The organism is Fibrella forsythiae, assembly GCF_017353175.1.
GTDB lineage: Bacteria > Bacteroidota > Bacteroidia > Cytophagales > Spirosomataceae > Fibrella > Fibrella forsythiae.
In genome coordinates this window covers 1-43848 of sequence record NZ_JAFMYW010000017.1, presented here as the reverse complement: position 1 = coordinate 43848, position 43848 = coordinate 1, and the positions used below count along the sequence as shown (strand labels likewise).

The 43848-nt window shown below is 50.6% G+C and carries 39 protein-coding genes; 17 read left to right on the top strand and 22 right to left on the bottom strand.

Annotated features, from left to right (window positions below):
• Positions 1-593 precede the first annotated feature (593 nt).
• On the bottom strand, positions 594-815 hold the full coding sequence (locus J2I46_RS30820; protein ID WP_207332959.1) for a hypothetical protein: 222 nt from the start codon (positions 813-815) through the stop codon (positions 594-596).
• Between J2I46_RS30820 and J2I46_RS30815 the strand changes: the two genes are divergently transcribed.
• The 3 genes from J2I46_RS30815 to J2I46_RS30805 all read left to right on the top strand — a co-directional run bounded on the left by J2I46_RS30815 (position 814) and on the right by J2I46_RS30805 (position 2504).
• Positions 814-1290, top strand: coding sequence for a hypothetical protein (locus J2I46_RS30815; RefSeq protein WP_207332958.1), 477 nt, complete (start codon positions 814-816; stop codon positions 1288-1290). The two genes, J2I46_RS30820 and J2I46_RS30815, sit on opposite strands and share 2 nt — an antisense overlap.
• Positions 1291-1416: 126 nt before the next feature.
• The gene (locus J2I46_RS30810; protein ID WP_207332957.1) at positions 1417-1836 is read left to right on the top strand and encodes an ester cyclase; all 420 of its coding nucleotides are present in this window, start codon (positions 1417-1419) and stop codon (positions 1834-1836) included.
• 191 nt (positions 1837-2027) lie between these two features.
• On the top strand, positions 2028-2504 hold the full coding sequence (locus J2I46_RS30805) for a hypothetical protein (protein WP_207332956.1): 477 nt from the start codon (positions 2028-2030) through the stop codon (positions 2502-2504).
• Between the two features lie 122 nt (positions 2505-2626).
• On the opposite strand, the gene J2I46_RS30800 is transcribed toward J2I46_RS30805, so the two are convergent.
• Entirely contained in the window at positions 2627-3037 is a 411-nt protein-coding gene (locus tag J2I46_RS30800) for a hypothetical protein (protein WP_207332955.1), read from the bottom strand.
• Between the two features lie 306 nt (positions 3038-3343).
• Here J2I46_RS30800 and J2I46_RS30795 point away from each other — a divergent pair, with 306 nt between their 5' ends.
• Both J2I46_RS30795 and J2I46_RS30790 read left to right on the top strand, forming a co-directional pair.
• Complete coding sequence (locus J2I46_RS30795; RefSeq protein WP_207332954.1) at positions 3344-3823, top strand: hypothetical protein; 480 nt, start codon at positions 3344-3346, stop codon at positions 3821-3823.
• Positions 3820-4020 carry a helix-turn-helix transcriptional regulator gene (locus J2I46_RS30790; RefSeq protein ID WP_207332953.1) on the top strand — a complete coding sequence of 67 codons (201 nt, stop codon included), beginning with the start codon at positions 3820-3822 and terminating at the stop codon, positions 4018-4020. The genes J2I46_RS30795 and J2I46_RS30790 overlap by 4 nt, the downstream gene beginning before the upstream one ends.
• 193 nt (positions 4021-4213) lie before the next feature.
• On the opposite strand, the gene J2I46_RS30785 is transcribed toward J2I46_RS30790, so the two are convergent.
• From J2I46_RS30785 to J2I46_RS30750, 8 genes are all read right to left on the bottom strand, one after another.
• On the bottom strand, positions 4214-4732 hold the full coding sequence (locus J2I46_RS30785) for a hypothetical protein (protein WP_207332952.1): 519 nt from the start codon (positions 4730-4732) through the stop codon (positions 4214-4216).
• A 117-nt stretch (positions 4733-4849) separates the two neighbouring features.
• A complete protein-coding gene (locus J2I46_RS30780) occupies positions 4850-5125 on the bottom strand; it encodes a hypothetical protein (protein ID WP_207332951.1) in 276 nt (91 codons plus the stop codon).
• 147 nt (positions 5126-5272) lie between these two features.
• Positions 5273-5551, bottom strand: coding sequence for a LytTR family transcriptional regulator DNA-binding domain-containing protein (locus tag J2I46_RS30775; RefSeq protein WP_207332950.1), 279 nt, complete (start codon positions 5549-5551; stop codon positions 5273-5275).
• 310 nt (positions 5552-5861) lie between these two features.
• A complete protein-coding gene (locus J2I46_RS30770) occupies positions 5862-6578 on the bottom strand; it encodes a hypothetical protein (protein WP_207332949.1) in 717 nt (238 codons plus the stop codon).
• A gap of 461 nt (positions 6579-7039) precedes the next feature.
• Positions 7040-7468, bottom strand: a complete 429-nt coding sequence (locus J2I46_RS30765; protein WP_207332948.1) for a hypothetical protein — start codon at positions 7466-7468, stop codon at positions 7040-7042.
• A 3-nt stretch (positions 7469-7471) separates the two neighbouring features.
• A complete protein-coding gene (locus tag J2I46_RS30760; protein WP_207332947.1) occupies positions 7472-7750 on the bottom strand; it encodes a hypothetical protein in 279 nt (92 codons plus the stop codon).
• Positions 7751-7900: 150 nt separating this feature from the next.
• Positions 7901-8209 (bottom strand): hypothetical protein, encoded by a 309-nt coding sequence (locus tag J2I46_RS30755; protein ID WP_207332946.1) that lies wholly within the window; start codon positions 8207-8209, stop codon positions 7901-7903.
• The gene (locus J2I46_RS30750) at positions 8202-8432 is read right to left on the bottom strand and encodes a hypothetical protein (protein WP_207332945.1); all 231 of its coding nucleotides are present in this window, start codon (positions 8430-8432) and stop codon (positions 8202-8204) included. The genes J2I46_RS30755 and J2I46_RS30750 overlap by 8 nt, the downstream gene beginning before the upstream one ends.
• Positions 8433-8920: 488 nt before the next feature.
• Here J2I46_RS30750 and J2I46_RS30745 point away from each other — a divergent pair, with 488 nt between their 5' ends.
• The 3 genes from J2I46_RS30745 (at position 8921) to J2I46_RS30735 (ending at position 10055) form a co-directional block, all read left to right on the top strand.
• Entirely contained in the window at positions 8921-9265 is a 345-nt protein-coding gene (locus tag J2I46_RS30745; RefSeq protein ID WP_207332944.1) for a helix-turn-helix domain-containing protein, read from the top strand.
• A 207-nt stretch (positions 9266-9472) separates the two neighbouring features.
• Entirely contained in the window at positions 9473-9685 is a 213-nt protein-coding gene (locus tag J2I46_RS30740; RefSeq protein WP_207332943.1) for a helix-turn-helix domain-containing protein, read from the top strand.
• A 133-nt stretch (positions 9686-9818) separates the two neighbouring features.
• On the top strand, positions 9819-10055 hold the full coding sequence (locus J2I46_RS30735) for a hypothetical protein (protein WP_207332942.1): 237 nt from the start codon (positions 9819-9821) through the stop codon (positions 10053-10055).
• Between the two features lie 75 nt (positions 10056-10130).
• Here the strand turns inward: J2I46_RS30735 and J2I46_RS30730 are convergent, their stop codons facing one another.
• The 4 genes from J2I46_RS30730 to J2I46_RS30715 all read right to left on the bottom strand — a co-directional run bounded on the left by J2I46_RS30730 (position 10131) and on the right by J2I46_RS30715 (position 15722).
• Entirely contained in the window at positions 10131-12065 is a 1935-nt protein-coding gene (locus tag J2I46_RS30730; protein ID WP_207332941.1) for a hypothetical protein, read from the bottom strand.
• Positions 12066-12632: 567 nt separating this feature from the next.
• On the bottom strand, positions 12633-13178 hold the full coding sequence (locus J2I46_RS30725; RefSeq protein WP_207332940.1) for a hypothetical protein: 546 nt from the start codon (positions 13176-13178) through the stop codon (positions 12633-12635).
• A 1-nt stretch (position 13179) separates the two neighbouring features.
• Positions 13180-14901, bottom strand: a complete 1722-nt coding sequence (locus J2I46_RS30720) for an AAA family ATPase (protein WP_207332939.1) — start codon at positions 14899-14901, stop codon at positions 13180-13182.
• Positions 14902-15554: 653 nt separating this feature from the next.
• Positions 15555-15722 (bottom strand): helix-turn-helix domain-containing protein, encoded by a 168-nt coding sequence (locus J2I46_RS30715; RefSeq protein WP_207332938.1) that lies wholly within the window; start codon positions 15720-15722, stop codon positions 15555-15557.
• A gap of 182 nt (positions 15723-15904) precedes the next feature.
• Between J2I46_RS30715 and J2I46_RS30710 the strand changes: the two genes are divergently transcribed.
• From J2I46_RS30710 to J2I46_RS30695, 4 genes are all read left to right on the top strand, one after another.
• On the top strand, positions 15905-16549 hold the full coding sequence (locus J2I46_RS30710; RefSeq protein ID WP_207332937.1) for a TMEM175 family protein: 645 nt from the start codon (positions 15905-15907) through the stop codon (positions 16547-16549).
• Between the two features lie 578 nt (positions 16550-17127).
• The gene (locus tag J2I46_RS30705; protein ID WP_207332936.1) at positions 17128-18498 is read left to right on the top strand and encodes a leucine-rich repeat domain-containing protein; all 1371 of its coding nucleotides are present in this window, start codon (positions 17128-17130) and stop codon (positions 18496-18498) included.
• A gap of 80 nt (positions 18499-18578) precedes the next feature.
• Entirely contained in the window at positions 18579-19046 is a 468-nt protein-coding gene (locus J2I46_RS30700) for a hypothetical protein (protein ID WP_207332935.1), read from the top strand.
• Between the two features lie 308 nt (positions 19047-19354).
• Positions 19355-20026, top strand: coding sequence for a recombinase family protein (locus J2I46_RS30695; protein WP_207332934.1), 672 nt, complete (start codon positions 19355-19357; stop codon positions 20024-20026).
• An 86-nt stretch (positions 20027-20112) separates the two neighbouring features.
• Here the strand turns inward: J2I46_RS30695 and J2I46_RS30690 are convergent, their stop codons facing one another.
• The 3 genes from J2I46_RS30690 to J2I46_RS30680 form a co-directional block, all read right to left on the bottom strand.
• Positions 20113-20511: a type II toxin-antitoxin system VapC family toxin gene (locus J2I46_RS30690; RefSeq protein ID WP_207332933.1), complete on the bottom strand. Its 399-nt coding sequence runs from the start codon at positions 20509-20511 to the stop codon at positions 20113-20115.
• Positions 20511-20735, bottom strand: coding sequence for a hypothetical protein (locus J2I46_RS30685; RefSeq protein WP_207332932.1), 225 nt, complete (start codon positions 20733-20735; stop codon positions 20511-20513). Before J2I46_RS30685 ends, J2I46_RS30690 begins: the two co-directional genes overlap by 1 nt.
• Positions 20736-21260: 525 nt before the next feature.
• The gene (locus tag J2I46_RS30680) at positions 21261-22601 is read right to left on the bottom strand and encodes a replication initiation protein (RefSeq protein WP_207332931.1); all 1341 of its coding nucleotides are present in this window, start codon (positions 22599-22601) and stop codon (positions 21261-21263) included.
• A gap of 447 nt (positions 22602-23048) precedes the next feature.
• Here J2I46_RS30680 and J2I46_RS30675 point away from each other — a divergent pair, with 447 nt between their 5' ends.
• The 3 genes from J2I46_RS30675 (at position 23049) to J2I46_RS33410 (ending at position 25639) form a co-directional block, all read left to right on the top strand.
• Positions 23049-23609: a nucleotide-binding protein gene (locus tag J2I46_RS30675; RefSeq protein ID WP_207332930.1), complete on the top strand. Its 561-nt coding sequence runs from the start codon at positions 23049-23051 to the stop codon at positions 23607-23609.
• Entirely contained in the window at positions 23606-23836 is a 231-nt protein-coding gene (locus J2I46_RS30670; RefSeq protein WP_207332929.1) for a hypothetical protein, read from the top strand. The genes J2I46_RS30675 and J2I46_RS30670 overlap by 4 nt, the downstream gene beginning before the upstream one ends.
• A gap of 972 nt (positions 23837-24808) precedes the next feature.
• Entirely contained in the window at positions 24809-25639 is an 831-nt protein-coding gene (locus tag J2I46_RS33410) for a helix-turn-helix domain-containing protein (RefSeq protein WP_207332928.1), read from the top strand.
• A gap of 297 nt (positions 25640-25936) precedes the next feature.
• On the opposite strand, the gene J2I46_RS30660 is transcribed toward J2I46_RS33410, so the two are convergent.
• The 5 genes from J2I46_RS30660 to J2I46_RS30640 form a co-directional block, all read right to left on the bottom strand.
• Positions 25937-26338, bottom strand: a complete 402-nt coding sequence (locus tag J2I46_RS30660; protein ID WP_207332927.1) for a hypothetical protein — start codon at positions 26336-26338, stop codon at positions 25937-25939.
• A 107-nt stretch (positions 26339-26445) separates the two neighbouring features.
• A complete protein-coding gene (locus J2I46_RS30655) occupies positions 26446-29949 on the bottom strand; it encodes a fibronectin type III domain-containing protein (protein ID WP_207332926.1) in 3504 nt (1167 codons plus the stop codon).
• Between the two features lie 27 nt (positions 29950-29976).
• Positions 29977-32106, bottom strand: coding sequence for a fibronectin type III domain-containing protein (locus J2I46_RS30650; protein WP_207332925.1), 2130 nt, complete (start codon positions 32104-32106; stop codon positions 29977-29979).
• A gap of 12 nt (positions 32107-32118) precedes the next feature.
• Positions 32119-40035: a hypothetical protein gene (locus tag J2I46_RS30645; protein ID WP_207332924.1), complete on the bottom strand. Its 7917-nt coding sequence runs from the start codon at positions 40033-40035 to the stop codon at positions 32119-32121.
• Positions 40036-40132: 97 nt separating this feature from the next.
• Positions 40133-41887, bottom strand: a complete 1755-nt coding sequence (locus J2I46_RS30640; RefSeq protein WP_207332923.1) for a TonB-dependent receptor — start codon at positions 41885-41887, stop codon at positions 40133-40135.
• A gap of 723 nt (positions 41888-42610) precedes the next feature.
• Here J2I46_RS30640 and J2I46_RS30635 point away from each other — a divergent pair.
• Positions 42611-42790 carry a hypothetical protein gene (locus J2I46_RS30635; RefSeq protein WP_207332922.1) on the top strand — a complete coding sequence of 60 codons (180 nt, stop codon included), beginning with the start codon at positions 42611-42613 and terminating at the stop codon, positions 42788-42790.
• The gene (locus J2I46_RS30630; protein WP_207332921.1) at positions 42790-43362 is read left to right on the top strand and encodes a helix-turn-helix domain-containing protein; all 573 of its coding nucleotides are present in this window, start codon (positions 42790-42792) and stop codon (positions 43360-43362) included. The genes J2I46_RS30635 and J2I46_RS30630 overlap by 1 nt, the downstream gene beginning before the upstream one ends.
• Positions 43363-43848 lie beyond the last annotated feature (486 nt).

Genomic DNA, 43848 nt, shown 5'->3' with positions numbered 1-43848 from the left:
GGAAAAGTTGGAAGATCCACTGCTGACCTTGCATAGGTGAGAAATTGGTGCTGATCAGCGAAGGGCAAAACCCGCCCGAACAGGGGTTCAAAAGCCCTGGTTGGGCGGGTCTTGCCCTTCCTCTCCCGGTCCGCTACAGCGGGTAGTTCCGCCGGAGTTGTAGTAACCCTGCCACGGCTCCCGGGTGACATGGACCCGCTAGCCATCAGCTCGCCCCTCAACCCATCAGCGACCTGGTCAAACAGGCTGTAGAGCCTCTTTAAGCGCCTGTCTCCCCTGTTTGCGGGCCGGTCACTACTGAATGGGTGAGGCAGCGGTCAGGCCCTTATGTAACCACCCTGTCATATATCACCGTGGTTAGGCCCTACAATTGTACCCCAGGAATAGTGCGTGGCGGGGTCAGTTCATGGATTTGGCCTAAAGCGAACGAAAAATTTTGGCTTAGTGGGCTTGTAATGAGTGAGTTGACCCATTTTTAGGTAAGAAAAGTAGGCAGATCCACGGCTGACCTGGCTTTTCTGGCAAACCCGCTTGCTGGCGGGGCCGACAAAACGGCGCTTCAAGGGGCTAAAAAGGCCTTGTTTAGCCTCTTTTCAGCCCGTTACTCCCAGCGGGCAGGGCGGCGCTGGGCGGGCAACATCCATTCGATTGTAGTTACTGAGCCACGGGCCGGGGTGACAAGAGGCGGTATAGCTGGCTTTGAGCCGCCCGTCGATGAAGGAAAATGTTGGGAGCAATCGTACACAGATATCGATCACGTTATATCTTGTCCGTGCAACGCACTGCCGATAGTGCCCCTTGTAGAACAAGATCATGATCCGTGTTTTGACCAAACGGCTGCTCTTAATGGCCTGCTTCAGTTTAGCCGCGTCTTTCTACGCGGCCAAAGCCCAATCCTTGCTAACCCAACAGCAGCAGCTACTTGATTATTCTGAACTGAAAGAACTACTCTTGAAGCATGGGCCAACTAGCGAGCGTATACTGGCCATGAAGCAGTTTAAACCAGTTACTGCCAAAGAGGGCTCCGAAAGCAGTATCTACGCCTACAAAAGGGAGGACGACAGGACCCAACTTTTAGTCCGGGTGCGTAAAAGTGACGGGCTGGTCAGCGAAATCGCCTGGTATGAGCAGCCATCAACCCTGGGGAACCTGACCCATGATGCGGTGTATGATGGCTTCGTGCCAGTAGGGGGCAACAGTCGCTATTACAACCGGTTTCAAAAATTGGCCCTTTGGGTTAACTACCAACTGGCTCATGAAGACGGGGCGCTTCCCTTCCCTGCGTGTTGAGAGCTGTAGAGTGATTAATTGCCTTCTCAAAGGCCAGCAGTTGTCGCTTTCAGGAGACGGGTTGTTTCTATCCCGCTTTTGAGCGGTGAATTCATTTCCATAACATACTATTCACTTAGGCAACCAATGGATTTACAGGCTCAACGAAACAAAGAAGTTGTCCGGCGTTTCAACCAAGAAGTGATTGCAGAAGGCAATCTGGATAGCTTTAACGAATTAATGGATGACCAGTTTATCAATCACTCCGCCCCACCAGGCGCTGATAAGGGTCCTGGAGGAATGATCCATACCTTCAACCAGATCCTTCGCCCGGCGCTTGCTGCTATGCGGGTCATCATTCATGATCAAATCGCGGAAGGTGATCTGGTCACTACGCGCAAAACCATCACAGGAACCCACGCAGGAACCTTGATGGGCATCCCTCCAACTGAGCGCTCAGTCAGCATCGACGTGATTGACGTGGTCCGATTGCGTCACGGAAAATACATCGAACACTGGGGTATCAATACCTTACCCCTTGTTTTACAACAGTTGGCCAACCATTGATTGATCCCAATAAATGGATATGTTATAGGTTTAATCCACTTCCGATTTTTCGGTCGGAACGGATGCCGAGTTAGCGGACATCACTAAGAAAAATAACAAGGGACTGGTTTAAACCCTTATCAATCAAGCATTAGAAAAACAATTTACCGCCTTCCTCCACCGTTTTTTTTACTCAACCAATAACTGATCGCATGAAATCAACAATGCTCATGGCTTTGCTTAGCCTACAGTTGGGTTCAGTAATCGCTCAAACGATACCTAAGAATAATCTCTTCTTGGAAGCCGGGGGAAACGGCTTGTTTGCCTCTTTGAATTATGAACGTCAACTAACAAATCTGCCCCAACTATCGCTTCGAGTGGGCGCCGGTTTATATGGCGAAAAAGCGGCCTACTTATCCTTGCCTGTTGGGCTGAACTACCTCATCAAGCTGGCCAACCCTAACGCGTTTATTGATGCGGGCTTTGGCACAACCTGGGCGCAGGCCAAGGGGCGTCTATTTGGCCCCGAAACCAACTCGTCAAGCAACCGTTTTTTTAGTTACGTACCCAGTGTAGGGTATCGTCGCTACACCGCTAGCCAGTATATGTGGCGGGTTAGCTTCACGCCGGTCATTAATCAATATGGATTTATGCCCTGGGCAGGGGTATCGCTAGGTAAAGGATTTTAGAAACGGTCAATCTCAAACCAGGACAACGCCTGACTACACTAGCTACTAGGCAGGCGTTGTCCTTTCTGGCGAGATGTTCTATCAATGCCGTGTGTTGATCTCAACAGGGTAGAGGCTGATACCTAGGGTCTATACGTTAATCGTCTATAGGTTAGCCTGACCGCTTGATCGGATCTTAAAGCGGCCTGGCTCACGATCCGTAACCGGTTGGTGGGCAAAAAGATATAATCCGTTTCCAGGCGTAGCAGCGAGTCGCCTGACCGAACGCAGACGGAGGACGAATCAACATCAATCGGCAAGAAGATATCCTGACCGCCCTGGCTCCCCGCGGGCCGCACCACTAAGGTAAGCAGTTGCCCCGCCAACGGAGTAGAGGCTAAGCCAGGTCTGCGGCCTACCCTGGAAGCCAATGGCAGCAACTGGTTATGCAGGGTATCCACGCGGGAAAAGACAGCCGACTGGGCCTGGCAATACGCGGGCATTGCCGCGCCGGTAGCTAGCAGCGCAAACAGAAACAACGCGCGGTTCATCATACGCTTAAAGGTGAATAACCAGGTTGGCCCGGTTTTGTAGCCTATCATCTCTTGTAGCCTATGCCTTACTACTGGGTAGAGAAAGCCTCACGGGCCAGACAGCCGGGCAAGTACTCGAAAGATAACTAACCCGGTTAACTCGCCCGTCAATCAACCAAAAAAAGAGGGCCGCTCTACTTGGAGCGGCCCTCTACGCCACGCCACCTGGCCACAAACGCTACCTTAAGGCCAAAATAATAATCTATCATGTTTGTTTGTCCAAATGTAAAATCAACTTTACATTTGGACAAACAAACATGATAGATTATGAAGCGCGATTGGTTACTGCCACATTCATTCCGGCTGGTAGGCTGGCTATTACTGGTTCCAGCTCTGCTGCTGGGAATTGTCTGGGTTTACTTTGATGCAGTGGGCAAATCGCTGGCCGATTCGCTGGGAGGCTCGCTGGAAGGCCATCAGACACTAACCTATTTCCTGGACTATTTAGATGAGATCATTAGCGTCGCCGCTATCCTGGGTCTGCTGACGATTGGGTTTGCCCGCGAAAAGGTAGAAGACGAAATGATTCAACAGGTACGCCTGGAGAGTTTGCAGTGGGCCATCTACGTGAACTACGGCTGTTTGCTGATTTCCACCCTCTGCTTCTACGATGTCGCTTTTTTTCGGGTCATGATCTACAACATGTTCACGCCCCTGCTAGTCTTCGTGGGTCGGTATTTATGGGCCTTGCATAAGCTACGGCGCGCGGATGAGCTCAATGCGCAGGGGGGGCTTTTATCGCTATGAGGAACAGGATCAAAGTAGCCCGCGCCGAGCATAATCTATCCCAGGCGGATTTGGCGGAGCGGGTTGGAGTGAGCCGTCAAACCATCAATTCGATAGAAACCGGGCGTTACGTGCCCTCGACTGTGCTGGCCTTGAAAATAGCGCGCGTTTTTACCAAGGCCATGGATGAGTTATTCCAGTTGGAAGAGGGGGATTAGGGGCTAGGCCAGGTGAGGAGTACGTAGTTGACCCAAAACCGGGCCAGTCTTCCCTCAAGTAAGCTGTCGCCACTGGGAAGGGGACCCGTCTCTCAGGTCATCAACAGTGAGACGACCTGGGACCATTTAAAAAAAGAGGGCCACCCCAATGGGATGACTCTCTCCAAACGACACGCAACAAACGCAAATAAAACTAGGCAACAGTCAGTGAATCAGTAGGGGTAGCCGTCGTCTCGGTGCTCTCGCTCCGGTGACGGGTATAGTGGCGAATGGCCGCGCTCAGCGGATAGGTATCCTCGTCGATGCCCCAGCGGGCCAGCGCCCGCTCGGCGGCCTCTTTGAGAAACCGGGTGGTCTCCAGCCGCAGCTCGATCTCCTCGCGCAAACGCTGGCGAAACGAATTGGTCACAAAGGTGTTGAAGGCCACCGCCCTGGCCGGGGTAATACTCTCAATACATCCCGCGCGCATCTGCCACTCGGGGATCTGGATCTCCAGGCTTTCGGTCAGATGCTCATCGGCCATGGCCTGCCCATCAGCGGCCCGGCGCTCGCGCTGAAGCAGCGCGAAGAGATACGCCGAATAGGGATTGAAGGGCTTGCGCTGCTCGCGGCTCACAAACAGGGCCTCGCCTTTGGTAGAGGCCAGGATGATGCGTTTGACCAGGGGCGTAACGGGAAGCGACAGACTACGGCAGGAAGCAGAGGAGGACATGGAAAGCAAGGCTGATTCAAGAGGACATAAAGCTAGGATCTCCCCCGGGGGCTGACAGGTCACCACTCTCACGCTGTGATAGTTCTGACCTGCCTGGCAACGCCCGGAGCAACCGGCTTAGTCCAGCTCGTAGGGCTCGTCGGGATACTCCTCGTCGTCTTCCTCGTCCTCAATGGCGCGGTGGCGATCCTGATAGGTAGCCCGGATCGATTGGCAGCCCTCCAAGATGGCCTGCATGGCGGGGGTTAATTGAGGGACACTTGGTCCAGCGGCAATAACCAGTTGACCCGTAGCGGGCTCAAAGCTGGCGGCAACAAACTCATCATACCCATGCTGGCGGCAGAGCGCCGAGAGGGCCTGGGTGAAAGCGGGGGTTGGGGATACTGAAGGCATAAAAAGAGGCGAGTTAGCTGGTAGACGGGCAGCTGGCAATCGGAGCCAACGGTCACGCTACGAAGCTAAATCACCGCTTTCGTTACATCACAATAACTTGAGGGAACAGCACCTGTCCCAACTACTCAGAAACGTAACATACTGTCCTTAAGACGCTTGCCGTGCCCGCTCCAATTCGCCCGGTAAGCGCTTTGCGTAGGCCCTGGAGAGCCAGAGCGGGCGCTGATTGCACAGGATCAGCTGGGGATTAGTCGTGGTTTGCACCTGCTGGGGATTGATGGCCAAAGACCTGCTGACCCGGGCCATAAAAGGAAAGCGGGCACACATCACCCCCAGCGTGTAGCCATACAGCAGGGGGCGGACCTGACCCTGCACCCAGATGCGGGTATAGTTATCCGCCGCCTCAAAGCGCAGGATCTGCCCCATCGGCACGGGTCTGCCCAGCCCGCGAAAATGCAGACTGGGCAGGGGCGTAGGCAAGCGCCTGGCAGGGGTCATGGAAGGGGGAGCGATAGGACAGACGGATTAGGTAGTGATAGACGCTCAGCCGTAGGTGGCAGTGGCAAGGGTGACATGCGCCGGGTGAGCTCCCGGTTGATCAGCTGTAGCGTGTGATGACAAATAGCCCGCCCCAGGGAAGAGCGCTCCAGGCGGATGGCCCGCTCGTAGTGCCCCCGGCAGTCCAGCAGCGTGGCCAGGGCAGGCCTTTGATCTCCTCAGCTAGGCTCATAGGGGCTTAGCGCTGATTGAACTTATCATACAGGCCCTGGGTAGCTTGCTGGGTAGCCTGGTGTTCGCCTCCCGTGGGGGGCGTCTGCAACAGGGCCGGGCCGGGCGTGGTCAGCTCGGGCTGCATGCCCAGGTGGGCATTCCACCACTTGGCCATGCAGGCAGAGCCATGCTTTTCTACCATCGAGCGGCAGAACACCTTGAGCTCCTCCTGATTGGCGAAGGTGTATTTGCTATGGTCCAGCTCGGGAAACCACACCTTCTTTCTGGCGTTGGTGGAGCGCTCCTGGGGCAGGCGGCCCGTGGCGTTAAGCATTGTGTAAAGACTATTGAGGTGATCCAGCAGGGGGTCGGTGTGGCGCACCCAGCTCAGGGCCTTGTAACCCGTCCGGTAGAGAATCAGAATGCACACCTGATCGGATTTGGGCACCTGCATGAGCTTGCCGGTGGGCAGCTCTTTGAGATTCTCGTAGACGCGGATCTCATCACTCTTCTGAAGATACGGGGCCAGCGGGTTGGTGATCTTTCTGATTAGCAGCTCGGCTTTGTTGGTCAGCTCAAAGCCCTGGCCTTTGCTGTAGCCCTCGATCAGGGAGACCCGGTTGTGGCCGTCCTGGGTCATGTCGATCTCCCAGCGAAAGGAGCTGGCCTGGGGGTCGGATTTGAATTTGACGGGGGAGAAAGCGCGGGGCTGGGGGCGATTGGAGGCGTTTGAAGCGGTCATAAGGCGTTTGTGTTGCGTTGATTTGGCCGGATGAGGCCGGGATTGGAAATTTTTTTTTGGCGTTTTTTTGGGTGGTTAACAGGTTAACCAGGGAGTAACGGGGAGTAATCAATAGAATAACTTCTGTCACATTCGTGTCAGGACAACAGGACTCCTAACCGAATAACTGCGGTTTGGGGGCTGAAAAAAACCGGTTCTGCGACCGGGGCATAGGGGGATTGGTCAAGCGCTAAAGGGGTGATTTTTAGCGGTATAGCGGGTGTAAATCCAGCGGCTGCTTGCAATCAGCATTAGGATTTGGGGAGCGGTATGGTCCTTAGCGGGACGGCGGGGGGCGAGAGCAGGCGGTAGTCATATGGTCAGGTTTGAAAAGGGCTTAGGAGGTCAGGGGGGCAATGATCGGGGCGATGGATTGGGTGAAACAGGTCAGAACTGAATCTTGTGAAAAGCGCTGGGCGTACTCAGGCAATCAGCTCGCGGGGTACGTTCCTGATGCAGGCCAGGTGGCGCAGCACCAGGGCGGGTTCTGTGCCTTCCAGGATGGGCACGCTTCCCAGCTGCTCCTGGACAATCTCGTAGGTCACCAGGGCGTGGGAGATCGTCACCCAGGCCTCGTGGGTCAAGACCACCATGCCGTACTCTTGAGGCACCAGGCGCTCCACGACTAGTAGCAACTTAGGAGGTACATACGTAGGCTGGCGGTCCAGCCAGCGGAGCATGTCCTGATCGATTAAGCGCCTGACGGTAGCCAGGGCCTGGGGGCAGACAAAGTGGGTCTGCCAGCGCTGGGTGTTCTCGATCACCGTGGGCGGGATGGGGGAGACCACGGGGCCAGGAGCAGCGATGTGCTCTTTGATGAAGCTCTTCAGCAGGGAGTGGAAGGTAGCCATCAGCTAGAGGCGACTGGTTGAGTGAAGGAATTCGATGAGCTTGTTTTGCACCAGCAGCTTGTGATAGCGGGCCAGCACGGGCAGTAGGGGCGGTTGCTTGCCCGGCTCCGTCCAGGCGTGGACGTAGCCCAGGTAGAGCTCCGTGTCAGGGTCGTACTTGATCAGGCCCAGTAGCCGGGTGACCGGCTTACCAAAGCCGTCCAGCTGGGGCTCCTGGGTTTGCCTGTGCAGCTCGCAGGTATGCTCATCGGTATGCAGCCAGTGCAATGATTCACTGGCCACGGCTTGGAGGTTGGGGTCCACCGCCTCCACGTAAGGGCAGATCGGGCTAGTCATGAAAGTGCTTGTCCAGAGGGTTGGTAAACGCCTTTCTGATGCGGGGTATGACCAGCGAGGCGACCAGCAGCCCGATGACAGTCAGGGCGATCTCGTTCATATCGTGGGCAGGGGGATCTTGGCCAGCCACAGCACCTGCTCGTAGTGATCGATCAGGGCGTTTAAGGGCACTGAGAGCAGATGGGCATCGTCCTCCTCGCTGCTTCCGATCCAGTGCTCAACGGGCGACAGACCGGGGCCAAACGAGCTGAAGGGGGTCAGATACAAGGCCATCGGCTGGCCCTTCTGCCAGAGCTGGCGCTGGGCGTAGAGATCGCGCAGTCGGTGCAAAATCAGCCGGGTGTCCACATCGCGCGGGGCCTGGGGCCGGTTGGCGGCGCTGGGCCGTATCTGGGGGCTAGGCATGGCGTTGGCGCTTGATGGAGGTGAGCTGATCCCGCATCAGCAGGTCATACAGCGTAGCGCTGGTGGGGGAGCCCGAGAGGCGTTCCTTGAGGCGCACCCGGGCCAGGATCTGGTAGTCCTGGATCTGCTTGAGGCGGAGGCTGGGCCCGCTGGGGCCACTGAGGCCACTGGCTGGGGCGGGGCTGGCGCTTTGGCCGAGCCGTGGTACATTTGTGCGTGTCATGTCAGATACACGTTTTAGTTTGGCCCTGACCCTGTGTTCGAGACAGGTTCGGGGCTTTTTTGTGAAAACTGATAAGCGTACTCGTTACTGATCGTTATCGGAGGAAGACGGTAGCACTCCCTCGCCTTTCAATTGTTCTAGCAATTCGACTGTTCTTGAGGTGGCCAGCAGTCCCCCTCTTTTGTGGACTATGTTGGCCAGTCTGACATAGCCCTCCACTCCTTGGAAGTAGGCATCCTTCTGGGCTAGTAATTCACACACGTCTTTGATGGGTACCTTCTTTGGAAGGAGACCTTTAAGCCGTTCACGCCAGTGAGCGACTGTTAAGACAGCCTCATTTGCCGTTTGCATAGTTGCCATTCTCATAGTTTGCCCAGCAATACGCTGGACGCTACTTTTACATTGTAGGACTTACATTGTAATTTTTATGATGACAAAGGTAATTTAAATAATTACAAAGCTATCATAATGCTTACATATTTTTTATTATGTCAGAATTGAGCTTTGGTAAGCGTCTTGAGCTGAGACGTAAAAACAAAGGGTACACTCAGGGGTATTTAGCTGAGATGCTGGGCAAGAAGCACAGGATGACCATTTCTAGTTGGGAAACTGGAAAGGCTGAACCATCAATGAGCGAGCTACAGCAGCTTGCCACATTGCTAAATACTACAGTAGGCTATTTAGTGGATGGTACGCCTGAGGGAGAGGGTATACCGAAAGGATATAAGTTAGTACAAGAGGAAGAACTGATTAAGTACAACCGTCAACTGATTGATTTACAAGAGCAATTGATATCTTATCAGCAAAAGGAGATTGATAGAAATAAGAGTTGATCCACATCCTGACCAGCGCTTTCGGAATACACTGGTAAGACCACTCCTCTATTCTTTGCTTCGCAATCTTGCTAAGTTTGTCTCTATCTAGCCTTCAGTAAGATGCCTATCATCGATCTAGTACAGACTAGCTTGTACGAATAGGATACACAGTAATTGCCGAATAGCGTATGAATAGCTCATTTACAAACACTTACCAATAGTCAAATGACAGAACAAGACATCAAGCAACAGGTAGCGTACCGAATACGGGAAACGCGGAAAGCAAAGGGGTTAACTCAAAAAGAGCTTGCTACTCTATTAGCGGTAGGGGAGCCCACTGTAAACGGGTACGAAAGCGGTAAGCAAAACTTGACCATTGAAACGTTGCAGAAAATTGCCATAGCTTTAAAAGTTTCGGTCAAAGACTTCCTACAATAGCCTCTTTTTTTGGCTGCAAACTTGCCATATATCAGAAGTTTTCCTATATTTGATACGACAAAAAAGCCCCAACGCTTTCATTCTTGGCGGAACTAGCGAAGGGGCAGGTAATTCACTTAAACCATAAGTTCAAATGAACACGGTGCAAAATTACGCCCAATCTCCGGGCGGTGCAACTCCCCTTGAGCATACCGCTCAAACCATACAGCAACAGTTAGAGATCCTGCAAAACGTGGTGCTGACGCTGGACAATCCGACGTTTCGATCAAAGTACAGTTATGTAGTCATGGCCAGTGAGCAGCAGTTGAACCAGGCACTAACCCGGATGATCGGGGAGTTAGACCCGCTGCTTATAGAAGCATTGATTTAAAGTCGGTAACCTGATATACTGTATAAAGAATCAACTTATTTTGTCGAGAGCCAGTTTTTTGTACAGTATATTATACTATAGGTCATTTACAAATTTCTGAATCCTTAAATCATCTTCTATCTTTATTACCATTAAAATAATAAGTTTCAACAATACGTAGTATTCATACTCATTGACCTTTTCAGAACTTTTATTTGTTCCATGAAGGTATTTATTTCTAAGGTCAAGCCCGTTCGTAAATTCCTTCTTATTTAGATAATAATTAAAGTAATTCAATTCAGGTCTTGCGAAAAGAGTATTTTCAAAAAGAAGAAAGCCATTGTTCACCATCTCATCTATAACCAAACGAATCGATATGTGATAGTACCAATAGCTTATTACTTTGTTTTCATTAAGCTCCCTAATCACGTACATGAATAAATCTTTACTTATTCTAACGTACTTATCATTATCGATATACAAGTAGCCTAAACCAATAATTTTATTAATTGTCGGTAGCTGATACTCTTTAAAAGAATCTAAATAAACGTTTTCAAATGCTAAAAGATCATACAAGTTAGAGTATTTATTTTCAAATGGTTCTACATAATACAACATACTTTGATCTGAGAAAAACCAAAATTTAATATCATTCATAACTTCACCATTTATATATACATATTTCTTAGTATTTAAACTTTTTATCTCGCCAAATCTTAGAGGATTTGAATCAATAGAAATTAAATCGAAATCAATTTGACCTTCATTTACGTAAGTTTGATATTGCTTTAGTAAAGAGTCAATTTCTGGTGAAAGAATACGTATTTTCTCTAAATATGTTGACCGATTTGAAGGAAATTTAATCGTAAAATTATTAAGTCCATAATGATGATTTATAAATTTATTCACGTAAGATTCAATCAGGCTTTCTAACGTATCGCCTGTACTATACAAATAATTAACTAGAACTAGAATTTGTAGGTGAGCAAGATTATTCTTATGTTTAAAGATAATTGAAGCCGAATACTCATTTCTTGACTTAATCGATATTTTCTCGATGACACTAATTTCATTATCCTTACTCAATAACTCAATGATACCGTGTATGTTTGTAAAGCTAAACAGAGTTCTAAATATAGAAACTAAGTCTGAATTATTTTTAAATTCATCAATGCATTCTGTATTATATGATAAAATAGTAGTTTGATTTTTTACCGAAGTAACTAAAATATCTTCCTGATTTTTATTCAAACTGACCTGAAGATCGATTGGTATTGAGTTGTTGTTTTCAAATATTTGATTGTTTAAAAATTGTCGTCTGTTTTTAGCTTTTAACCTTATCTTGGGAGACAGCTTAAAACTGTCTGAATCTTTTGAATACTCAATGATTCTGATATAGTTCAAATTGGCATTTTCTTGTTCAATGTAATTAGAAATTATAAATTCTTTATCAATCAGAGACAAGCAGCTTGGGAAATTATATATAGGCGAACTATGTGTATGCTGTAGTTCTAGTTTTGAAAGTAATAATTCAGTTGCTTTATCGTAATCTAATAAGAAAAGCCTAATCTCTTGACCGAAATACTCCACAAACTGTTTAAGTTCTAATATTATATAAATGTGATAGGGGTAGTTTTTTAATATTTTAAAAAATACTTGTTTGTCTAATTTCTTATATACTTGCAAATAATTTATCAGCTTCCAAAATGACTCAATATATTCATATTCTATATCTTCAATGTATTTCTCGATATTATCATTATTTAATGAAAAACAGAACCTTTTAATTAATTTCCAAGAGTCGTCAATCTTTATTTCAAGTTTTTTTATCGCAGTGCTATCCCATTTCTTTAAATATAAGCCATTATCGAAGTAAAGCTTTATGTTATATAACTCAAGTAAATCATTTATACCTGGTTCTCTTAGTGAATTAAGATTTTCCAATACATATTCAGCGTTTTTCAAGCTATAACCGCTAGCTAAATCTTCTTTAGAATAAAATACAACTCGATCTCTATCTTCGTGGCCCATCACGTAATGGTAATCGTATACAGAATTAATTAATTTTACAGTTGTTAACCTAGGAATACAAGAGTACTACTTAATTTTAAACTCGGTCAGCTCGTTATCCACTTGTAACTCAACTCGTTATTCTTTATTGTAAAGTGCTATTAGTCATTGCCTGTTTTAAGGATAAGCTTTCTTGACGTTACTGAACGCTAGAGGCAATAATCTATTTAGTTTTAATTGCTAAAACTATTCAATCTCCATGTATACTTGAGTGGGTACAACACAGTAGTCAGAAAATGTTCGTGTAATATACACACTACTCTATGGCGGTGAGTAGTTGCATAATAATACAGAATATACATTAATACACATAAAACAGCTTAATGTATAATGTTAAGTTTGATTAACAGGTCTTTAATCCATATCTCCCATAAGTAGCTTGACACTATTGAGGTAACAACCCCACCAATCCACCCGAGTATAATAGGCTTTCTGTTACTATTAACCTTTACTTGACTATGAATTTTCGAGTTATCAATTTTCCCCCCTCTATCAGCTACAATGCTACCACTAATAGTAGAAATGGGTTTACTGTTTCTTTTTTGGCTCATCTTTTGAATTTATTTTTGATCTGGATATACGGCTGCCACGATTGGCAAAATTAGATTCTTTTATATTATAAGTGTCACCTGATTGAATAGGATGCAACTCACTAACAGCTTCATCTCTATCAAACACTTCAATATGTGTAGAATCATATTCTATAAAGTTTTCGTTAGAATAGTCAAACATTTCCCATTCTTGATGACTAAAGACAAGAATTTTATTCTCATTTTTAGTATGCCTACATACCTTCAAGAATAGTTCTTCCTCTGAGTTAACATTAGTTAAATCTACATTTATGTATTCGAAATTATCTGGTACTCTTTTTGCCATTAACTCGATCCATGTGTATATGACTCCAGATTTATCATTTTTTGCCGCATCCTCATACAAATCGAGTATTTTTTTTGATTTGTCTACTACTACTTTGTAAGGGTTTTCATCAAGAAAGTGAAACAAAATTTTTACAATGTAAGGCTTATGGTAAATGACTCCTTTTAATAAACTACAAGACAAAGTATAACAAGACATATTAATGTTGGTTTTTCAAGAATTCAAAGGTATCACTCATTAACTCGTTAGAATAAAAGTCAGTTGGCCATTCGAAGTTGCCTTTTTCTTCAACGTCTAACAGTTTGACCTTTGCACCTAATCCATCTTTCTGAGGATCAATTAAATATATTGCAACATTTTTATTATTAATTACACCTTCCGATATTCGTCTACGTAGACGTTTTAGCAAATACTCACTATGAGTTTCAATTAATAAATATTTATTGTACTTATTACCAGTATCACTTTTTTTGTCTTGTACGATATCAATAAACAAATCTGCAAGATCGGCTTGCATTTTGGGATGGAGATGAATTTCAGGTTGTTCTATTATTGTCAAACTATCCCGACTTGATAAGAACCCTTGCACAATAACTGGTAATACTTGGGATATTCCAAATCCGACATCTGTAATGTCTAGATTCAAAGAATTTTGCTTAACTACTAGCTTGTGAATAATATCTTTTAATTGATCAACATCTATTTGTAAATTAAATTTTGATAGCCAAGAATTAACTTGAATTTTAAGATAATTATTTTCTCGCAAAATTTCTGTTAGTGAGTCTCCATCAAGAGTATCTAAGTATTTATTTATTTTAGCTTTATCAAGAAAATAATACCGTTTAGGGTGCGCTCTTAGCGGACTCACATAGTTTATCTTATCTTCTGAAAAGCTATTTTGAACAGATTTTACAAAAGTTTTCGTAATATTATATATTATTGAAGTAAATGTAAAATTACTAATATCTTTACTACTCCTCTCTTCGTTCGCAATCAAAAATTCAAAAATAGTTTTACTTGGATCTAATCCTTTACCAATCTTATCTATCAGAATATTTGATTTTGCTAAACTACTATCTAAAAACGGGCTCTTAAATTTCACTTTACTACTCTTAACATCATCACTAAATTCAATTGACAAAATAAATTTATTATTAGCTGTTAGAGATATTTCTTTTATTCTTATTGTATTATCTAAGGTGTTTAACAGTGAATATTTAATGTTGAAATTTTGGTTAAGATTTAGCTTAGATATACCTGACAAAAAATCATAAACCATTAAATACTCATCTTTATCATTTTTTAAGGTATTAATTACACCAGGTCCGAACTTCATTTGGTAATAAATGTAATCTATGTCATCATCTTTTATGAATTCGTCTCCAACAACTATTTTACTTAACGAATTAATTAATTCTTCAAAATCTAACCTACTTAATATATTTCCCTTTTTACCACTATCGTATAAAAGCATATGGAGTGAAGAATTTTTCTCACCTTTCTTACCTGACATTCCAAAAGACTTCAGTAAATTATCAATGAAGGAACTCGGCTTATTATATATTTTGTTAAAATAGCTAGCACTGAATAAAATTAAACTACAATAATTTGATAACAATCCAGTGGATAAACGCTCAAATAGATCTTGATTTTGAAAATCGAAGGAAAGAACGAGTGCTTTCTTAGCATCTTTATTCCTTATTAAATTTAATCCTTCGCCTAAACTTATATAACCACCATTCAATTTTAAGGCAGATTTATAAGTTTTATCGGCCTCCGAAGTTTGCTGTAAAAGTAGCAAGAGTTGTAGTATACTACTTTTACCTACGCTATTAGCACCTAAAAGAATAGTTAAAGGCCTTATTTCTATAGAGCCATTATCAAATGCTTTATAATTTTCGAAACTGATCCTTTTCAGCATAAAACGTCACCTGTCTGTGTGGTAAAAATAATTTTGAAACACCTCATACTATCCAATGTATCTTGCTGTTCGAATTAGTTACATAGCTGTTCAAATGCTTAAGATCCAGCGTATATGATGCAAAGAAGCTTAAAAACATAATCAATACTACCTTTACCTGTACAAATACACAGTTATCTATTTAGCGTTAAACTACCTGTTAGCATACGTGCTACTTATGTGGCGTCTTAGCGGGCTAGAGGTTTCATATGTTAATTAGCTTTACTTATAGTGAATCTACCTTGTTATTCCAATACGCTTTATTTAAAGCAATTTCCTCCCTTTACAAGTTTTAAACGGACCCTTTCAGCCTGTCTTAAGTAGTTTCCGCCACGCTATGATGTTCTCATGAGTCTGTGTAACGTATTAAGAACGACCATTTCTAGAATGTTACTTAGATGCAGTAGCAACGATCTGATCCACTAGTTGCGACTTAATAAGCAGCGATTAGGCTTTGGGCAGGGATACCCAGTACCGCATGCAGCCTGCGGGATTTAGCGCCTTTCACCGTCGTTGCGGTTTGTTTCCAAGCCGTTTACCCCCAGTAACTCCTAGCCCAGGGCCACCTCCAAGGAGGCGATGCTGCCAAGGGTAAAGTTATGAGTGCCCGTCAGTCACTGGCTGATCTCGGACTCTTCTTGGCCCAGCAGGTTGGCCAGATCCCGCTGGGTCATTCCCCGCTGATCCAACAGGCGAATCAGCCGCTCGCTTATCGCAAAGGAAAGATCGATGAAGCGCTCAACGGCTGGGTTGGCGGGTAGGTTCTCTAGCAAAAAGCTCATGAGGCAAAGGTCGGGATGAAACGAATAACACAGCCGCCTTACGCTCGGAAGCAATTCATGGAAACTACCGTAGCTTTACTGGCCGCCTGCCCGCTTTTAAGCTGCTTTGGGAGCCCTACGTTCTGACCCGTACCGCTCCTGATCAGCGGCCACTGGCCAGCCTTAGTTATCCATTTTGACCGATGAACGAGATAGACAAACCAGAGATCGCCTACGAACGGGTGCTATTTTTCAGTGACGCTATTGTGGCCATTGCTATCACCCTGCTGGCCCTTGATTTAAAACTGGAGCTGCCCGAGGATCACCATCTGAGTTTCCAGGATCTGCTGCTGCCCTGGAAAAATTACCTAGCCTTCTTTTTGTCCTTCGTCAACATCGCCAGTTTTTGGCGGACCCACCACCAGATGTACACCTACATCAACCGGATGAGCCAGCGTACCTTATCCTATAACATCGGCTGGTTATTCTTTATCGTTACCCTGCCCTTTTCAACTAGCGTATTGAGCACGCATTTTGGGGATTCGGCGGCCATTTTTCTCTATAGCCTCAACATTATGGCCCTATCTATATTTCAAAATTTCATCTGGGATAGCTCCGATATAACCAATGATTTTATCGACGGGACCAAGCTGTCCGCCCCCGGCCGGGGACGCTTCCGAGTGCTGGTTAATTTCGATATGGCCAACGCCTTGCTGTGTCTGCTGCTGAGTTTCTTTTTCCCTAAAGCCGCTTTTTTTCTGCTGTTCTTTAAACTACCCGTTTTCTTTTTTATGACCATCTATCTGGCCCGGCAGCGGCGAAAAGACGCCCGGGAAAACAGGGCCTGATTCCAGGCCCAAGCGATAGTGCCCAGTAAACGGCTAACGAGATAACAACCTAACCGCCTAGCTACTTATGCTCTGTAAGGCAAGCCCCTAGTAAGCCGTGATCAGGCTTTGGGCCGGAATGCCCAGCACCGCGTGCAGCTTGCGGATCATTTCCAGACTCAGCCCCAGGCTTACCGCTGAGAATTTCGGACTGCCGGGCCCGGGTGCCCAGGATCTTGGCCAGTTCGCTCTTTTCCTTGCCCAGCTGCTGAGGGCCGAAAGGTAATGGCCTCAATGGGGCTGGGGGGCAAAATAGGATAGTGTTTGCGCTCATAGTCTTCCACCAGCAGAGCCAGGGCATCCAGCTCATCGTAGAGCGGCGAGTCCTGGGGCAGGTCCAGTTGCATTAGCTCGTAGATGCGCGAGAGGGCCTCCTCGTACTGGTCCTCGGTCTTCATTACGTTCACCATCGCTAACGGTCTTTACGTCAATCGTATCACTACAAGTAACAAGGATAGAACGCTTTTTTGTATGATCGCTTCTTTATTAGGTTACCTGATGCTCGTATTATTGTGGCTACTGACTTGACCAAATAAGCGATGCTCCTTTCTAAAAGCCTCAAATTCATTCTGGCCCTACTTCTTCTACAAAACTTCATTTGCTCGGTAACTGCCCAACCAAGGGCTAAGGCGAATAAACCAGCCCTACAACCCATCAAGGGAAGGTCACCTATGGCTGGGCAACCAGCGAGGCGAGTAGTTCCGCCAGAAGCCCTTAACAGGATTCGTGAGTGTAAAGACAAAAGACTCCCAATGCTTGACCTGAGTTACCTGGAACTCACCTTTATACCACCCCAGGTAGCTGAGTTGGTGTGGCTGGAAAGCCTAACCTTGTACGGTAACAAAATCGAAAAAATAGAACATATAAATGGTCTTAAGCGCTTACTATATTTGGATCTACATGGTAATAAAATAAAGGCAATTGAGAAGATTGATTCGCTTCGGCAGTTGCTCGAATTGGATTTGTCCCAAAACAAGATAACTATTATCCAAGGGTTATCCAATTTTAGTCATTTGTACCATCTAACTTTAAGTCAAAATAAAATTGATAAAATTCAGGGATTAGATAGTTTAATTAGTCTGAAGGCGTTTAATCTTCAATTGGCAAACATTTCTAAACTCGAAGGATTACACAACTTAAAAAATTTAAATAGTCTGGTATTGTCAAATAATAACATAAGTAGTATAGCCAGAATTAGTGCTAATACAAACCTGTTAAACCTCGATCTATCAACTAATTCAATAACTCAGATCGATTCAGTAGCCCACCTAAAAAAGCTACAGAATTTAAATTTATCTGTTAATAAATTAGTAGATATTTCAGCTTTACGCGGGTTGACCAATCTGGAGAGACTTTATTTGTCGAATAATCAAATTACAACAATTGATTCAATCAGCAAGTGGGGTCAATTATCTGAGCTGAAATTGAGGGCTAATCAGTTAGTAAAAATAGCGAATTTTCCCAGTCTAAATAAGCTGGAATTACTCGAACTAGACGGTAACAGAATTGGTAAGCTTGAAGGACTCGATAGCCTAGCTGGATTGAAATACTTTTCTATATCCCGTAATAGTATCTCAAAGATAGAAGGCTTGGCTAAATTGACTCAGTTAACCCATTTAGACCTGGCGGTTAATCAAATCAGCCAATTGGATGGTATAGAAGTCCTGTCCAATCTGCAAGAATTGTCAATATACGAAAATCAACTAGCTACCTTATCGCTGCTATCAAGCCTTAACAAGTTGACGGTACTGGACGCGGCGAAAAATAAGGTCAGTACGCTTCAAGGGCTTACGGCAGGTACCGTTGAAAGAATGAGCAGTATTAATCTATCCTTCAATCCCATTGTAGGCATCGATCATAATGATTTGTACAAAAAGGATGTCATTGTGAACTACCTCAAAGCCCGCTGATACCGCCTCTTTGCAGCAAGTCTATGTTAGCTTGCTCTAGCTGATCGTAATTACCTGCCTTTAGCTTTATACCTCCTGATTTGAAAAAGTCTGCTTCATACATTGTTTCTTTGCTGGTGGCCCTGGCGCTTCTGTTTGCCTGGCAGGTGTATATGGATGTTCCCCTGGTCATTGAGCCGATGGGCGATCAAGGAAACTGCCTGGAAAACAATTCGCTCGGTCAGTGCAGAGCTTACCTGGTTGATAACACGAGCCTGTTTCACCAGGAGAAAAATCTGGCTGCGCTCAAAGCCCACGCCCTGCGCTTGAGCAAGCAGCAGCTAGCGGGAGGCTGGTCACACATTTATTATTTCCGTCGAACGCGGTGGACCAGTGAGAACATGACCAGCGTGTCAAGCAAACCGATGGAAGAGTTGGCCCAGTGGGACAGAACCATTCATCCGCTTTTTCCCGAGATGGGCTCCTCGTTTCTGTGCGTCATTACGGTTGGCCTAATGGCCCAGGCCGGTGAGCAGCTTCGCGTAGACAAAAATTTCAGGTATGGCTAGGGCTACCTTGAATAGCTATAGACCCATCATTAAGCCGACTTTTTTAGGCATGCAGGTGCGTGCGTTGTGACCTAACGAGAATCACCGCGAAGAGACGCTATTCCCCCGGTACCTTTCGCCCTTTTGCTTCTTGACGCCTCCCTGCCTGTCACTGCCGTTTCGTACAGCCTGGCCATATAATTAATCTATTCTATTTATACTTATGGCATTTTACAAACGGTCGTTTATAAAACGCCATAAACCGGTATATTTGACCCGCCAGGCCGTGAAACACCTATTGACCCCTCACGGATCACCCCTAGACCCCTATGCACTACATCTGTTATTACCGGGTCTCCACCAAAGCCCAGGGGCGCTCGGGCCTTGGGCTGGGGGATCAGCAAACCATTGTCAATCGCTACCTGCGGGAGGGAGATCGTATTCTGCTGGAGTTTACCGAAATCGAGTCGGGCCGCAAAAGCGAGCGGCCCAAATTACAGGAGGCCATCCGGGCCTGCCAGCAGGGGGGAGCCAAGCTCCTTATTGCCAAGCTGGACCGGCTGAGCCGCAACGTGGCCTTTGTGATGACGCTGCGCGACTCGGGGGTTGACTTTGTGGCCTGTGATCTGCCCGACGCCAACACGCTGACGGTGGGCATGATGGTCACCTTTGCCCAGTATGAAGCCGAGCGCACCTCGGAGCGCACCCGGGCGGCGCTGGCCCAAAAAAAGGCGCAGGGCTTTGCCCTGGGCAAACCCGGCAACCTGACGCCGGAGGCGATTCAAAAGGGGGAGGCACTCCGGATCCGCAATGCGGCCACTAATAAGGCCAACGTGCAGGCGACGGCCCTGGCCAAGCTCTACCGCAGCAATGGGCTGACCTACGCCCAGATCGCCGATGTGCTTAACCAAACCCACTACCAGACCCGGCGTGGCAAACAGTTTGAGGCGAAAGCCGTATTTCGGCTCCTGCAACGGGCGGCATTAAAGCCCAATGGATAAGTTTGTATCTGGGCATTTGCCTCCAGCTGCGTAGTCTTCCCCTGCTGACGCTCACGCAACGACTATCAGCCGCAGGCAACGGCTGGCTAAAGGATCAGCTGGACCAGGCTGGCATAGCGCTCAAATTTCCCATCGTCCGATATTAGAACAAGCCTTTCGGCCTGGGCCGTGGCCAGCAGCAAGCGGTCGAAGGGATCCCGGTGGTCCTCGTAAAGGGGCAATAGCTGATAGGCATCCAAGTGAGCGGCGGTGATTGGCAACAGCCCAATGGCTAGTCGCTGGGTCAACTCTTCCTGGATCTCTGAGCTGGTACGCTGCGTGTGCAGCTTGCCAAGGCGCGTTTTGATGGCAATCTCAAAGAGCGAAACGCTGCTGACAAAAACCTCGTTGTTTGCGTCCTGAATGAGCGTACGGGCCCGGGGGGAGAGCGAGGGATGCTCCTCCAGTACCCATAAAAGGATATGCGTATCGAGCAGTAGCCGCATTACATGTAATCGGCTAAATCATCCAGGGGCTCATTGAAATCTTCGGCCAGCTCAAAGCTCCCCTTCATGGTCCCCAGTGGCCGCTCACCGGCGATTGGGCTGGCGGACTGGTTAAGGGCAACAGGTGGTTTGATGGCCTTATTGGTTAAGGCCATCTGCTGAATAAAGGCTAATACTGCCCGGGCCGTTTGGTCCCGATCATCGATTTCCAATAGGTAGATCATCGCTCGCGTCAGGCTAAGACCTGGTTGTCCAGCAAAATAACAACTTATGCGCTGAAACGCCAATTCGGCCCTCCAGTAGGACTCGGCCAAGACTCCCTCCTTCCACTTGTAGCAGCTCCTGATGGTTGTTTGCCGGGCTCTGGCAAATGCGCTCGCCCAGGCCTAGAGCCTGCCCTGTTACTGGCCCGGTGCTGCGCTAATGGCGCGGCTTAATCCCCCTTTTTTGGCGACAGCTTATCTATATAAAGCCTTAATTATATAATTATATAATTAAGGCTTTATATAGATAAGCTGTCAGGCTTAGTAGGATCACCACAAGAGCCCAGTCTATCTAGTAGGCTAAGAAGGGGGCAGTGCTCGTCAAGCGCGCCTATCTATGGACGTTGCTTAGCTTCCAGCAGCGGTTAATCGACTGGCCAGTTATGCTGCCTCGTCAATGCTAATTTGATATAAATATATAATTATATAAATAGGTCAATTCAGCGCCGAGCGTAGGGGCATCTACCACTGACAACGGGGCGGCTTTTAACGTATATACTGCCAAAAGCCGCTGATCCGCTGAATGGGCTTGCCGCAGCTGGCCAGATAGGTGCAGGCCAGCTCATCCTCAGTCTGCTGGTTAAGCCGACGGCCCAGCTCCAGGCGCATGGCATCGGTGTTATAATCAGCCCCCGAGAGATAGATCTTCTTGAGCGCCGGGTTTAGCCGCATCTCCTGATCCATTGTATCGCAGAAGGTGTCCAGTACCGGCTGGGTTGCCGACTCACCCAGTCTACGGTAGTACAGGCCTTTGAACGCGGTAATGCCCTTACTGATCAGGCTCTCAATTTCTCGGTGCTCCAGCAAAATCCGCTGCTGCTCGCTCTTCTTTTTGCCCTGACTGGATTTGCCCTGGGCCGAGTTGTTTCTAAGCGCGTTATGCAGGTAAGCCGCCAGGCTGCGGATCCGGTTACCGCGCCCGTGCTCCTCAGTAGCCAGCACCAGCACATCGTGCACCCGCTCGCGGCCGTAGCTGCCAATCAAACTGCCCAGCTCCTCAGGAGCAATCTTCTCAATTTGGTGGGCAAGATTGACAAGTTCCTCATCGGGGGCAATGGATAAGGGTATGACAATTTGGGGGGCCTCCGGCTGCTGGGAAGTGATGGCGGGGGTTTTCCCGTTATCCAGGATCGTAAAGGCGATCTTGTGGACTGGTGAATTAGGGTTATTGGCCCGCTCCCGGATCAGGGTGTAGGTAAACGAGAGGTCGGTCTTGGCCGCCAGCTCTAATTGGGCTTTGTCAAGAACCCGTTTCTTAAAATCACCGAATAGCTTGTAATCACCCTCTTTTACGCCCAGAATGCCCCGCAGCTCGTCGTAGCGGATCACAACCCGGCCCGTCCAGCGCCAGGCCTTCAGGTAGAGATACATCCGGATGGAGTGATTCGACTTGAGCACCCGGGTATTCTCGATCTGGTAGTGGAAGAAATCACCCTCGGCAATCTCGATAAAATAGGGCTTCAGCTTCTCCGACAGCTCGATCTCCACGTAGCGATTGCCCTCAAAGATCTCCACGGAGGCAAAGAAGTTGGCCTTCAGCTCACCCCCCCTTTTTGTCTTAGGTATGTGGATGGTGATGCTGCGCATCTCCTCAATCTCCCGCTTGAGATCGGCCGTGTCGTTGGAAGAAACGTTAATATTTTTAAGGAACTCCCTGATATAGAGCTTATAAAACTTTTCGTCGGGCTGGTTTTTTGCCATCATTGCCACCTCCAGAAACACCTTTTGCTGGTTTCTGGACAGATCGTATTTAGCCATGGCCACGGCGTTCTTTAGTATGACCAGCTGCTCGGATTCAATGGGCCTGTTCTCTCCCTTTTTTGTCATAGCCTTGAAAAATTACTAAAAAGTAGACTGCGGGTATGACAATTCCTAAAAAGTCATAGGTAAGTTCCCCTTTTTGTCTAGGAGACCCCCCCAAATTGTCATAACAACCTCCCTTTTTTGTCTAACCTTCTTCCCCTTTTTGTCATAGACTAAGCTTATTAGCAATTGATAATCAACACGTTAGCTAGTTGCTAAATTATTTAAATTATTCAAAAGCTCTCAAATGAAAATTGAGAGGCCAAAAGTGATAACTAACAAAAAAGAAGTGAGGTAACGCGCTGAAGGCAATCATTCACATAGGTATGACAAATTGGGGAAATAAGGCCTAAATTAAATGAGGCAGAGGCCCCGAGGTATATAATTATATAATTATATAATTACTGATTTATATAGTTATAGAATCCTGCGTATATTCGCTCTCCAACCCAAACCGCTGCCCCAGCCACCATGAAAAAGATACTGATCGCCGGATCCAAGGGCGGCAACTCCAAAACGTCCCTGTCGCTGTGTCTGGCGGCCTGTCTGGCCCAGAGCTACAAGGTGTGTCTGATCGATACGGATCCCCAGGGATCGCTGGTCAGCTTTAAGGATCTGCTGGGGATTGATCTATGCGAGCCCTCGGAACTCAAGAAAAACAGCTACGATGTGGCCCTGATCGATACGGCTCCGTACCTCTCCAACAAGCTGCCCGATCTGCTGAAGCAGGCGGACTACATTTTGCTGCCCTGTCGCCCCAATGTGTTTGATGCCGTAGCCATCAAAACCATCATCTCGCTGCTGCCGCCCCAAAAGCCTTGCGGCATTGTCCTGACCCAGGTGCAGCACCGGGTCAATATTACCGATGTGCTGAGCGTGCTGCAGGGCTATAATGTGCCAATACTTAAGCAAACTATGTCGTATAGGGTCTCTTACGCCCGGGCGGCGCTGCAAAACATCTTCGAGACCGATGATATCAAAGCCCAGAAAGAAATTCTCTCCATTGTTTTAGACGTATTTGCCCAGCTATGAAACATCTTAACGTTAAAGAGCAGCTTCAGGGCCTGATCAGCCAGGCTCCCGCTACCCCGGTCCAGAAAGTAAACCCGGTCAAAACCGAGCGGGCCTATCACCTGAACTGCTGGCTTGATGGCGAGCAGGAAAAAGCGCTAAAGCAATATGCGCTGGACCATGATCTGTCGATAAAAGAAACGGTTCTCACGGCCCTGGAGCTGCTTTATAGCCAGTCGACCAAATAAGAGCATTAAGGTGGCCTTGCGTAGCCAGACAGTAGCCGAAAGGCAATTGTAAGATTATTCTGATAACACTGCTCCTCAACCCTTTGAGGACTAACCTAGCCCAGCAACGAGTGCCTTCTCTTTCGATTGAAGTATAGACCCCAGCGGCATGCCGCTCAAATAGGCGCTCTTGTCTCCGGCGATCGGAGTGCCCCTTGAGTGGCTAATGCTGCTCTTTGATTTTGACTTGCCTGACTCCGCAAACGCATTATCGTAAGGGTTATGAGGCCTGCTTACGCTCTGTTGAGACTGATAGAGCCAAAGCGTCGTATGAAATTGCTCGCCCGCGTATTGACCAACCTAATCGGAGCGAATGATGCTGCCTTTTCCCAGTTGATTATGGCTGGTAGCCTCAAGTAACGCGCTGGGCATCAATTGCTCCTCAAGGGGGGCAGTCGCTGAATGTGGGACTGTAATAATACATTGATAATAAATATATTACAGAATCGATTAGAAATTCTAGGGCCAACCGCTCTACACACTCGTGGAGTTGGGTTAAGTCTGTACCGGCTGAAAATGGGCGAGATAGCACCTGGTTGTCCGGTATGACGAAGTTGCTCCCGCCGATGGGCCAGTTCAGCCTGGCAGGGACCCTGCACGTTGGCTGCCTGAGATAAATTCTGCCAACGGTAAAGAATACTGGAGAAGCCACATCGGGTACACTGCGATTGTCTGTGATAGCCCGTGTAAGGGCTTCTTTTTTGAGCTGATCGTCCTAGTGACGGGGCAAAGCCGCTACTAATTGCTTTTGGGCCATAATGGCCCGGTAAAGCGCTTATACTATCCGCCAAACCTGGACCCCTTAAAAAGCATGCACACGTTAAGCAGACGCATTAGCCAAAATCTGTAAGTTTTAGTGTACCGCTGAATCATACCGCCTTGACAAATAGAGTTTTACTTAGCATTTTAGGAGAAAACTTAAATCTACACCACGTGAAATCGCAAAGCTTTATCCCCTCGCTGCCTTTACGGCCTTACGTAGAAGAGTATACCTTCCTACAATCAGCGATAGATTCTCCATTTACACAGAGCCTGCCACCTGGGGGACGGTCTGGGATATTGTTTAACTTAGGTAGTGAATGTCAAATAGGATTTTCCGAGTCGGTCACTGTGCCTGCTATCGCCCTTGGTGGACAGATAACAAAAACAATGCATCTAACGCATCAAGTTGGCTGCCAACTCCTGTTGATAACGTTCCGTACGAACGGGATATACCACTTGTTTGGCGTACCAATGAGTGAATTTGTCAACCAATTGGTTGATGTCAACTTAATTTTTCCGCCATTACTTCGACAGCAATGGCAAACGATGCTTGATCAGCTTAGGGCCATAGATTCGATTCAAGACCGTATTGTTGTGGTCGAAAAGCAGTTACTAGCGTATGTGAATCGGACACCGATTAGTCACAACAATTGGGTAAAGGAAGCGAGTATCTGGCTAGCCCAACCTGGCAATGGACGGATTCAGAAACTATCAACCGAAATTCGCGTTAGTCCCCGGCAGCTAAGTCGGGAATTCAGTCGGCAAGTTGGCATCAGCCCCAAAAGTTTTGTACAGGTTATGCGCTTTCGAAACATATTTAGAGCGATCAATACCCAACAAACTTGCTCCTGGCTGGATTTGGTCCACCTTGGTGGTTGGTATGATCAATCGCACTTTTGCAACGATATATATGAGATGACGGGCTTGACCCCTTCTGCTTTTTTTGCCCAACACGCTGCGACGGCCGGTTTGTTAATTAACAATTATGACATCATCAACTAGAGAGCCATCGTCATTGGCTGCTGAGAAAGCGATCTCGCGCTGAGCGGGACAGAACAAGCGTAACGCAACAAGCCGGCTCACCTTCAGGTAAGCCGGCTTGCTGTTAATCTACCTCACTGCTTTACTTAAGCCAGTACCTTCAAGATTATAAGTACCTAACGCAGCTTCGTTTACTAGAACTCGCAGTTTTGCCCGTAGCCAAAGACATAGCTGTTCCGAGCACGGTGTTAACGCTGGCAAGCACTATAAGGCCTCTGTCAATGGCTTATGATCCAGTGATTTGCCCACCAATGCCTATCAATCGGCTGGTACTAACTGATAGTCGTTGATGGTGTTGCCGGTTTTTCGACTTTCGGCGGCGCGTTGCAGCGGTAAGCTACCCGGCGTGGGCGAAGCGGTAATGTAGTACTCAATGGTACCGATGGTGCTACTCGGAAGGGGTTTCAGATTCTCCAGAATTAGCCGTTTGTTATCGGTCGAAACCGACCATGTACCGGTAACCGTTTTCCCGTCTCGATCAATTAAGGTCACCTTAGCGGGGCTGGTCAGATCAAGGCGAAAATTAACGTACCCAGGCTGCGTGTTGCCACTACCCCCCTGCGTATACACCACCTGATCACCCTCTTTCACCAGCTGTGCTTTCCATACTTTACCGATACTGAGGGGCGTCGGCTCTTTGGGCTGACAGGAAAGAATCAATGAAGAAGGAAGAGTTAAGAATGCAAGCGGGCAAACTGCGACGACGTACCTAATAACAGAAAGCAGCCAGCTTCTTCCAACTTTCAATTTATAATTCTTACTTTCTTTTAAGGTATCCATATCTTTTTGGTGAATCGATTTTTGTCAGTATCCAGGCAAAGCAAATATACACCGGCGGGCAGACGCGCCACGTCGTATTGAAACAGGGTTCCTCCGTTAATGCGGCACTGGTCGGTTAGTTGTTCGCGACCGTTAAGGCCAATAAGCCGCAGTTTAGCTTCCTGAAACTGATTCCAGTTCAGGGTAACCAGCAGCGTCCCCCGGTCAACGTGCGCGTAGATGCCCTCGGGCAGTGGCTGGGGCCGCACCGCAATGATCGTCTCCGGTGTTTTAGCACTGGCCAGGTTACTATTGCCCGATTGCCCGTTGGCGTTGGTCGACCGGATGCGGTAGTAGAAGGTAGTCAGTTCGGGCAGCCCAGTATCGGTAAATGCCGTGGCTGTTCCCGATACTTGTCCCACCTGCGTAAAGCTCCCCGTAGGGCTGGTCGAGCGCTCGACCACGACACCCGTTGGTGTATTATTGATCGCGCCCCAGGTTAGTTTTATCTGGTCGTAATCAGCTACTTCTGCTTTCAGGTCGGCAGTGGTTGATGGCACGGGCAGGCTTGGCGTTATAGTACTGGTCGTCACCCAGCCCGACGCCAGCGTTCCGTTTACGGCCCGCAGCCGATAGTAATAGCGGGTGTTGGGCGTCAGTTCGGTATGTGAGTACGTTGTCACGTTCGCAGCCTGCGTGGGTAAGCTCGTCCAGGGGTCGGCGTTGGTGGCGCTCCATTGCAGGTCAAATCCCGTTTCGTTGGGGCTGTTGTCTTTCCAGCTCAGGTTGATCGACGAGGTTGACGCTGCGTTCGCCACGAAATCAGTTGGCGGAGCGGGCGCGGTCACGGGTGGGGCCTGGGTAGTCGCGCAGGTTGGCCCCGCAAAACTTGACTGCCCCGCCAAGTTGATGGCACGTACCTGGTAGCAATACTGCGTACTAGCAGTCAGACCCGTGTGCGTATAGTCTTTTTGATTGGCAGGTACGTTGGTAAGTTTGGTGAACTGCGCCGTCTGGCTGGTTGCCCACCAGATCTCAAACTCCGATTCGTTGTCGCTGTTATCCTCCCACGTCAGCCGGACTGCCGTGCTCGACTGCGCCTCGACTTTCAAATTCGACGGGGGGCGGGGCACCGTAACGGGCGGGGCCTGGGTAATATCGTTGGCTGTATTCGACCAGTTGGAGTACAGCAAAGCGCCCGATTGCGCAACCGTTACCGCCCGAATCCGGTAATAGTACCGCGTAGATGGACTGCGGCCACCGTCTGTCTTGCTGATACTATTGGCCTGAATGTTGGCATCCACGTTCTCCCAGGGGTCGTTGCCCGTCAGGGAGCGTTGCAGTTCAAAGCGGGTTTCGTTATCGCTGTTATCGGTCCAGGTCAGGTCAATCTCCGAACTCGATTTCGCCGTTGCCTTCAAGTTGGAAGGATCTTTGGGGGCCATTATGGGCGGCGCTTGGGTAGTGGCGCATTCTTCGTTGGTAGTGCGGCTGTTGCCCGCCGTGTTGAAAGCCAACACACGGTAGCAATACTGGGAACTGGCGTTAAGGCCACCATCATCATAATTCGTTACGTTCTGACCTACGTCTTTGTGCCGCTGCCAGGTACGTTTCCCATCAGTACTCCGCTCAATGGCAAAGCCCGTTTCATTGTCGCTGTTATCCTTCCAACGGAGGGTGATCTGCTTATCATTAACCGCTTGCAGCGCCAGTTCCGTTGGTGGGGCTGGGGTCGTAACAGGCGGGGCTGGCGTAGTAGCGCATTTAGTTTCTGAATCACTACTGCCGGCCGCGTTAACAGCTTTGATCCGATAACAGTATTCCTTGCTGGCAGTCAGCCCTTCATTAGTCCAGTTCGTTTCCGTTGGCCCCAGGTCCTTGACTTTGCTGAAGCTGCCCCCGCTGCCCGTTTCTGACCGCTCCACCTGAATACCCGTAGCATTGCTGGCTGTGTTGGCCCACTCCAGTCTGATCTGCGATGCGCTAATGGCTATGGCAGTCAGGCGGGCGGGGGCGCTGGGTTTGTCTGGTTGCGTAGTGGCGCAGGGCTGATTGCTGGGCAGACTCTCGCCTGCCGAGTTGATAGCTTTTACCCGGTAACAATATTGCCGATCCGGGCTCAGCCCCGCGTCATTATAGCTGGTGGCATTTTGTTTTTCATCGCTGATCGTTGTCCAGGTGCGCCCGCCGTCTTCGCTGCGTTCCACCCGGAAGCTTGTTTCGTTATCGCTGTTGTCTTTCCAGATCATGTTGATCTGCCTGGCCGATTGCACTTGCAAAAGCATCTCGGTTGGTGGCCTAGGGACCGTGATGGGTGGGGCCTGGGTGGTATTACAAGCAGGAGTCGAGTAGTTGGAGTATCCACCCGAGGTGCTTTTAGCGCGGACGCGGTAGCAATACTGGGTAGAGGGATTCAGGTTTTTATCATTGTAAATTTTGGACGGATAACTGCCGTCAATCTCGCGGTAGGTGCCCCCCGGCCCTTCAGCCCGTTCAAGGCTGTAGATCACGGGAATCACGTTGCTGTCATTCCAGTAGATTTGTAGCTGCGATGAGGAGGTAACTGACACGGTCAGGCCCGTGGGCGTGATGGGTATTTCCGGGTTGGTGGTGGCATCAACCGTGTTGCTGTAATCGCTGGGCGTGTTCGACCCATTCGTCGCCCGTACCCGAAACCAGTAGCGCGTATTGGGCGAGAGGCCTGTTGCTGACTGCCGGTTGGTGCCCGGCCGGATGGTGTTGCCGTACTTTTGAAAACTGCGGTTATCGGTGCTGTATTCTACCTCGGTGCCGTCGTAGCTGCCCGTGCTGGGCGTCCAGGACAGGTCGATCTGGAAGCTGGAAATGACCTGCGCCGACAGCCCCGTGGGTGCCGGTGGTTTGCTGCTGGTCGTGGTGATGCAGGGCGCGTTGGGGTAAGGGTAATTAACAATATCTGACGAGCCCGTTAGCCGCACACGGTAGCAATACTCTGTACTTTCGCTGGCCGTTTTGTCATCGTAGCCCGCCCCCGACTCGCCAAGCTTACCCCAGCGCCCGCTCTGACCTGTCCGCCGTTCTACCTCGTAGCTTCCTTCCTTAACAATGTCGCTCCAGGTGAGCTGAACCCAGGTAGGACTCTTCACCGTGAGTTTAAGGTCATTTGGAGCACGGTACTCGCTGGTGCGCTGGCTGATAGTGTTGGTAAAGTTGGTGAAGGTAGTACCCACTTTAGCCCGCACTTTCAGGTAGTAAAGTGTGTTTTCAGATAGACCAGTAAGTACATACGTCATCCCACCGTATCCCGCGTGAGCGGGTACGTCGGCCAGTTTAGTAAATGTGCTATTGTTAGGGCTGCTGTGTATTTCGAAGCCTGTCTCGTTGGTTGTCCCGTCGGTCCACGAGAGTTCCATGCCTACATTACCGTACCGAATAACTGCCAAGTTGGTAGGGGCAAGGGGTGTTTGTGCCCACAGCGACGCAACGGGTATCAGAAGGCAGGTGAGAAAAAGCAACTGTCTGAGTTTGTCCATAATTAAGGGGGTGTTTAACAGGCGTTGTTACTCTACGTACAGGCCAACCAGATCAGGATTGCGGCTGGCATGCCCCTGGCGGTCTTCGGCCAGAATCTGGTAGTAATTGGTCTTCTTCGCCAGTGGTGTTTTATCGATGAACTGGGCTGCACTCCTGGGCAGCGTCGTCAGTTTCTGCAAGGGCTTCCCTGATTCGGCACGATACACCACCAATCGCTCTATCGTCGGGTCGAAGGGCGCATCCCACTGCATCAGCACCCCTGTCCCACTTTGCAGCAGTCGTACATTTCGTACTCCCGCCGGGTACGTCTCGGCTACCGTGCAGCGGGCTTCCGGACTGGGGTTGCTCAGGCCACCGCCAGTTCCCAGCGTGCGGACCATGTAGGCATATGTACTTCCTTCGCGCACAGTCGTATCGGTCCAGAAGTTGGTTTCTGCCCCCAGTAGCGTCTTGTTCAGAAGTTGCCAGTCAGCCAGTTTTGCTGATTTACCCGGCGCTTGGGGCACCAACCGGCGGTACACGTTAGCCCCGCCGATCTGTTGGGCAGCCTGCCCCTGATTGGTCCAGACAAGATTTGCGGCGTGGCCGCCAGAACCGACATCACGCAGCCGGACGGTTAGCTCCGCAGGTGGTCGAGGAGCTATAGCCGGCGAAATAGTGACCCGCTCCGACAATGGACTGAGGTTATACGAACTGTTGATCGAGGCCACGCTGTATACCCACAGGTCGCTACCCTGCGCGGGTAGACTGTCGGTGACGGTTACGGTGGCGGCTTTGCTGTCAATGAGTTTACCGATGCGTTCAGGCACCTGATCGTAATTGCGGGCGCGGTAGAGATAGTAACCGGTAATGGGCCCAGCGGGGCGGTTCCACGTAAAGGTCAGTGCGCGCCCATTTTGCTGTACCCGGAGGTTTTCAGGACGGCTGTAGTTGGGCTCAACGGCTTCGAGCAAGGCTGGCACGCGGGCCGAGGGGAAACTTTTGCCGTAGATTGTGTTCACGATGAGCGTGTAGAAGTACGTCCTGACCGGCTCCACGTTACGGTCGTAGAATACCGTATCAGTCGCGCCAACGCTACCGATGCGGACAAACGATTTATCGAAGTCATTACCCCGAAAAATATCGACCGAGGTGATCTCCTTCGAGGGGGAGATACGCCAGCTTAACCGGAGGCGTTTCTCGTCTTTAATGCTCCGTACCCGAAATCGTTCGGGCAGGAACGTAACCTCGTTGGGCCGGGCGTTGTAGACGTTGTAGGAGGCCGAAGCCTCGCCCCGGTTGCCCACGTAGTCGCCGGGCATTACGTAGTAACTGTAGGCGAGTTTATCCACTACCGTTGCGTCGGTGACGCGGTACCGTACCCGCCCGTTAGCAGAGCGAATGGGGTAGTACGAGGCCACTACCTGCTCGAATTCACTACGGAGGTGGTAAGCCCGGAACACGTGTAGCACCTCCGGAGCGCGGCCACTCACGAGCTCGTACTCGAGCGAGACAGTAGGGCCAGTGGCGTAGGCTGTATCCAGGCGTAGCACGGTTTTGGGATAACTACCGGGGGATGTCACGGAGCGTAGCTGACCAAGTGGCGTACTGCTCCCATTGGCATTGAGGCGGCTAAGGCGGTAATCGTAGCCAATGCCAGGCTGCGCGGTATTGTCCCAGAACCCCAGCCCCGCCGCAATCTGGTAGTGCGGAATCACCATCAGTGATGCCAGCGAATCGGTGGTGGCGTTGCGGCGCAGTACATGGTAACGAGCTTCGCTGAGGCTACGCTTAGGCATTCGAAGGTAGCTGCTGGGCAGTTGAGCCACGGCCTCATCGAGCCGTCCCGTAAACTGCTCCGGCAGGCGCGGAAACCCTGTTTCGGCCACCGGCACATAGGCATCGGTTCCGGCAGTGCTGCGTTCGAGGCGGTAGCGGAAGGTTTTGGGTAGCTCGGCCCCAAAGGCGACGAAGATGCCCCCTACCCCCGGTTGTGCCGTGAATCCACCGCGCCCACCTGTAGAAACGGGCACCGGTGCCGGGCGGCTGGTGGCAGGCCGGGCGGGCGCGGTGGGTTTGCCGGGACGTCTCTGCGCCCATACGGGCGACGACACCGTCAGGTACGTTGCCAGGTACGTACCCAGCCAGCAAAGGCGGACAAGTTGGTTCGTGTTCATGCGCATAAGGATTTATTTTGGGCAATCGCAGGTCTTGGGAAGCATGCACGCTTTACCGCCGCCATCTTTGTCTTGATTGACGAAATCGAAGTCTAGACCATCTTTGCTGGATACTTTTGCGCTGACAGCCAGTTGCTTACCAATATTGACACCGTCCAGCAGTCCGCAGGCATCCACTTTCACCTCGAAGAAAGCTCCCAGCACCCCGTTCAAACAAACAGACGGACTGGTGAAATCCATTGCGGCGTTCATATCAGCAAAGACCTGAGCGCGGGCCGAGGCACTTGCGCAGAGGATACGGGCACCGATTTCGCCCGTTGCCACTGCGCCGGCACCGAATGTCAGTGTAGCGTTGGAGCCGATGATAAATTCGGTACTGGCAAAGAGCGACACATCGGCCATAGCCCAGGCTTCGGCCACGATGGCATCAAAACCGATTTCTTTGTGCAGAACCGTTACACCCCCGCCCAGAAAGAAACCCGAAATGCCTGTGGCTTCGTTGATTTTGCAGGGTAACATTGGGTCTTTCGACGTACCCATCAGAATGGCAACCGCTTCGGGTTTGTAGGTCTTGCGTTTGCCAACCGCAATGCCCAGTGATACGCCCTGGATCGGCGGCGGCAACTGGTCGGACTGGCCCATCAGCGAGGCCACCAGGTAGGCTCCGTCGCCATCAATCAGCATCGACCCCTGCCCCCGCACCTTGAACACACCCATCTCGATGGGTTGGCCTTTGTCGCTGATGTCGATGCTGCCCGCCAGCGAGAATGGGCTGAAGGTCAGTTTCAGAGCCACCGCACCCATCGGCGTTTTTATGCCCGACATGTCGATGCCTTTGTTGTCGATGGCGGTGTTTGACCCCTCACCAAACAGCGGTAGCTTATCGACTTTGAAGTTGCCGTTCTTGTCTGCCTCCAACGTACCGCCTTTGCTGGTCAGGCCATCGAGTTTAACCTCGTCTTTGTTGAAATCCGTAATATGCAGGTCGCCATAAATCGTGAACTGCGTGTACCACTCCGACTTTTTGAGTGATGCTCCTGTTTGATTGGTCTCATACAGCTTGCCGATAAATTGCATCGGCGCGTCCCAACCCTGCCCCAGCTTGGCCTGCGCCCCTACCGTACCCAGTATGTCGACGGTGTACTGAGCCATCTTCACTTTCTGCGGTAACACCTGTATCCAGTACGGGTAGGTATCGGTTGCCCGGCCACAGAAATAGACATTGAGCGGGGGCGATTCGCCGTCTTCCTGCGCCACGCCCTTGATGACAAGTTGTTTCTCGGTGATCGACAGGTTCGAATTATCGTTACCTGACGCCGTAGCCCGGAACTTCACGTTACCCAGCAGTTCGGCCTGCCAGTTGCCGAGGGGCGAGTACGTACCTGTCTTACCTTTTGTATAGTTAATGCTCATTTCGGCACCGGGCGTACCCAGCGCGTCTTTTAGCGCGAATTTCCCTTTTAACTCCATCGACCCAACACCGCTGACAAAGCCCATCGGCTCGAAGCTCGTCAGCGGATTGCCCTTCACGGTGAACGTCTGCCCCGGACTGATCGACAGGATGTTCTGGTCGTTGCTAAGCAGTTGGATGTACTCGAAATTAATGACCGTGTTATTAGTCTTCTCCGACAGCTTTTCCGATTTCAGCAAATACCTGTCAGCCCCTGCTTTGTCGATTTCGAGCGTGCCGGCGGGTTCGCTGCCACTACCAAACATCGCCAGTTTCCAGTGACCCTGCCCGTCGAAACCCACGTCGTAGGTGAAAAGGGCGTTCTGGTCATTCTGGGTACGCAGTGTTGCGATACTGCCGACGTCAAGCCTTTTGAGTTGGGGATTACGCACGTCGAACAGGTCGTGACGCAGGATGAACTTCGCAAACGGAATATCGACCGCGCCGGTTTTCAGCACAATACTCTTGTCGTCAGCCTTGGCGTAGCGCGTAATGCCGCCCTCCTTCACGTCGAGGGTCCAATCGCTGACGTTCAGCGTCCAGTTTTCGAAACGCAGTTCGAGCGGTTTGCTGCCCTTCTTGGGATACACCTGCTTATCGTCGAGCACCAGGTCATCGATGTGGACGGTGAAGTTCTCCGGCTGCGCGTTTGGAATCTTACAAGTCAGGTTGGCTGCCAGATGAATTTTTTTGTCGTCGGGGTCGATGTAAGAACCTGCCGGGTCGGCATCGGTTGGGAACTGAAGCAGCGAGAAGCTCACCGGCCCACCCATCTGATCGCAGAGATTGTACGTAACCTTCTCCGGCACGCTGGGCGTTGCGGCGCTGGGGTCGAAGGCGGCATCGGTCGCCAGGGCCGTCAGCACTGTAACGCGCTGATTGATCGTTGCGCCAGCGTTTCCTTCCTTGACCATCTTCGCGAGGTAAAAATTCTCATCGCCTTTTTTGGCAAAAGTCAGGTACGTGCTGGGGTAGTTGAACGAGTTATCGACAATCTGCACCTTACCCAGCAGCACACCCCGCCCCGACTGATCTTTACTGAGCGTCAGGGGATCAGGAGCCGAGCCTGCTACGTAGTCAGGGTGGCGAGCCAGTACGTTAAAAGCGCCGATATAGCGGAACTTCAGCGAGGCTACCTCGTCCAGTACCACATTGTCGGCAACGGGCGTGGCGACTTTCTTGCCCCCGACGTCGATGCCTTTGATGGGCACGTCGCGGACGCGGGCCACCTCGCCGGTGGGGAGCCACGCAAAACCGCTCCGACTCTTTTTGAGGTTTAGCTGCCCCGTCACTGTAACGGTTCCGTTGGGCTTAATGGCCATCTTCTCCACCGATAGCGGGAAGCCGTAGATGCTTTGTACAAGCGCCCCACTGTAAGTGGTCAGGTTCAGCGTGGCCGTGCCGGTGCCTCCCTTGAGTTGTACGCTGGCCTCGGCCCCGATCACCGTGCTACCTGTACCGTCGAGCGTCGCCCGGATTTTCACGATGCCGTCGGTCAGGGGCAGACCCCGAAGTGTGAATTCACCTTTTGTTGTACCATTGTTGGCGGTTTGGCCGCCTAGGTTAATCACCCCTGTACTTGAGTAGGTCTGAATCAGCGTCTCGCCGGTATTCTGGTCTGCCGGGCCGGTGCTGCCCCCCGTAACGGCCTCTGGCGGGGTGGCATTGCCGCTCATCTGGTAGTCGAGGTACACCTTCGCGTCACCGACGGGTTTGCCGTCGAGCGTGACGGTTCCGGTGATACGCCCGCCCAGCTTCATTTTCACCGTGTAGACGGTCCAGCCCTTGGATTCCTTATTTTTAACCTCGAACAACTGCGGAATCCAGTCGCTGTTCGGCTTTTTACTCCATACTTTTACGGTGTAATGATCAACCGAAACGTTCTCGAACTCATCGTCAGCGGGTTTGGTGAGTGATCCTTCTACAGGTTTGCGGTCGTTGATCTTCACCTGAAACAGCTCATCGGGGAGTGGCATACCGTCTGCCGTGAGGCCCTGCACTACGAACCGCATCCGGTGTTTCACCCGCGCCAGCATAACGGGCGATTGCGGTAAGGTCTTGTCTTCGTTCATTTTCAGCCCCGACAGCACCAGCGTATCCGACCAGTAACCGGGGTCGTTGGGCTCAATGATGATCGTCTGGGTTGGCGTTTTGTCGGTGGCGGCGGCTAGGGCAATGGAGAAAGAACCAACCGGCGAGTCTTCCGTGAAAAAGACCTTATCGTCGACCGTGCGACGAATGATGGCGGGCAACCCGACAATCTCCGATGTCTCTTTGTAGCCCTCTTTCTGGTCGGCGATTACCTTCCGCCCTTTTACAACGCCTCTCAGGATGGTTCCCGGTAGAAACTTCAGATTTATCAGAAAGGACGTACCTGTTCGCTTTACAGAGTAGCAGGTCTGGATTTTGCCATCCACGAGTTTATAGCCCGGTACCCGCGCATCAATCCGGAAGTATTTCGTAACGTCTTTTTTCCATCCGTTGTCGCTGTAGTATGAACCCAGACTAAACTCTCTGTAGCCCGTTTGGTCGACCAACGCCGGACCAGATGACGGATCCCCCTCTGTATAGCCAAAAATGGTATGTGGTGGTTTAACCTGGCATTTGTCGTCCTTGTATTCATAAAGCTCAACGGCTCCTTTCAAGCCTTTGGTAGTGGTTGAATCAACGAGCCGTACAATGAGCCGCGACGGCCCCGCTACCACGAATTTGTCGTCGTAACTGTCGTCAATTCCTTCTTCCATATTGACGAAGGCCGACACGGCCGAGAGGGTGGTGAGGCTGGCCGGGAAGTAGCTAAGGGCATCTTCGGTAGGCAGGATGTAGCACTGGTACTCACCATTGAGCAGCAGGTTGGGCACAGGCCGCTTGGCCTTGTTGTTGAACACCAACATCCCATCGCCGTCGGTGAATCCCTCAGCATAATATTTCACGGCATCGGTGCCGGGGAAGGGCCGCCCGTCAGGGTACGGCGGCATTTTCTGGGCATATGACGATACGGGTAGTTTGTCGAAGCGCTCGTTGCCGTCGCCTTCCTGTTCGGGCAGGTGATCCATGCCCTTGTTGTCCTGGCGGAACAGAATCACCCGGGCATTCTGCACCGCTTTCTTGGTGTCAGCCCACTGCACCCGCAGTTTACGGGTGTAGGGCTTTACGTTTACGAGTAGTTCGCCGAGATTCTGGGTCTCAAAGGCCTGCACGACCACGTTGTTGAACGAGGTGTAGTAGCGGGTGGCCTCCGGTTCGATGATGAAACAGCGGTACACCCACTGATACACGTCACCCATCTGCACCAGCAATGGCTCTGGGTCAAGGGGAAAAAACTGCCGGGCCAGTTCACCGTCGTCAAACGGCCCGCCGCCTGTCGCTTTGTCTGTCTGCTTCTTGGCGGCGCCAGGAAGCTTGGCTCCGCTAATTTGCTGGGTAGTAGTGGCGATTTGCTTGGCGTTAATCACTGCCTGAATGCCATTGGTGTAGTCGGTTTTGAAGAGGTTCCTCATGTCCACGTAATCGACGGGGTATCCCTGATCTTTGATGAGCTGTATCTTCCCACCTGGCCCAGTGTACTTGGGGTTGCTTACGCCATCTTTACCAGGATCTTCCATTGTCAGCGTTCCCTGCGTGACGGTGGCCGAGTTGGTGAGAGTGCCTTTATAGTTGAGGTTCACCACGTCCAGCGTAAAATTGCCGTTGGCATCGGTCTTGCCCGTGCCGGCCACAAAGTCACGGTCATCCATCGACAGGGGATGTTTTTTTCCGGTACTATCCGTGTAATTGATCTCACCCAGCACAATGGCTACTTTCTGGGTAATAATACCATTGCTCAACTTACCTCCGTCGGTCGTAGCCCCGCTGGTTACGTACCCAATCTTGACCCGAAAGGGCATATTCGCCATCACGAACTTACCGGGCTTACCGGGCCACTGATACATCAGCCGTCCTGAAATCCGCGAGGTAGGCGGCAGCAGCGACCGCAGCAGGTACGTAGTTTTGTGGCCGTAATAGAACTGATTGGTGATCGGATGCTTTTTGGGCGGTACCGCAAAGAAGACAGTGTCTTCTGGGGCGGCATACTTGGCGGTAGGATCGTTCGTGGTGTAATCGCCGGTGGGTACCTTTTTCCCATACTGGGTTTCTTCCGTCACCACCTTCGAGGCTGCGATGCTATCTTTCTTGCTGGGTCTGGCCCGCAGGAAATATTCGTCGCCTTCGTTGGCGTTGCAGATGAGCCGGTCGAAAGTCACAACGGCCTGTTGGGTGCCGTTGAGGGTTTCTAGGGCCGTTTTGCCCGTCGCTATGTAGCGGTAATTGATGCCCGTTGGTAACTCTTTCTCGCCAATCTGCCCCTCCACCGCCGGGATGCCTTCCAGGCCCCCAGCACCTTTGAGCTTACGATACAGATCCATCTGCACCCCCGTAACGGGCTTCATGATCGTCTGGTCGATGGAGACCTGATTGGCATTTTTCTGGTTGGCAGTCTGGCCGCTTTGGTTGCTCAGCTTGTAGCTACTGTTGTAATCTTTTGCCACGCTGACTTTTAGCGAATAGGCGTAGACGTTCACCGTTGCCACCCCTCCTGTCACGCTTACGCTCGTGGGCGAGTAAGTGAAGCTGCGGACTTCGGTCGTATTTTGGTAGTAGCCGCTGGGTAGGTCGAGCTGGTAGTTCAGCGCGATCAGATCAACGTCACTCTCCGTTACAGTACCATCTTCATTTTGGGTTTTAATTTTCGTCTTACCAACCGCCTTACCCAAGGGCAGCAACAACGGCATGTCCTCCCAAGGGATAGGCAGTTCGTAGTTGCCACCGGCATCCGTTTTTGCGTAGTACGTGAACGGAAAATCGCCAGTGGGGACCGGAACTTGGGTAGCCGTGCCCGATGTCGATTTAGACTGGCCTGGTTTGCTGCCACCCACCGCCGCCAGTTTCTGCTGCGGCGTTAGGGCCTTCGCGCTGGCTCCCATCAGTCCCGTTTGGCCTACCCCATAAGCCACTTGCCCGCCGCCAGCGGCCTTCGAGGTAAAGCTAATTTTTACATTGGTGTTATTGGCGGGGTAGGTCGTCGGCATATCATCCCGGTCGAATTTGTAGCGAATCTGCCCCCGCACGATGAAGCCCGTGCCCGCTTTAGGCACTTTTTTAAGCAAAAAGGTGCAGCTGGGTGAGGTGAGTGTCCACTCGCCGGGCAAGCCAGTTTTAAGTAGTACGTCATCGGGCAGCACCAGCCGGACGTGATACTGGTAGTTGTTGCCGTAAGCCAGCGGGAAATCTGGGTCATCGGGATCGCCGCTGATAAACTCTTTCGTGGTGAGCGGTGGCACCCACACAACCTTACCCGTGCTTTTTTCGATGACCGTCAGCTCATAGCCCGCACCGGGAATCTGTTGCACGGCAGATCGTATGCTTTCGCTTTTGGCGCTGAAGCCCATTTTTTGGGCTAGCAATGTCAGAAACTTAAAGTCGGGATTCCACGAGATAGCTAATCTCACGCCGTTGCCTGCTGTCACCGTCGTCACGCCCGAGACGTTACCACCCCCCAACTTCCCAATCTTCACCTGCCCCGATCCTGGTCCGTCTTGACAAGCTACCCGCACAGCATAGGTCGATTTGCTGGACTTGTTTACAATTGGTCCCTCAACTTTGATCGAATCAAGTCCCGCCGACTGCGCCGGGCCGTACTGAAAGGCGCAGACGGGACTTTTGCCGTTGTTCAAAAAGCTAGTTCTGCCGCTGATATCGCGAGCCTGCACGCGCCAGGCGTATTTTTTTCCCCGAATCAGTTGCGGCTGCACTACCGAATACAGAAACGTGCTGGTTTTCAGGCCCCGTACCTCTACGCCCGACTTTGGTAGTACTACGGCGTCGATGAATACGTTAGGGTCAACGGTTTCGAGGGGCAATTCCACAATACGCAGGGTATAATCGACCATTGCGGGTGAGACGCCGATAGGTGGTGTCCAGGTGAACACTAGGTTCTGAGGCGTTAGAGCCTGCACATCACTGTCGCAGAAGGGGGCAATCAGAATCGGCGGCTCAACGGCTTTAATCGGAAAGGGGGGCGAGCAGCCCAGCGGATTCTCTGGCGATAAGGGGCGGCTGGTGGCATTGTCAAACGCCCGAATACAAAGCTGGTAGCTCCCTTCCGGCAGTGGTAATCCCCGGTAAAGGTTGTTGCGATCAACGCCCTGGACATCGAGCTGATTCAGATCGAATAACCCCGACAGATCCCCATAACTCAACAGCCGGTTTTGGAGGGGCTCCAGCGTCAGTGGCACCGGCGGACGGTAGTTGGGCACCGTCTGAATTTGCACGCCGTTATCGCCCGTTACACTGCCCTGCAAACGTACCTGGAGGCGGGTAGCCGTGGTGTTACGGACGAAGATCTGTACCTGCTTGCCCGCACCCGCATAATCCTGAATGTACGCACTATACGGTGGCAACACACTGATGGTGATCTGCACTTCGTTCTGGGCTCTCACCGCCAAGGGCGCAACCAGCAGCGCAAAGAACGCAACCCTCTTTAGTAGTACGCGAAAAGTCCTTGCGCCAGCCTTTTGCGCGTTTGCCGTATGTTTTTTAAAAAGATATGCCATAGCCGAGGTTGCCTCTGAGTTCGTTGAATCGTTGTGCCTGAATGCCCGTGTCGGTGTTCAGGTAATAAAGTGTGGCGTTGAGCGTCTGCCGTTTAGCCACCTGATACGTACCTGACAGCGAGGCCGTCAGTACCTTTCCCGTCACGCCCATCTGCTGGTTGACCAGGTAGCTGGCGGTAAGCGAAGTGGTTAGTTTTCGCCCGAAGAAGGCCTGGTTGGCACCCAGTGTGGGGCCATAAAACCGGACAATACCCGTGTTGACGGACGAGCCTACACCCGTGCTGTCGGGCAAACCCAGGGTAGCCGCCACGGGCAGGTTGGTCTGGGTGTAGGTGAGCATGCCCGTCAGGCCCCAGCCAGTAGTGGTCTGCTGGTAGAAATAGCTCAGGTTGACGTTCAGGTTTTTGTTCTCCGTCTGCGCCGCCGTCCGCTGGTTCAAATCGCTGAGCTGCTGGTAGGTTGTGGTGAGGTTAAATGACTGCACCACGTCCTCTTTCTGGAGTGTGTAGCGCAGGTTGGCCGTGGCCGAGAAGTTGTTCTGCGCCAGCCGCAAAGTATCGATCACCGGGCGCAGGCCCGCTTGCTGACTAATGCCGTAGTTGCTCAGTTGCAGATCGAACCCAAACTTGGTAGCCGGATTGTAACTGATGAGCAACGAGCCAATAGTCCGGCCCGTCCTGACACTGCGCGAGTTGGCCAGGTTGTCGAACTGCACGCCGTAGCTGCCAGTAATCCTGAGTTTACTTTGCAACAAATTGACCGTGGGAGCAATGGCGTAGCTTTCAATATCAGACTGGAAGTAGTAGGCCCCCATCGTCTGAAAATTGGGGTCGATGCGTTTGTACTGCAGTTTCACGCTGCCCCAGCTGTCGCGGTACCCCACCGAGGCCTGCACCGCCTGGGTGAGCTGGGTGCTCAGCCGCGGCGTGTACAGCTTGCCAAACAGCCGCACCACCGGGTTTCGTCCCTCAGCATCGACGGTGCCCGCCCGCAAATCCCGCGTGTAGGCACTCAGGGCGGCGTCTATCTCCACGGTGAAATACTTGACAATCAGCAGTCGCGAGCTGAGGCCCACCACCAGATTCTCGGCGGGTTTCACCGTCTGGGTAGCCGACTCGGGCACCGATGCAATCGAGCTGGAATCATCCTGAGCGCGTAGCATCGTCAGGTCAATGTAATTACCGGGCTTGCCGTAGCCCAGCTTCACGGCGTAGCCCCTGCGCCCGTAGCTGGGCAGCACATTGGCATCGGCCAGCGTGCCGGAGATCGCGTTATTGAACTTACCGTAGACAGCACCCAGCCGCAGTTTACCGGGATTAGCTTCCACGCCGCCACCCAGAAACGTATGACCTGCCAGTGTAAAGGGGGAGAAGGTAACGTTGCGGTAGCCGCCGTGAACGGTAAGCCACTTGTAGGTGGGCGAAATACCAAACTGATTGAAGGGCTGGCGAACGCTGAAACTCGCGCCCTGATTGCCCAGTACCGCCGTGATGGGGATCGAGATTCCCTGGGGGAGTGAGATGGTCACTTGCCCGCTTAGGCCGAAGGGGGCCGTCTGGTTCCGGGCCTCAATTCCGTTAGCTGTATAGAAACCCGCGTAGGCGTTCAGGCCACCCGACACCTTGACGTAGTTAGCCAGCAGTGCGGGTGATTTTTCCGGCGGCGGGGCCTGCCCCAAACACGGGCAGGCTACCCACCAGTAAAACCAGAAGACTAAAGTGAATAAAGCTGTTTTCATTAGGCAGGGTGTTGATAGTCAGTGCATTTGATTGATTCAAAACTAGTGTAAGCGCCAACGGGCTTATATCGGATAAACATATGATACGGGTAAACGGGCGGCCGCAACGCGCTGGTTAATCTATTGATTTACAATGTTTTACTAACATGCCAATGGTTTCTTGGATACGTAGTTTCCCTTACTGAATCACGTAGGCTGCACGGAGAGGTACCTGCTAAAAGGCATTGCCAATCGCGCATTTATACCTCGGTCAATGACTTGCCTGTCAAGTCATACAGGGGCCCAGTTTGACGGGCATGAGGAGCTGGTGGAAGCCAAGCTGATTTTCGACTACGTGTATCGCTTAAGAAGCTGGACGTGATGATTGTGACCGCAATACGTGGGTGCATCTGCTACAGGGTTTGTTGAAAAAGCATGACCCCGGGCGCAGAAAGTTTTCGCTACGCAAGGGTTGGGGGCACGCTGAGCAAAGCTATTGGCTGCCGCAGGCAAGGCATTGGAAAAATCGGCCATAAATCGACCGTTCGCTCAAACTCAGGAAACGGTAGCTGCTCGGATTAGCTACTGGTAGGCCAGACTAACTACCATTTGCTCATATTGTCCTACTAGTCAATAGCTTGTTGTGCACCTTACTAAACATTTCAGATCACGCCAGCCAATCAGATGACCTGTCAAAACTTTATACCTTCGCCCTCTTTACAGCCTTATATCGAAGAGTATACATTGCTACAGTCCTTGGCTGACGGACTGCTGAGCGAAAGCCCGCCGCCAGGCGGTCGCTCGGGCTTACTGGTTAACCTGGGTACGAATTGCCTGGTCGATGCACAGGTTCTTCCTGATTTGGCCATCGGTGGCCAAATGACCCGCACTATGCAGTTAACCCAGCGGGCTGTCAAATCCTGATGATTACCTTCCGTACCACTAGATTCTACCGCTTATTTGGTTTGCCCATGAGCGAGTTGGCTAACCAGGTACTGGATATTGAAACCGTATTTCCCTTACCCTTCCGGCAACGATGGCGTTTGCTCCTGGAGCAGCTCAAACACGTAAGCTCGGTTCAGGACCAGATTGGCCTCATTGATCGGCAGTTGCTGGCGCATGTGAACCGGATGCCGAGTTACAAGGGGTGGGTGGAACAGGCAAGTAGCTTACTGGCTCATCCCGGTAACGGACGTATACAAAAGCTGGCGGTTGAGCTCCGGATCAGTCCCCGGCAACTCAGTCGGGAGTTCACCCGGCAGGTAGGTATATCACCTAAACGGTTTAGGCAAGTCATGCGATTTCGCCACGTTTTCCGGGCGATTCATACTCAGCAGCGGCTGACTTGGCTTGATTTAGTTTACTTGGGGGGCTGGTATGACCAAGCGCATTTTTGCAATGATCTTTATGAACTTACGGGCTTGACACCGTCTGTTTTCTTCGCTCAGCATCATGCAACGACAGGGATGTTGATTAATAATCATGACTTTGCTTGATTCGCCACCATTGAGAAAACCTGGTTCATCCAAGGCATACTGAGGGAGATGAAACGCTAACCTTGCCTCAGCGCTTCGCGCACGTAGTAGCCAGCCGGATCACCAGTAGATCGGTACGAACCAGCAATCAAAGGCGTGGCAGCGAGAGCAGACTCAGAAGCCTTCCGTGCTTACAGTAACCACCTTTCGGCTCACGGGTGACAAAACGCCTGGCCCATCCGGAGCCTGACCTATGCCGGTAGAAGCCCTCTGATGGGCCTATCTGAGCGCCCGAAGCACCTTCCCCGCAACTGGTCACCACTCAATCAGTTAGGTAACGGTTAGCCCTCGATGTAACCAGTCTGTCATATATCACCGGGAAATGGCATTACAATTGTAATGCAGGGGTAGTGCGTGGCGGGGTCCTGTCTGCGATTTGGCCTTCGACGAGCGAAGAATTTTGGCTTAGTTGTCTAATAGTGAACGAGTTAAGCGTTTTTTTCGGTG

Coding starts and splice junctions, on each gene's coding strand:
- J2I46_RS30650 (WP_207332925.1), bottom strand. CDS start 32,106: ATGAACACGAACCAACTTGTCCGCCTTTGCTGGCTGGGTACGTACCTG.
- J2I46_RS30685 (WP_207332932.1), bottom strand. CDS start 20,735: ATGATCTACCTATTGGAAATCGATGATCGGGACCAAACGGCCCGGGCA.
- J2I46_RS30755 (WP_207332946.1), bottom strand. CDS start 8,209: ATGCCTAGCCCCCAGATACGGCCCAGCGCCGCCAACCGGCCCCAGGCC.
- J2I46_RS30795 (WP_207332954.1), top strand. CDS start 3,344: ATGAAGCGCGATTGGTTACTGCCACATTCATTCCGGCTGGTAGGCTGG.
- J2I46_RS30815 (WP_207332958.1), top strand. CDS start 814: ATGATCCGTGTTTTGACCAAACGGCTGCTCTTAATGGCCTGCTTCAGT.
- J2I46_RS30640 (WP_207332923.1), bottom strand. CDS start 41,887: ATGAAAACAGCTTTATTCACTTTAGTCTTCTGGTTTTACTGGTGGGTA.
- J2I46_RS30745 (WP_207332944.1), top strand. CDS start 8,921: ATGTCAGAATTGAGCTTTGGTAAGCGTCTTGAGCTGAGACGTAAAAAC.
- J2I46_RS30800 (WP_207332955.1), bottom strand. CDS start 3,037: ATGATGAACCGCGCGTTGTTTCTGTTTGCGCTGCTAGCTACCGGCGCG.
- J2I46_RS30670 (WP_207332929.1), top strand. CDS start 23,606: ATGAAACATCTTAACGTTAAAGAGCAGCTTCAGGGCCTGATCAGCCAG.
- J2I46_RS30690 (WP_207332933.1), bottom strand. CDS start 20,511: ATGCGGCTACTGCTCGATACGCATATCCTTTTATGGGTACTGGAGGAG.
- J2I46_RS30740 (WP_207332943.1), top strand. CDS start 9,473: ATGACAGAACAAGACATCAAGCAACAGGTAGCGTACCGAATACGGGAA.
- J2I46_RS30655 (WP_207332926.1), bottom strand. CDS start 29,949: ATGGACAAACTCAGACAGTTGCTTTTTCTCACCTGCCTTCTGATACCC.
- J2I46_RS30695 (WP_207332934.1), top strand. CDS start 19,355: ATGCACTACATCTGTTATTACCGGGTCTCCACCAAAGCCCAGGGGCGC.
- J2I46_RS30820 (WP_207332959.1), bottom strand. CDS start 815: ATGATCTTGTTCTACAAGGGGCACTATCGGCAGTGCGTTGCACGGACA.
- J2I46_RS30735 (WP_207332942.1), top strand. CDS start 9,819: ATGAACACGGTGCAAAATTACGCCCAATCTCCGGGCGGTGCAACTCCC.
- J2I46_RS30785 (WP_207332952.1), bottom strand. CDS start 4,732: ATGTCCTCCTCTGCTTCCTGCCGTAGTCTGTCGCTTCCCGTTACGCCC.
- J2I46_RS30680 (WP_207332931.1), bottom strand. CDS start 22,601: ATGACAAAAAAGGGAGAGAACAGGCCCATTGAATCCGAGCAGCTGGTC.
- J2I46_RS30775 (WP_207332950.1), bottom strand. CDS start 5,551: ATGGGGCAGATCCTGCGCTTTGAGGCGGCGGATAACTATACCCGCATC.
- J2I46_RS30725 (WP_207332940.1), bottom strand. CDS start 13,178: ATGTCTTGTTATACTTTGTCTTGTAGTTTATTAAAAGGAGTCATTTAC.
- J2I46_RS30780 (WP_207332951.1), bottom strand. CDS start 5,125: ATGCCTTCAGTATCCCCAACCCCCGCTTTCACCCAGGCCCTCTCGGCG.
- J2I46_RS30710 (WP_207332937.1), top strand. CDS start 15,905: ATGAACGAGATAGACAAACCAGAGATCGCCTACGAACGGGTGCTATTT.
- J2I46_RS30805 (WP_207332956.1), top strand. CDS start 2,028: ATGAAATCAACAATGCTCATGGCTTTGCTTAGCCTACAGTTGGGTTCA.
- J2I46_RS30750 (WP_207332945.1), bottom strand. CDS start 8,432: ATGACACGCACAAATGTACCACGGCTCGGCCAAAGCGCCAGCCCCGCC.
- J2I46_RS30705 (WP_207332936.1), top strand. CDS start 17,128: ATGCTCCTTTCTAAAAGCCTCAAATTCATTCTGGCCCTACTTCTTCTA.
- J2I46_RS30765 (WP_207332948.1), bottom strand. CDS start 7,468: ATGGCTACCTTCCACTCCCTGCTGAAGAGCTTCATCAAAGAGCACATC.
- J2I46_RS30675 (WP_207332930.1), top strand. CDS start 23,049: ATGAAAAAGATACTGATCGCCGGATCCAAGGGCGGCAACTCCAAAACG.
- J2I46_RS30715 (WP_207332938.1), bottom strand. CDS start 15,722: ATGAGCTTTTTGCTAGAGAACCTACCCGCCAACCCAGCCGTTGAGCGC.
- J2I46_RS30790 (WP_207332953.1), top strand. CDS start 3,820: ATGAGGAACAGGATCAAAGTAGCCCGCGCCGAGCATAATCTATCCCAG.
- J2I46_RS30810 (WP_207332957.1), top strand. CDS start 1,417: ATGGATTTACAGGCTCAACGAAACAAAGAAGTTGTCCGGCGTTTCAAC.
- J2I46_RS30770 (WP_207332949.1), bottom strand. CDS start 6,578: ATGACCGCTTCAAACGCCTCCAATCGCCCCCAGCCCCGCGCTTTCTCC.
- J2I46_RS30730 (WP_207332941.1), bottom strand. CDS start 12,065: ATGGGCCACGAAGATAGAGATCGAGTTGTATTTTATTCTAAAGAAGAT.
- J2I46_RS30630 (WP_207332921.1), top strand. CDS start 42,790: ATGATTACCTTCCGTACCACTAGATTCTACCGCTTATTTGGTTTGCCC.
- J2I46_RS30720 (WP_207332939.1), bottom strand. CDS start 14,901: ATGCTGAAAAGGATCAGTTTCGAAAATTATAAAGCATTTGATAATGGC.